This is a genomic window from Bacillus sp. AFS037270 (assembly GCF_002585305.1).
In genome coordinates this window covers 57672-115342 of sequence record NZ_NUNF01000011.1, presented here as the reverse complement: position 1 = coordinate 115342, position 57671 = coordinate 57672, and the positions used below count along the sequence as shown (strand labels likewise).

Sequence of the window (57671 nt, the reverse complement as noted above, 5' to 3'; positions counted from 1 at the left end):
TAATAAATCTCAAACCGGTGTTCACTTGGTAATTGGAAACGGATGGCTCTGCCTTGACCTGCCTCAACTCCGGCCTCGATCCAGGTTACCTCTGTACCCGCATCTTTTAATAGATTAGCAAATCCTTCTACATCCTCTGGGCGTTTAGTTCTCCAGGCGATATGGTCAAGATGATTTTTGTCTCCTGCTGTGACTGAAAGTGTATGATGTTCAAAATCTCCCCATGCCCGTAAATAATGGGTCCCGTCTACTACTTCTGTTTCTTCCAAGCCAATTACTTCTTTATAGAACCAAAGTGACTTCTCTAAGTCTTCCGTAACTAATGCGACATGCCCTAACTTTGCAATCTCAGGTAAACTCATTTTGTTTCCTCCTAGACTATTATTTAATAAGAAAGCCTTTACATTTATCTTCAAAAAAATCTTTTTTTAAAATAAATTACGCCTTGCTGTTTTCTAATACTCTAGAAGTTTAGTTTATACAAAATAGGTGTTAGGTTCCTGACCGCACAGTACCCTGCCATAGGTTTCTATTAAACTGGATGGGGTGATAAAGCCATGTAAATGCATGGTCAGAAAATCCCGATAAACTCTTTGCAGTGCGTTCGTTTCATATGTGAACATAGAGCCTACTCCAGCCACAAGGAGATCTATCGCTTCTTTACATAATTGGTTTACATAACCAAAGTCTGCCTTTACCTTAACAATCTCAGCCTGAGCCATTACCATTCCCCGATCTGCATATTCATCAATCTTATCAACAGCCCGGTAAAGGTGAAGTTCAGCAGAATCAATTTTTAGCTGTGCCTGTGCAACCTGAAGGTGGGTAATCGGTGCTTCGTTTTGCTTATGGTAGAAGGTATTCCCAATTCCTGCCTTTGGAAGTCTCTCCATGTATAAATCCATGGCAGCCTGGGCAAGGCCTAATGCCGGTGCAACGATGGATAATGTTAGAGACGGCACAAAGGAAGAACGATATAGTGCAACATCCTTAAGCGGTTCAACTAAATAATGACCTTTACTAGCCAATCGATCTAACGACACACGATGCTCAGGAACAAATACATTTTGAATCCTGCAGCTATTACTGCCTGAGCCTTTAAGACCCATTACATACCAGTCATCTAGTACTTCCAACTCATCCCGTGGTATGACCATGATCGCCATCTCAACACCGCCATTGTCATCTGCGATCGGGAACCCAAAATAGCACCAGTCAGCGTGTGGACTGCCCGAAACAAACGGCCATTGTGCTTCTTCAATAAAATAGCCGCCGTCCACTTTTTTAATATTACATTTGATGGGTTTAAAGTTACCAGCCAGCACAACATCTTTTCCTGGAGGATAAATTTCGCTTAGAGCCTTTTCACCAAACGTATAAGATATCATATAATCCCTAATATTACTCAACGCACAAAACCAGCCTGCTGATCCATTTCCTCTTGAAATTTCCGTAACAACCTCTGTATAGGTACGCATATTCGTTTGATAACCGCCAAATAGATGGGGACGTAAAACTTTTAAGGTGCCCTTATTTTTCATTTCTTCGATAACAGCTTGGGGTAACGTATTGGTTTTCTCAATTTCTTCACTATGTTCCCGTAATGTTGGGATGAGGGACCGAGCATTTTCCACCAATTCTCTCTTTACATCTAATACACTTTGCTCCATAAACTGTACCTCCTAGATTAGTGGTTCTTTGGACTAGTTTAGGACACGCAGGTTTAAATTGATGTCCTGATATTTTTCACCAACTAGCTGGGCTACCCGGCGCATATGTTTTTCCATCAAATTTTTAGCTAGCTTGCTATCTTTTTCTTTAAGATAATAGAAAATCATCCAATGCTCGATTTGTGATTGTTGTCTACGTTCTCTTGTGAATAAGTCCTCTGGGTTTCCGACAAAATTCAGATAATCCCAAAGCTGCTTAGCCAGGTTGAAGGTATAGGTTAACTTAGAGGCTTCATAAATTGTGCGGTGAAAATCAATGTTGAGGCTGCTATATTCGTCAGCAGTCAAATCGGGAATATCCATTTTTTCTAGAATAGACTCCATATCGGTAAAGTCCTTTTGAGTTAATAGAAATGCGGCCTGCTCAGTCATTAAGGCATCAAGATTCGCACAGACTAGCAGACGTTCTATTACTTCTTCAGGATCCGGCCTTTTTACAAAGACCCCTACTTGGGGAATGATAGTGAGAAAGCCTTCTTGTTCCAGCTTTGATAATGCCTTGTGAACCGGTGTCCGGCTCATTTTTAAATTTGAAGTAATTTCATTTACATTGATAGCGGCATCTGGTTCTAACATTCCCTCGATAATTAATCTTTTTATATAACGATAAGCCTTTTCAATTTTCATCTCATGCACCTACTTTTTTCATGGATTCATTACCCCTATATTATGGTAATTATTTTGTGAAGTCTATCATTTATCTCTATTAAAAATAGGGGATCCAACAGTGTATGAGAATACTCATTTTTAAAGTTCACCGTTGAAAAAATCCGTTGTTAATTTTATAAATCTTTCTTTCTGTTCTACCTGTGCCCAATGGCCGCAGCGTTTAAAAATGTGAAGTTGTGCATTTGGCAGATAATCCATGACATATAGACTGCTATCAATTGGTACAAATCTGTCTCCATGTCCGTGGATTAGTAAAATCGAGTGATCCATTTGTTTTAAAGCTGAGGGTGGGATCAGCATATCGGAAAGATGTGATTTTGTGAAATTTTCCTCGTATGATCTGCGTACTTCCGGTTTTAAAAACGTTTCTAATCGCTCTGCTACGAGGGCATCGAGTTCATCTTCAAGTACACTTTTATCATATAAGAACCAGCTTAATAAATTTTTAAATGCGACAGGATTTGGATCCTTATGGAAGTTTGCCAGTTTGGCAAGCTCTGGAGTTGGTTCCGTTAAGCCACCACCTGCCCCCATTAATACAACACGCTCAAATCGATTCGGAGCGTACATAAGGAGATGAAGAGCAATGACACCCCCGAGGGAGTTTCCGACTAAGTGAGCTTTTTCGATTTCTAACGTGTCCATTATAGCCAATACTTGCTGCACACGCTCATTCATCCATTCAGCGCCATTTTGGGGATATTCATTTGGATGATCGGTTTGACCAAATCCAAAAATATCAGGTGCGATTACATGAAATTTCTCTTTAAAATGTGGTAAGATATGCTTCCAGTTTGTGTTAGCACTCGCCCCTGGCCCGCTTCCATGAAGAAAAATAATGGTTTCAGAAGCGTTTTCGCCACCCTCATGGATATAAGTTTGATAGTTTCCAGTCTGTATCTTCTTGGTTTCAACAAATGTCATTCTTTTACCTCCGTTACCAGAATCATTATCATTTTAGTCGTAACTAAAATTTTAGTTTTGGGATTTTTAGTGGTTTATGTTAAATAATCCTAAATAAAGCGCTTTCTGTTATTAACTATAATTTTACCCCCACCACCATTACTTGTCAATAAATTCTAAATTTTTTATGTTTTCAACTCTTCTACTAATTTAAAGTAAAAAAAAAAATTAAAGCTAAAATAATGAAAAAGAAATTATTTCATCATTTTAGCTTTACACTAACAAATTTTGTTTTTAGGTTTATTGCCCGATTGTAACCTCTAAATCCCTTTTTGGCGCTCTTACAGTCAATGCCCAGATTAACGCCAAAACAATTAAGCCAACCGCACTTACTGCTAATGGGAATCGGCCAATTCCTTGATTAAACAGGTTTTGAACTACTTGGAACCCAAATGGTCCAAGGATTCCACCCAGTCCTTGACCGACAACAACTAAACCAGCACCGGATGTGGCTCCAGTTGGTGTAAGCTCTGTAACCTTTGTAAATACTCCCGGCAAACCAACTCCCATTGCAAAACCACCAACTAAACTTCCAGCAAAAATAACTGGTAAGGAAGGAGAGAAATAACAGATTGCCATACCAATCCCTGTAACTAAAACAGCAATCGGCAAGTAATAATTAGGCAGCTTATGTTTGATTCTCCCAAAAACTAACCCTGCCAGCAGTGTTCCAAACGTGAAAACCGAGATAGCCAAGCCCGCCTCCGTTGCGCTTCCTAATTTATCGGCTTGTATCACAACAGAGATATTAGTTACGTATCCAAATATTAACGCTGAGTATAAAACCTGTCCTAGACATACCCAGTATATTGCTTTTGGTAATTTCACTTTGATGCGGCCTTCATTTCCTGCTAATTCCGCGTGCTGTTTCTTTTCAGGTTCCGGAAGATAAAGAATGGATACAGCCAATATCCAAATTGGGAACAGATAAGTTAAAAATCCGTATTGCCAGCCATAAGCATCTGCTAAAATCCCACCAACTAATTGGAAAAAGATTGCTCCAATACAAGCTATCGTTGAGGTTCCGAATCCAATTAAGAAGTCTCTTTCTCTGCCCTCAAAGAAATCAGTAATAACATCTACCGATAATGGCATGGTAATCCCTACACCTAACCCTAGAACACCCCTCATCAGAATAATTAATGGAAGATTATCAATAAAAGTCGGAAGCGTTCCACCGATGATGAAAAGGCTTAGACCAACAAAAAGAAGTGTTCTCTTTTTGAACCTTTTGGAAAGTTTCCCATAAAAGAGGGCTGGTAATATTTGAATCAATCCTGGAAAGGTAGCGACTAACATGACAATTGTCGGGTCGTAGTCTGGAAATGCTTTAATAATATCTGCCATAATGGATCCTGCTACCCCTGCAGCTACATCTTGAAATGCAAGAATTACAACCAAAAACTTAAGAAAATTTCTACTGATTGTCTTCATTGCCATTGTGGAACCTCCTATAATCAATAATAGTTGCGAAGATGTTACCCAGAGGCGAAGAACTAACCTTGAACACAGAATAGCTTTCTGTTATTTTTGTTGGCCATCAAGAACAACAGACTAAAAGCTTCAGTTAAACCATACTAAAATTTCAACTTTACTTATTTTGTATAATTACTGTGTAGATTCGGTAAAAAAAGCGCTTTCTTTTACTAACTGTAATTCTACATAGACCAAATTTACTTGTCAATATTTTCTGAATACTTTTTATTTTTAAAATAAATGACGTTATATCACAAAAACACAAAAAAATACGCTGAATTTTTCAGCGTATTTTCCCTTTATAGTTTCTAATAAAATTTTACTATTAAACTGTCTATCTACATCTTTTTTTTGAGAACTAACTACATAATTAGTAAAATATTATTGAATGAGATTATTCTTCTGCCAGCTCACGGTATTTTCCACTAAAATAAATGAGCGGCTCAAAATCTTCGATGTGGATGTCCGTTACCCTGCCGATGAACAAGGTATGGTCTCCCTCAATATGTGCTGCAGAAACTTCACAAGCAATTTGTGCAACTGCACCTTCTAATACAGGAACCTCCCCTAGACGTTCAAACTTTACCTCTTGATGATTTTTCTGCTGTCCGGCAAAAATCATCGATAAGTCCTGCTGTGAACTACTGAGGATATTAATTGAAAATTTTCCGCTTTGGTTGATTTTTTCAAGCATCTGAGCTCTTTCAGAAATCGAGACAACCACTAGTTTCGGGCTCAGTGATACTGACATAAAGGCATTAGCCGTCATGCCATGTACACTGCCTTCCACTTCTGTGACCACTACCGTTACCCCGGTAGCAAATTTGCCCATCGCGTTGCGAAATTGACGATCATCCATCCTCACAACTCCTCCTCATCCACCTAGATTAGTAATCATGATTCCAAAGCAGGCTGAAAATAACAATATATTTAACGCTAAGCCAATTAATGCCCCCTGCCCCATACGAGTCTTTCCTTTTGTGAAACAGACAATTGGAATAACAATCAAAGCAATCGCGGCTAGTAATAAATAAGGAAAAAATAAACCTGAGAATACTAGTAAAATCAATAATCCAAGCAAATATATTCCAACTGTAATCCCAATCCCCACCCAAAGTTCCTTTAAGGCTCCTTTTGGTTTATTTCCTTGATTTGGATTCAACTAGAGGCCCCCCTATCTCTCGTTTTCAACGAAGATCTTCCCTTCGAGTTCCGCTTGTATCTTTTTTAATTCCAATTCTTTATCATCCCGATAAAATAAATTATAGGTATCAAACGGAATAATTCTGCCATCAGGGTGTGCAATATGAACACAGGACTTTTTTACAGAACGGACATCAAAGTTGTAGGCGTCTAAAAACTGCATGATTATAACCCGAAAAACATTATCATAACCAATCTGTCCAGGCATTGACACCTTTGGGAGACAGCATAATAGATCCTGCAGTGATAATGCCGACGAATCCGGTGAATGATTAAGGGAGAACAATTTAAAAATCATATTTTTAATATGATCGTCCTGTTCAAATACAATCGTATTTCGTTCGCCCTCTAGCAGGATGTTCGGATCTATTAAACCTGTTAAAGGAGTAACTGTATCGTTTTGTTTTAACGCGTATCCCATCGCCAAACAATCGGGGTGGCATGGGACAGGTATGATGTCTTTTGATCCAAATACATTCGACTGGTCGATAATCATTTGCCGCACTTCACTTAAAGTTAGACGGTTTGTCGATGGGTCGTACTCTTCCAATCTGCCGGCCGCTTGGATGGGCTGGAACGTAACCCCTCTTACACATTTCTGTTTTAAACCGTATTGAATGATTTTTCCAACCTCGTGGTCGTTCAATCCCTTCTTCAACGTTACTACCAGCGTAGTCGAAATGTTGTATTCATTTAAGTTTTCAATTGCCCGCTGTCTAACGTCTCTAAGGTCCACGCCCCTTAATTCTTCGAGTGCATCTTTTTCAAAACTATCAAATTGTAGATAGATTTCAAATCCGGGGGAATAGTTGGCAAGTCGTTTTACAAACTCTTTATCGGCCGCAATTCGAAGACCATTCGTATTAACCATTATATGCCGGATTGGCCTTGATTTTGCCAAGTCAATAATGTCAAAAAACTGGGGATGGATAGTAGGCTCCCCGCCGCTGATTTGAACAATATCCGCATGCCGTTCATTTTTAATGATATTATCGAGCATAAATTCAATTTGCTCTAAGCTCCGGAAACTTCCTTTTTGCGGTGAGGATTCTGCATAGCAGATGGGACATTTCAAATTACAGCGTTCCGTTACTTCTAGGAGCGTTAAACAGCTATGCTGCTCATGATCGGGACATAGGCCGCAATCATATGGACAGCCATACTTAATCGGGGTATTCCAGCGATAGGGCATTTCAGATGGTTTTATAAACTCTCGGCACCATTTATAATAGGCAACATCTGTTGAAATTAATACTTTCTCTCTTCCATGCTTTATACAATGTTTCACTAAATATACTTTTTCATTTTCAATGATAACTTTTGCTTCTACTTTTCTTAAACAGGTGGAACAAATACTGTTCGTTAGTTCATAAAATAAATAGGGACGGTTAGGCATGGATTTCCCTCCTTTTATCCGATTGTTTTTTTGAGACAAGCCATATGTAATAGAGGATACCTAGTAAACTAGCGAGTTGGATATTATTAAGTATCCAATACGGGTGTGGAGTTGGTTTTATAAAATCAATCATTAAACGGAAAATCAGATAGCACAGCATAAATAATTGGAACAACAAACCTTCCCAGCCCAGCTGCTTTCTTTTTAAATAAAATAAAACTACTACAAGTAAAAGTAAGAAGCAGATTTCATAAAGTTGGGTTGGATGCCGCTTCACACCATCCCCAAAATCTACTCCTGTTATCCAGGAGGTGGGAACGCCATAAGTATGATCATCTAAACCTGTTAAAAAGCAGCCAATCCTGCCAATCATCATCCCTACTGCTAACGGCAGGACGAAGTCATCTCCGGTTGAACGTGTCCAGCCAATCAGCTTTTTGGCCGTTTCAACGCCAATCAATCCACCTATTAATCCGCCTACTATGGTTTTTCCTTCTGCCAGGTAAACAAAATTATTCCAGTTCTCCACTGTCTTTATCGGATCTTCAAACCAATAAAGGACCTTTGAACCTATGGCAGCCCCTAATGTGGCACCAACAACTACCCATATGGCCTTATCTAAAGGGATTCTTCCCTTATTCCTTGTATAAAGATAAACACGGAACCCGATAAAATAAGCTAACGTTTCAAATAGCAGATGCGGGTGGATCCCAAAAATATAGAAAGGGAAATGCACCAATATCCCTCCTTCCAATAAATGCAGGGTCTATTCTATATTATCAGAAAATTCAGCTCAACAGTTTTATTTTTCCAATTTTCTTTTTACTTTCCGGTACATTCGATAACCTTTACGGATACCGTCTACAACAGGAAAAGGAATCGGGGGATGATATTTAAATAGGAAAGGCCGATAAATTTTGTAATAAGCTTTTTTCAAATCATCCCACTTTCGGCAATAACCCTGTTTATAGAAATCAGATACGTCCACAATATAGCCTCTTCCTTCAAACATAACGACGTTTTTTCCGTGTACATCAAAGGGATTTAAACCAATTGTTCGGGCATATTCCAAGCCGAGGTCGATATCCTCAATCACAACCTTAGGAATCTGAACTCCTTTTATCACTGCGTTAAATAATGTAATGCCTTCAAGTTTTTTTAAAATCAAATAATTTTCTCCATATGCATAGAGCCTGGAAAAGGATTCATGGTTTCCTAGTTTTTTATATACTTCGATTTCCTTTACTAGCTCCTCATGATTACGCCCATACACTTTTACGACCACCTCAGGGTAAGACTCATGTAAAAAAACCCCTGCATAATTGCCACATCCAATTGTCCTCCAGGAATGGGAGCGGTTCTCTACAATGATTGGATCAAATGGACTTAAGACCGATAAGTTTACGTATGGCAGTAATTCGGTTTCAATTAATTTTACATACTCATTTATTTTCATAAATACACCTTCTAAAAAAATTTGTACCCCTGTAAAAAAAGACTCTTAGTCTGAATTCTACCAAAAATATTTCTTAATTCTAGATATTTCTTATCGACCAATATACAATAAAAGAAATATTTGCTCTTGAAGTGCAATTCTAAAATGAAATGGTGAAAAAAAAGAGGTGTGTCGATGACTTTTCCGAATTTAGAAACCAAAAGATTAAAATTAATTGAACTGACCCATCAACATATGAATGCGGTTTATGAGATACTATCATTAGATGAAGTGACCCGTTTTTATGGAACCAGCAGCTTTACATTACAAGCAGAAGCCACTCGGCTAATTGATATTTATTACAAAAACTATATCGATAAGCGGGGGATTCGCTGGGGGATCAAGTTAAAGGAAAATCAACGAATTATTGGCACCGTTGGTTTAAACATGTTAAATCTTAAAAATAAACGAGCTGAAATCGGGTACGAATTACACCCTTATTTTTGGAGAAAAGGATTTGCTACAGAGGCTTTAAGTGAGGTACTAAAGTTTAGTTTTAAGCAGCTGGGTTTATATCGCGTGGGTGCAGTTGTTTATCCAGAAAATGAGGCATCGCTAGCATTACTTGATAAATTAGGTTTTACAAACGAAGGGTTACTGCGTGGCTATATGTACCAAGATGAGCAGTTCCATGATACGTTTATGTTATCTTTATTAAATCTAGAATGGGAAAAAAGCCAGGAATAATCCTTGGCTTTTTATTCTTCAAAGTAATTCTTAACAGCTTTTGGATTTTTTACATCCCCATCTTGATAATAAGGATTATTTTCAGTCCCATTCTTCGGGTCAAGATTTGTTTTGATCACGATCATCGGCGTTGGCGTGCTTTCAAGTATGATCCGATCATTCAATTGATCAAAATCAGGCATTTTTTTATTTCCAGGTTGTTGCGGCTCCATATTAGCACCTCCTAGAATCTAGCATGCCCTGAGTTTTTTAGAAATCATTCATTAAAAGCACATTTATTGGCAGTAATTCTAAATATAAAAATACATCATATAATCATAAGAAAAGAAAAAAACTAGGAAGTATTACCTTCCTAGTATCTTTATTCTTCTTCCCCGCCGACTAAGAAATCTGGGTTTAATTCCTCAAACTCTTCGTCATCCACGTCTAATCCCCAATCATCGTCATTGTCTTTGCAGGCTTCATGGCTTACTCGAACACAAACCTTTGTTTCACCAATTACTTCAACAAGGAATTCCCTTTCGACGTGGACGATGATGCGGTTACCATTAGGGGAGATGACAGCTTCACAGCAGTTAGGCTGCTGCAGCACTCGAGCACAAATTTCATTGTCATCAAGGCAATCATGGTCACGATACTTTAACTTAATGACATCTGTGTACTGAACGCGTTCAGTCACCACTTCTGTTTTGGTATTATCATTATATGAGTACCAAACGTTGATATCATACGAGCCGTGTATCTCTACCGTTTTGCCAACTTTTTTCGCATTGTATTTATGGTTGATGATCCAACAGCCAAGAATACTTGTTGGATTATGCGCCGGGCTAATCGTATGATTGGACTGGGTGAATTTACGTCCTTTCGCTACTACGGCCTTCGTAATTATCTCTCTATATTCTCCCATTTCGCGCGAACCCTCCTCATTCATTTTCATTTCATCGTATGCTGATATATAGACTAGTGTGATATATATTTTTGTGAATACTGGTTAAAAGTTTAGTCATGCTTCATTTTATGCGGGATTTATAGGTGTGTGCCTTTCATGCCTGTACTTTAAAAGGAAGGTGATGATGTTTATTTTTCAAGGAAAAATAATCGAGGGACAAAAAGAAAACCAGACTTCATTTAGAAGTCTGGTTTCCTATATTAATGCTCGTGATCGCAGTCACCATGATTATCACAGGCCCCACCGCCATTTTTCAAGCTAGCGCCTGTTTCCCCCAATAATACGTCTCCACCTGTTGAAAGGATGATTTCATCAGTTACCGTATTTGAAATTGTGGAAGCAATTAATTGAAGTAGTTCATTAACATCTACTTGGGATTGTTTGAAATCCTGAACTACTGGAATTTCATCTAATTCCTTTTCGATTGAAGCAATTTTGTCTTCGACCTTCTTCAATGCTTCCGATTTACCATAATGCTGTAAGTTCACAGCCTGCTTTTGCAGCCCTTTAATGTCAGAAATTAAGGTTTTAACTTTTTGATTATCATGAATATGAGCTTCTGCCCGTTTAAAAAAATCTACTTCGTCTGTGTCCGCAATCATTCGAGCTAGTTCTGCTGCACGAGCGACGATATCGTCTTTTGTATACTTCGCCACTTTATTTCACCTCAACTGGTTCTAATTCTTCCACCATTTCTCCATTTAATGACCATGTTTTTGCGTCTGTAATCTTTACTTTAATAATTTTTCCAATAGCTGATTTTGGTGCGATGACGTTTACAAGCTTGTTTCTAGTCGTATAACCTGCAAGTACGTCCGGGTTGTTCTTACTTTCCCCTTCGATCAGTACATCAAGGGTTTGACCTACATGCTTTTTCATTGCTTCTAGCGAAAGCTCATTCACCAAATTGTTTAAGCGTTGAAGACGTTCTTTCTTCACTTCGATTGGAACATTATCCTCCATTTTTGCAGCTGGTGTCCCTTCACGTGGTGAATAAATAAAGGTATACGCTAGTTCATACCCTACTTCACGGTAAAGAGATAAAGTTTCTTCAAACTGCTCGTCTGTCTCATTAGGATAGCCAACAATGATATCGGTTGTAAGCGCAACATTTGGGATAGCCGCCTTAATTTTTCTAACTAGCTCTAAATATTGTTCTCTTGTATATTTACGAGCCATAATTTTTAAGACATCTGTTGAGCCTGACTGAACTGGCAAGTGAATATGATCCATTAAGTTGCCGCCTTTGGCAAGAACCTCAATTAAGCGGTCATCAAAGTCACGTGGATGGCTCGTGGTAAAACGAATTCTCGGAATGTCAATTTTACGTAATTCATCCATAAGGTCTCCTAAACCATAGTTCAATCCTTCTAAGTCTTTTCCATACGCATTAACGTTTTGACCTAGTAAGGTAACTTCTTGGTAGCCTTGTGCTGCTAAATGGCGTACTTCTTGGATAATCTCCTCAGGGCGGCGGCTTCGTTCTTTACCACGTGTATATGGAACGATACAATAGGTACAGAATTTATCACAGCCGTACATAATATTAACCCATGCTTTGATTTTTCCACGACGGACCTTTGGAAGGTTTTCGATGACGTCGCCTTCTTTTGACCATACTTCGACAACCATTTCTTTCGACATGTAGGCTTCATGCAAAATATTGGGAAGACGGTGGATATTGTGTGTTCCGAAAATCATATCCACATGGTGATAGGTTTTTAGAATTTTATTAACAACCGATTCTTCCTGTGACATACATCCACAAACACCTAGAAGTAAATCTGGCTTTTCCATTTTAAGAGCTTTTAAATGTCCAAGCTCACCAAAGACCTTGTTCTCGGCATTTTCACGAATCGCACATGTGTTCAGAAGAATGACATTTGCATCCTCTGTGTTGTCAGTTGGTTCATAGCCTAATGCAAGAAATATTCCTGCCATTACCTCGGTGTCATGCTCATTCATTTGGCATCCATACGTACGGATGTAAAACTTCCGGCCTTCACCCATTCCCCGAAACTCTTCAGGTATTGCAAAGTCATTATGATACTTTACTTCTTCCTTACCACGTTTTTTCGCATCTTTTAATGAAGGCGCCGTAATGACTTGTTCGAAGTATTTGCTGTAATCCTTGGCGGATTTTTTGTCCGAAGAATTAACAGCTGCTACTTGCTGGCCTTCTAATCTTTGTTTTTCATTCATTGTTCATAAACCCCTTTCTTTAAAAATAACCTCGAAATGTCTATTAATTTGCGAATTGTTATTTATTACCTGTGCTCAGTATTAAAGTCCGCACATTATTATAGTATAAAGGTTTACATGACTGAAAACAATAGAAATCCCTGTCAATACGCATGTTATCCTGGTAAAGAATTCATAGAAAATATTATTGAATAGATTTTTCTGAAATAAGGGATGTCTCATGTTTAGAAGTATTAAAAAACCCGTGGACTAGACATCCACGGGTCAGTGTTCATATATTACATAAATTCTGCAACTAGTTTATCAAAATGAGCCTGGTCAAGGTTTAATTCTGCCTTGGTTAATGGTTCTTTAGAGTAACTAGGAATTAACTCTTGGTAAGAAGGACGCTCAGTGTTTTGGTAAATAAGACCGGTTACTAAGCCGTTATGCTTCATTAATGTCTGCATGGCCTGTTCACGGTTAGAAGGATCATAACCTTCAATTGTGCTTAGTTTTGTTAGATTTTCCTTAAACCAATCATATGTGTTCACTTTATTATAAGTTACACATGGGCTGAATACGTTGATTAAGGAGAATCCTTTATGTTTGATTCCAGCCTCAATTAGTGCTGTAAGATCTTTTAGATCTGTAGAAAAGCTTTGAGCCACAAATGTAGCCCCTACAGTTAATGCCATTTCCATTGGAGAAATCGCTTGTTCAATCGAACCCATCGGTGTAGATTTAGTTTTAAACCCTACAGCCGAACGTGGGGATGTTTGACCTTTTGTTAAACCATAGATTTGGTTATCCATAACAATGTAAGTAATATCAACGTTACGACGAATGGCATGAATCGTATGTCCCATCCCAATTGCATAACCGTCTCCATCACCACCGGAAGCAATAACAGTTAAGTCGCGGTTAGCCATTTTAACACCTTGGGCAATTGGAAGTGAACGGCCATGAATTCCATGGAAGCCGTATGAATTAATATAACCAGAGATACGGCCGGAGCAGCCGATCCCTGAAATTACTGCTAAATTTTCTGGTTCTAAACCACAATTTGCTGCTGCCCGCTGCATTGCTGCTTGTACGGAGAAGTCGCCACAGCCAGGGCACCAGTTCGGTTTAACATCATTTCTAAATTCTTTAAAAGTGGCCACTTAGAACAACTCCTTACATTTTGAATGAACTTCGTGTGGTAGGAATGGGTTCCCATCATATTTAACATATTTTGTGATTTTCTCAGCATGACCAACATTCATTTTCATAATGTTTGCTAATTGTCCTGTCGCATTGTTTTCTACGACGATAACTTTTTTCGCAGCTTGTACTAATGGAAGAACTTCTTCCGTTGGGAATGGATGAATTAGACGAATTTGGGCATGATTTACTTTCAAACCGTCCTTCTCTAATCGAACCATTGCTTCCTCAATGGCACCGCGTGTAGAGTTAAACCCTACAATTAATAAATCTGGATTTTGATGTGGTGCATTTGTATAAACAGGTGTGTTAAAGCGAATTTTTTCCACTTTACGCATACGTTTATCCATTTGCGCAATTCGGTTTGATGCAGATTCTGATGGTTTACCAGTTTCAGCATGCTCAACTCCAGTAACGTGGTGGATTCCGTTTTTCATACCAGGAATGGTACGAGGTGAAATGCCATCTTCTGTTACTTCGTAGCGCTTAAAATAGCCTTTGTTTTCAATCTCTGGAAGCTCTTCGGTTACAAGCTTTCCACGTCTAATTTCTACTTTAGATACATCTAGAGGTTCAACGGTTTGTTTACCTAGTGATAATTGTAGGTCAGATAAAACAATGACCGGACATTGATACTCTTCAGCAAGGTTAAATGCTTCAGCAGTATCATAGAACGCTTCCTGAACTGTACTTGGCGCTAAAACAATTTTTGGAATTTCACCATGTGTTCCGTAAATCATTGCCATTAAGTCGGACTGTTCTTGTTTTGTCGGAAGACCAGTTGAAGGACCTCCACGCTGTGTATCAACAATAACTAGCGGAGTTTCAGTAATACCTGCTAGACCAATTGCTTCCATTTTTAATGATAATCCGGGGCCCGATGAAGCAGTTAACGCACGGATACCACCGTAGCTTGCGCCAATTGTCATTGTACATGCGGCAATTTCATCTTCCGTTTGAATAACGGTTCCGCCTACTGCCGGTAATTTCTTAATTAAATATTCCATGATATCTGATGCAGGTGTAATTGGATAAGCGGCCATGAATCGGCATCCGCCTGCTAAGGCTCCTAATGCAATCGCATCATTTCCGATCATATACATACGGTGTTTTCCATCTGCTTTTTCTAATACCATTGTCGGTACAGCAGCATCCATTTTTTCTTTCATATAATCGTAGCCGGCTTTAATTGCATCCATATTCTTAGCTACAACCTTGTCACCTTTTTTACCAAAAATCTCTCGAACTACTACTTCAAAAACTTGAATATCCAAATCTAGAACAGCAGAGGTAGCTCCAATGGCAACCATGTTCTTCATTAAGGAAGTCCCTAGTTCTGTTGCAATTTCAGTGAATGGAACCGCATACAAGGAGGCTTCAGTGTCTTCTGGTTTCTTTGGATCAAATTTTGCATCAGCTAAGATTACGCCCTTGCTGTGCAGTTCTTGGTAGTTTACATCAATAGTTTCTTGGTCGAATGCTACAAGGATATCTAGGTCATCAGAAATAGAACGAACCTCTGTTGTACTAACTCTGATTTTATTATTTGTATGACCGCCTTTAATACGAGATGAAAAGTGACGATAACCATACAAGTAATATCCTAGGCGATTCAGTGCGATAGCAAAGATTTCCCCAGTACTTTCAATACCTTCCCCTTGTTGTCCGCCAACTTTCCACGAAAGTTGATTGATCATTCCCTTACACCCCTTTGGATATGTATAAAATAAGTAGTCTAAATCATGTTAATTATAGCACAATTCCAAGTAATCAACTAGAAATTAGTCTATGAAATCGGTTAATGACTAAATAGTCAGAATTAGAATGTGTACTAAACGCTTACAATTCTAGACCTATGAAGTTAAAATTGCAACCCTTTGGCTCGAAATATTGTCTAAAATATGAATATTTTTTTATTATTTAAAAAAGGCTATTACATCACTAGGAAAATTAAGTTAAAATATACATTTAAGCATGGAAATACTAGTTTTCTTCAATTTAATTATTATTCCTTCTAATGGTTGTGTTATATAGCAGTATAGTATTTTATTAATTCTTATATACTTTTAAACACAAAAAACCTGCTCGGAATAATTCCGAAAGCAGGTTTTTTGTGATATTAATGCTGTTTTTTACTGATGGCTATCTCTTTCAGCGCGGCTCTACAATCAGCTTAATCGCTGTGCGTTCTTCCCCATCAATTAAAATATCGGTAAACGCAGGGATACAGATCAAATCAACTCCGCTAGGTGCTACGAATCCTCTTGCAATTGCTACTGCCTTTACGGCTTGATTCAATGCACCCGCACCAATTGCCTGTATTTCTGCTGCACCTCTTTCACGCAGAACTCCGGCAAGCGCACCAGCTACAGAATTAGGATTAGATTTTGCTGAAACTTTTAATATTTCCATTCCTAGCTCCCCCTTAGAAAAATCCCGATCCCGCATGAGCAGTTCATGAACAAATCAGGTTATAACATTCCACTGCTACTATATTCAGCTGTGAAAAGACATATTCCGGCTTGGACGAAAAAAGTCAAGATATTCGCATAATCCAATTCACGAATTGGCGATTTTTAAGGGAGTACACCTAGGTTAGAAGGGACTTATTAAAAAAACTTCCAATGCGGAAGTTTTTAACTATAAAACGGATGGTCATCATTGATTAGGATTGGAACCATCTTTTTAGAAAATCCTGTTTTTCGATCTAATTCTATATAAACAGCACTCAACTGGTTCCTCCCGGACGTCGGCACTTCAAATCTAACTGGCAGGCTCGTTAGAAATCTTTTTAGGACGGCCTCCCGTTCCACACCAAGTATACCATCGTAAGGACCTGTCATGCCCACATCTGTTAAATAGCCGGTACCGCCTGGCAAAACCCTGTGATCAGCAGTTTGAACATGTGTATGGGTACCAACAACAGCAGATACTCTTCCATCTAAGTACCAACCCATAGCCTGCTTTTCACTTGTAACTTCCGCATGAAAGTCCACAAAGATAAACGGTGTCCTTTCCCTGGCAATTTGGACTAATTCATCTGCTTTTTTAAATGGACAATCTAATGGCGCCATAAAGGTTCTACCTTGTAGATTTATGACGGCGATTTCGAATTCATTCACTTTGAAAAATGCAAGCCCTTTTCCGGGTGTACCTTCTGGGAAATTCGCGGGTCTAACCATATTTTTGGCTGAATCAATAAATTCAAATATTTCTCGATTATCCCACGCATGATTACCCAGCGTGATGGCCTGGGCACCATGGCTCAAAAACTCACGATAGATTTTTTCGGTTATGCCCTTACCGCCTGCGGCATTTTCACCATTAATGATTGTAAAATGGGGTCGATATTTTTCCTTTAACTTTGGCAGATATTCTTTCACCATGTCTCGACCCGGAGAGCCGACCACGTCACCGATAAAAAGTAGGTTCATTTTATTTCCTTTCGTTTTAAAAAAATTAGTATTGTTTTAAATTGTATCACAGGTGGTTTTGCTTTAATCAAAGAAAAGCGAAAGAGCATTGACCAGGGGCTTATGACCCCGAGCCCCTAGGCGCTAGAACTGGACAATCCTCCAAGCCTTTATACTTTCTTATCTACATGCAAAAAATAAAGCAGTGCAATGTGCACCGCTTTATTTTGCATATTCAACAGCCCGTGTTTCACGGATTACTGTCACTTTAATATGTCCAGGATAATCAAGTTCCTCTTCGATACGTTTACGAATATCACGTGCTAATCGATGGGCAGCAAGATCATCTACTGCGTCTGGTCTAACAATAATACGGACTTCTCTACCAGCTTGAATTGCAAAGGACTTTTCAACGCCTTCATAAGACTCTGAAATCTCCTCAAGCTTTTCAAGACGGCGAATATAGTTTTCAAGTGTTTCACTACGAGCTCCTGGTCTAGCCGCGGATAATGCATCTGCAGCTGCAACAAGGACGGCAATAATCGATGTAGGTTCTGTATCACCATGATGGGATGCGATACTATTGATTACTACCGGGTGTTCCTTGTATTTGGTGGCAAGTTCTACCCCGATTTCCACATGGCTTCCTTCTACTTCATGATCAATTGCCTTACCGATGTCATGAAGTAATCCTGCACGACGAGCCAGTGTTTCATCTTGACCAAGTTCAGCAGCCAATAAACCTGAAAGCTGAGCCACTTCCATTGAATGCTTAAGGACATTTTGCCCGTAGCTAGTACGGAATTTCAAACGGCCAAGGATTTTGATAAGATCCGGATGTAGTCCATGTACACCCACTTCAAAGGTTGTTTGTTCCCCGACTTCACGGATATATTCATCCACTTCCCGACGGGATTTTTCAACCATTTCCTCAATTCGGGCTGGATGGATTCGTCCATCTTGGACTAACTTTTCTAAAGCTAGGCGGGCCGTTTCTCTCCGAATAGGATCAAAACCTGATAGAATGACAGCTTCCGGAGTATCATCAATAATCAAATCAATTCCCGTTAAGGTTTCAAGTGTACGAATGTTTCGTCCTTCACGGCCAATAATCCGGCCTTTCATTTCGTCATTTGGAAGGTTGACGACAGAGACAGTCGTTTCGGCCACATGGTCAGCAGCGCAACGCTGGATAGCTAAGGAAAGGATTTCCTTCGCTTTCTTGTCGGCTTCCTCTTTCGCTCGGTTTTCACTTTCTTTAATCATTATGGCAGTATCATGGGTAAGTTCTTGTTCCATTCTGTCGACAATGATTGCTTTTGCTTCCTCGCGAGTTAAGCTCGAAATACGTTCGAGTTCAGTTTGTTGTTTACGTACCAACTCGTCCACTTTGCTTTCCATCTCTTCAATATGCTGTTGTCTTTGGTTTAGAGAATCATCCTTCTTTTCTAAAAGATTTTCACGCTTGTTTAACGTTTCCTCTTTTCGATCTAAATTCTCTTCTCTTTGCAGTAAACGGTTTTCTTGTTTTTGCATTTCATTTCTTCGTTCACGAACCTCACGTTCAGCTTCAGTTCGAAGCTTGTGAATTTCATCCTTTGCTTCTAGCAAAGCTTCTTTTTTCAATGAATCAGCATCACGTTTCGCATCTTCAAGAATCTGCTCTGCAGCATTCTTTGCACCTGCTACTTTTGCATCAGCAATGGATTTATGAACAAAATAGCCAACAACGGCACCGACGATAAGGCCAAGCAAAATGGAGATGATAGTAATTAAATCCAATCGTTACACCCCCTCTTGCTATGAACTTTTGTTCTTTTTTTTAAGTGTCGGCATGTACATTGTTTAGACTCAACATACAGCAAGCACCAAGGCTTTTCGCAATGTAATATTTCCAAAAATGTAAAATATACATGTTAATTGTAAAGCTGTGAATATTTATTGTCAAGGCTTTGTCCAATTAGCTTTTTCAAATATTTAGAATTTCCTAATATATAATAAATAGTTCGCTATGTTTGTGGTGTATATTTATTTATTTTTATGAATATTTATGCGTTTTTTATTAAAAAAGCAAAACCCGGTTACAGGCTTTGCTCTATTATGAACTAATCTAATCTAATAAATTAATTTGCTCATCGTCCTCTGTTTCCGATACTACTTTATCACCATCTAAGCCGTAATGTTCACGGATTTTTTTGTTGATATCTTCACGGATTTCAGGATTTTCTTTTAAGAATAATTTCGCATTTTCACGGCCTTGGCCTACTCTTTCATTGTTATAGGAGTACCATGAACCGCTTTTTTGAACGATATCTAATTCAGAACCTAGATCGATGATTTCGCCTTCTTTAGAGATACCTTCTCCGTACATTATGTCGACTTCAGCTGTACGGAATGGCGGTGCCACTTTGTTTTTAACGACTTTAATTTTAGTTCTGTTACCAACCATTTCATTTCCTTGCTTTAATGTTTCTGCACGGCGCACTTCAAGACGGATAGTGGAATAGAACTTTAATGCACGACCACCAGGTGTCGTCTCAGGATTTCCGAACATAATCCCTACTTTTTCACGGATCTGGTTAATGAAGACTGCGATTGTTTTTGATTTATTGATGGCACCCGATAGTTTACGAAGGGCTTGTGACATTAAGCGGGCTTGTAGACCTACGTGTGCGTCGCCCATTTCGCCTTCAATCTCTGCTTTAGGAACTAGGGCAGCAACGGAGTCAATTACAATAATGTCAACGGCACCGCTTCGAACTAGAGCTTCAGCGATTTCAAGTGCTTGTTCACCTGTATCTGGCTGTGATAATAGTAATTCATCAATGTTAACACCAAGTTTTTGTGCATATGTTGGGTCAAGCGCGTGTTCAGCATCGATAAACGCTGCTTGTCCGCCTTTTGCTTGTACTTCTGCAATAGCATGAAGGGCAACGGTTGTTTTACCCGAACTTTCTGGCCCGTAAATTTCTATAATACGGCCTCTAGGGTATCCACCCACTCCAAGTGCAGTATCAAGTGCTAAGGAGCCGCTCGGAACAGTTGATATTCTTGTTTCAGTTTGTTCTCCCATCTTCATAATGGAGCCTTTACCAAATTGCTTTTCTATTTGTTTTAACGCCATTTCTAAGGCGGCCTTACGGTCACTCACAAATAGTTCCTCCCTTTTTCTATATAAAGAATTTGAATTATTACGTATTAGTCTATGAATATAATTCCTATAACTACTATACCTTCTTTTAGTCTATTTGTCGAGCAAAAAAGCGAACGTTTATTCGACCTATTTATTAACAATTTATACTAGGAAAACGGGCCTATTACCTCTTTATTTGTCTTTTTACTGCTTATTACTAGCTGATAATCACATTTTCCTTTTTTATCTAAAAAATCAAACTTCTATGGTTTTATTAAATAGCTTATAGGACAAAATTCTTTTGGACTCTGGTAATAAGTCTAGTAGTAGGACTCTATAGAAGAGTATTCTCTATGCCTTAGCCTAAATTGTCCAATAGTAGAGTCCTATTGGACAATGTGCTTTGTGATTCTCGTAAATAGTCCAACAAAAATAGCGACGAAGGGCTAGGGAGTGTTATCAATGAAGCCTTTTGAGGACAATATGATGGAGAAGCCCAAGAAGTGTCTTCCATAATGTCTAATCTGGATAAAACTTCAGATATCTAAGGTAAAACTCTGTCCAATTAATACAAACCCGCTATCCTCTACCCCAAAATAAAAAACCACAGAATGCTAATTAGCATTCTGTGATTCTTTTAAATTCCGTAAGATAAAATAACAGCCGTATTTCACCGCACGATTGCGAATGGCTTCCCTTGTTCCCCCAAGAGTAAGCATTTCAACGACCGTAGGCCTTCCCTTAATAGCAATCCCAATATAAACCGTGCCCACTGGTTTCCCTTCAAGCTCATCCGGACCAGCTACACCAGTGAAACTCACACCTATATCGGCTGCTAACAACCCGGACGCATTCTCCGCAAGCTCAAACGCACATTGTTCACTCACGGAACCATCATTATCAAGTGTTTCTTGTGCAACATGCAAAATTTTATGCTTCACTTCATTCGAATAACAAACCACGCCGCCTTTAAACACAGAACTAACGCCAGCAATCGAGGTTATTTCCTTCTGGAACAAGCCTCCAGTTAAACTTTCAGCAGCAGTAATCGTTAAATTTCTTTCTTTCAATACTCTCGTCAGCTCTGCTAATAGAGAAGTATCATCATAACCATAAATAAACTGACCCACACGTTGACTGATCGCTTTTTCCACTTCATCCAGCATTGACTGCGCAACATTCTCATCCACGTGTTTTGCCGTCAGGCGCAGTGTTACTTCACCATCACCGGCAAGCGGGGCAATCGTAGGGTTACTTTGTGCATCAATAATATCCATAATTTCAGTTTCCAATGCCGCTTCGCCTATTCCAAAGAAACGCAGCACTCTTGAAACGATTTTTTCTTTCGCCACATCCTTTGCGGCTAGGGCCATGCAGCCATATTGACGAAACATTGGTTCCATTTCCTTTGGAGGACCAGGCAAAAGCATATAGGTGTTACCTTTCGTTTCCAACACCATTCCAGGAGCCATCCCATGGTCATTTGGAAGGATGTGCGAGCCTTCTAACACCAATGCCTGTTTACGGTTATTTTCCGTCATCACACGATTAGTGCGCGTGAAATAAAGCTCGATAGATTCTAGTGCATCTTGGTCCATCACAAGATTTTTTCCAAGGTGACGGGCAATCGTTTCCTTTGTTAAATCATCCTTAGTTGGTCCCAAACCTCCGGTAAAAATAATGACATTCGCGCGTGTTTCGGCCGTTTTAATAGCAGAAAGCAGCCTGTCAGGATTGTCCCCCACAACTGTATGAAAATAAACGTTAATTCCAAGCTCCGCTAATTGCTGTGAAATAAATCGCGCGTTGGTGTTAACAATTTGACCGAGCAACAACTCCGAACCTACTGCAATAATCTCAGCATTCCTCAAGCCTATCCCCCCTTACAGTATTCCTTCGGATGTACTATTTTGAATTTTTTAACACATGGCTGTTCTTAGCGAAATAATCCCAACCAGACCAGATGGTAAATATCATGGCTACCCATAATGACAAAATATCAAATCGAAACGAAATCATTTCAAAAATAAAATTATGTAATAATAGTGAAGAAATGGCGATAATTTGTGTCCATGTCTTAATTTTGCCAAGCATATTCGCAGCTACTACTTCACCTTCACCTGCAAGAAGTAAGCGAAGTCCGGTAACAGCGAATTCTCTGCTGATAATAATAATAACAATCCATGATGGTGCATAGATATCATTAAGTTCAACAAGGACAATTAAAGCTGCTGACACGAGTAATTTGTCAGCCAGCGGATCAAGGAATTTCCCCATGTTAGTCACCAAGTTATATTTACGGGCATAATGGCCATCAACCCAGTCTGTAGTTGAAGCTATTATAAAAATAAGAGCACCAACAAAATGGGTAACAGGCATATCTGCCCCAAGAAGATGCATGTTACCCCAATCAAAGGGTACGAGCATAATTATTAAGAATAATGGGATTAATAAGATCCTTGATACCGTTATTCTATTAGGAATATTCATAATTTCTTCTCCTTATCATTGAAAAAAGTGAAAAATAGCCATCAGCAGATGACTATTGATTCTCCAGAACATGTTGAATCTTGATGTTCTGAACATTGGCTGTTGCTGGAATGGCATATTCAAGCTTTTGATCGTTAATATAGATATCTGTATCTGCAGCATTACCAACCCTAATCACAGCCATATTTTCTGCGGATAAATCTTGTGTTTGACTCTCTGTTGACCCTTTTCTAAGAGTTCCTTGGAAAAAGGTTTTCTGTTTTCCATTTTTAATGCTTACCCATGTTTGTCCTTTTGAAACTAACTTAACGACAAATTTATCAGTATTCTTCAAGTCATAGGTTGTGGTATTACCCTGTGATTGAACAGCCGTTAATTCCTGCTTTGGTGTATCAGCAGGCGGGGTTGTTTCCGTATTAGGCTTTGCTGCTTCTTCTTCTTTTTTGGTCTCATCTTCTTTTGCTACTTCATTAGCCTTAACTTTTTCAAGTTCGGTTGATTTTTCAATTTTAACCTGCTCACGGTCATTACTGACCGTTTCATTATTATTATCACCGGCATGATTGGCAATAAAGTAATATAAAACACTAGCAATGCCAATGACAAATACACCTATTAAAACTTTTGGCAAAACATCAAATACTTTAGAATCCCCTTTTGAAATCGCTTTGTGCGTTTTTACTCGTGATAAATGATGCAATTCATCATTATGGGAGGCTGGAATTTCGTTTTTATAGGTTTCAAAGATTTCGTCAGGATTTAAATTTAGTGCTTCTGCATATTGCTTAATAAAGGCCCTTACATAAAAATTCCCGGGCATACTTGCATAGTTACCTTCTTCAATACCAACTAGATATCGCTTTTGAATTTTGGTTATGGTTTGAAGATCGTCTAAGCTTAAGTTTTTAGCTAATCGGGCTTCCTTTAATCGATTCCCTAATTCCGTCAACTGTAACACCTTCCAATTTATTAAAAATCAAAATCTCCAAAATCTGAACCGGAGAACATATTATGCTGGTCAACGACATCGTAGGTTATTTCTTCATCGGCATCGTTGCGAAGTTCAATAATATAATCAAAATCGTCTAGAGTGTATTCTGAATTTTGCACAAAGATATCAGGATGCTCTATCACCTTAACGGAAGGCAAGCGCATAATTTCACGAACTAGCTGCCAATGACGTTCGTTTGCACGTCTAGTAGAGACAATTCCATCAAGGATAAACAAATTGTTGGCGTTATATTCATCCTCGATCAACTGATTACGAATTGTTTGTTTTAACAAAGTAGATGAAACAAACAACCACCGCTTATTTGCACAAACACTTGCCGCAACGAGTGATTCTGTTTTACCAACGCGAGGCATCCCGCGAATACCGATTAGTTTATGCCCCTCCTGCTTAAATAATTCTGCCATAAAATCAACTAATAATCCAAGCTCATTTCTCACGAACCGGAATGTTTTTTTGTCATCAGCATCCCTTTGAATATAGCGGCCGTGTCTAACTGCTAGTCTGTCACGCAGTTTTGGCTCTCTTAATTTTATTAGTTTTATTGTGTCCATTGTATTTAAAATTGACTCAAGCCGTTTTATTTGATCATCATCTTTTGCTAAGATTAACAATCCGCGCCTGCCTTCATCTACACCATTAATGGTGACAATATTAATAGCCAGCATCCCTAATAAAGAGGAAATGTCACCCAAAAGACCTGGGCGGTTCTTCTGAATCTCATATTCTAAGTACCATTCTTTTTTCATAATAAAAAACCCCCAAAAAGAAGTTTCGACAAATTTTTTACACTGTCACATCTAAACCTTATAATAAATGATTTTGATAGAAGATGAAAGGAAAAACAATGAATATGATTTATTTATTAAAAAATCTATAACTAATAGAGCAAGAAGGTTTGCAAAAAGCGAAAAGAGAGGAGACCATTTTAGTCCCTCTCTCTTAGCATTAGCCGTTATTTGAAATTAGTTTTACCATCATATTGGCAATGGCCTGCTGTTCTTGTTTATCAGCAACGGACCAAAGATCGGCAAGAATTCTTTCTTGTTCATTTTTTGGTTCAACTTGATTGGCTAAGTAGTCACCAATTTGAAAAGCAAGGTTACTAATAGCACCTTCACTCATGCCTTCATTTTGTGCATGATGAAGACGGTCCGCTAAGAAGTCTTCCCATTGTTTCCAGTTTTCTAAAACAGACATCGTATTCCCTCCTTTAGAATAGTACAAGGTTATTTTGCGATGAAGCACCCAGAACTATTCATCCTAACCATGAAATTTTCATTATGTGTACCATCCGCCGTTCACAGACAACACCTGTCCTGTAATATAAGAAGACTCATCCGAAAGTAAAAAAGATACACTTGCAGCAATTTCTTCGGGTTTCGCCATTCTTCCCATTGGGATATCGAAAGAAATCTGCTCTAGTTCTTCAGAAGTGAATCCTTCCATCATCGGGGTATCCACAGCGCCTGGGGCAATGGCATTTACGCGAATGCCATTTAAGGCCACTTCTTTACTAAGTGCTTTTACAAAAGCAATTTGCGCTCCCTTTGCAGAGGAGTAAGCCACTTCACATGCTGCGCCCGTCTGTCCCCATATAGAAGTAATCACAATGATATTGCCTGAACGTTTGGTTAAAAATTTTGGTAATAATTCTTTGGTTAGCATTAATGGATTTAAGACATGAATATTGAATAACTCTTGGGCTTCGTTATGGTTTAAATCCACTAGCAGTCCATAATGACTTTTTCCGCCGCAATGGATAATTGCATCTAAGGAAAAGATTTGCGGCAGTATGGACTGGTAACCATTTGCTGAGGCAAAATCAGCCTGAATGGGTATGTACTCACCGCCAAACGGTTCGAGCTTATTCCTAAGTTCCCGGATTGTTTGTTCGTTTTGATTGTAATGCAAGTATAAATGATAGCCTTTCGCTGCTAAATGAAAGGCGACCGCTTTTCCGATTCCCCCGCTTGCTCCCGTTAATAACACATATTTTTTCAATTACATCACTCTTTCGTTTATAAGGCCCATACGCCACTAACTATATGTTTCCGCCTGTAATTTCAGGATATCCCCAGTTAGAGGCATTACTCCAGTAAAAATTGCCTATCCGCCATATACGCCACTCTCCAGATGTCTTCTCGCCAGTAGTTCCAGCATATCCGCCAGTAATTTGACAGCAAAGAAGCGCCGTGGTCCGACGCTTCCTCGCCTACTTTTGTTTTGGTATAACTTGGCATACAGAGAAACGTTCCTCTGAAATGACTTCAGATGCTAACTTTTGAACGTCCTGTATGGTGATTTTTTCGAGCGTTGGCACCACATCGAATAAATTCATATCATTAAACGCATACCGAGTAAACTGATTGGCTATATATTCAGGAGAGTTTACAGCCCGTAAAAAGGCGCCAATTTTCTTCTTTTTAGCTCTTCCTAACTGTTCTTCATTAAACACACTGCCTTGCTTTGCATCAAGGAGCACTTGCTTTAGCCTTTCAGCAAGCTTATCCGGTTCTCCTGTGTCTCCCCCGACCATTGCAAAACCAAAGCCTTGCTCCTGAGTATAGTCGTAGGAGAAGGTCTCATCGACCAGACCCTCGTCATAAAGCTTATTATAGTTTTCCGAACTTTTTCCAAACAATAAATCAAGCAGTACATTCATGGTCAACTCATTTTTCAGCAGCACTTCGCCCGTTTGGTCAACATGAAGGGCTTTAATACCAAGCAGAGTTTTAGAAGTCTGGACATTCATTTGAAGAACTTGTTTCTTTTCAGCAGCCTGCAGCGGCTCTTCTTCAAATTTCCGTTTAATTTCCGGCATATCCTTATAATCTTTTTTAGCTTGGTTATCTCTCACCTGAGTCATTATTTTATCAGGGTCAACAGGACCAACAATAAATAACAGCATATTACTTGGGTGATAGAAAGTATTGTAACACTCATAAAGCCAATCTTTATCAATATCCGCAATCGATTCAATCGTTCCTGCAATATCAATTTTCACTGGATGATTTTGATATAAGTTCTGGATTAAGCCAAAGTATAGCCGCCAATCAGGATTATCATCGTACATAGTAATTTCCTGACCGATGATCCCTTTTTCCTTTTCCACCGTTTTCTCGGAGAAATACGGGCTTTGTACAAAATCAATCAGTGTTTCTAAATTTTTCTCAACATCAGACGTACTTGAAAATAAATAGGCCGTACGGGTGAACGAAGTAAATGCATTGGCTGAAGCCCCTTGACGGCTAAATTGTTGGAACACATCCCCATCTTCTTTTTCAAACAGCTTATGCTCTAAAAAGTGGGCAATCCCATCTGGGACCTTTACATATTCATCTTTGTCGAGTGGTACAAAGGTGTTATCAACTGAACCGTATTTGGTTGTAAAGGTGGCATATGTTTTATTAAATCCTTTCTTCGGCAGGATATAAACATTTAAGCCATTTGACATTTTTTCGTGAAAGAGCTCTTCCTGAAGCTGGTCAAAAGTAATTTTCTCCATTATTTGCCCGCCTCCGTTCCCGTTAAGAAATAAATCGTATCAAGCTGAATCTTTTCTGCCACTGCTGTGATTTCTTCCTTTGTGACATTATTCATTTCATTCATCCACGTATCAAGAGAAATAGTGGTACCTGCAACCACATTGTGGTAAAGGATTTCTGTTAAACCTCTGGCAGTGTCAACGGTCTCCATAATTTGATTTTGGATAACCGCCTTTGTTTGTTCCAATTCTTGATCAGTAAAATCTCCTTTTTTCATCGCATCCATTTGTTCATGAATAATTCCCACAGCTTGATCATAGTTTTTCAAATCAATCCCTGACATAACCATCATTAGCCCTTTATGACTCTCAAGCCGGCTTGCTGCATAGTAAGCAAGACTTGCCTTTTCACGGACATTAATAAATAGTTTAGAGTGCGAAAAGCCCCCGAAAATTCCATTAAAGACTTGAAGAGCAAAATAATCAGGATCTCCATAAACAATATTTGTTCTATATCCCATGTTTAATTTACCTTGTTTTACATCCTGTACTTCTTTTACTTCATTTACTTCAGTTCTATCAGTTGTTTTTTCAGTTTGATTTTTTTTCGGAGTGCGGTTTTCAAAATGCAGTAATTGGCTAGCTAATTGTTTTACTTCTTCTTCGTTCACGTCACCAATTACATACAGATCCATTTCATCTTCTAAAAAGGCCTTTTGATAATATTCGTATAAATTTTCCGGTGTGATCGCATCAACCTCGCCCGCTTCACCATTTACCTGGAGGGCATATGGTTCTCCTTTACACATTTCTTCTAATAGGCGGACATTGGAATAGCGCATTTTATCATCGAAAACAGATTGAATCCGTGATTTGAGTACTCGTTTTTCCTTTTCCACTGTGTCCTTATCAAAGGAATTTCCAGCGGCATTTGGATTAGTCAAAATCTCAGACAATAGTTCAAACCCTTTTTTTAACAGAGGGGCCGGGTCGCTTAAAAATTTTTCATTGGCTATTTCTAAGGTTACACTCATCACCTGGTACTCACCTTTTTTAGCCAAATCAACAAAAAGAGTGGCGCCATATAGCTCATCTAAGTAAGAACGTAATGCTGTTGTGGAAGCATATTTTGCTGAGCTGCTTTGTAAAACATGCGGGAGCAGGGCCCGTTTTGTTACATCTTCTTTTGTTAAAGGGGCTTTCATTCTCCAGACGAATGTATTGGTCTTATACTTTTCAGTTTCAATAATATGGAGTTTATATCCCTGCAATTCTGTGATTTTTTCTGCAGTTGAGTCCATTGGTAATCCTCCTTTTTCCTAAAGGGCCTACTTATAGCATATGTAAACATTTTTCTTTATATCTTTTCCTTTTAGATAAAACCTATACTTCTTACTATAATTTGCCATGCCTATACAATTCAAGAAATACGTTTATTTATTAAAAAAGAACTCTCATTTGCTGAGAGCTCTTTACTTGGATTATTGTCTAGCTCCAGCGCCTAGGGGCTCGGGGTCATAAGCCAATCCGTCAAGGCGCTTCCGCTTTTCGTATTATCTGCTTCCTTTAATATAATGTGTACCACTTGCCTTTGGAGCATCAGCACGGCCGATGAATCCAGTTAAAGCGAGCACCGTTAACACATACGGAGCAATTAACAAGTAGACATTTGGAATTTCTTTTAAGAACGGTAAACTTGATCCGATGATACTGATACTTTGAGCGAAACCAAAGAATATTGCCGCACCCATTGCACCAAGTGGATGCCATTTACCAAAAATCATCGCTGCAATTGCCATAAAGCCTTGACCACTAATTGTAGAGTGGCTGAAGTTAGAGGTAATCGATTGAGCGTATACTCCGCCGCCGATACCACCTAAGGCTCCTGAAATAATCACACCAAGATAGCGCATTTTTGTAACATTAATCCCCATCGTATCTGCCGCCATTGGATGTTCCCCAACAGAACGAAGACGAAGACCAAATGGTGTTTTAAACACAACATACCATACGATAATGGCTACGATAATAGCAAGGAAGGATGTCCAATATGTGTTTTGGAAGAATATTTCACCTATAATTGGGATATCTTTTAAAATCGGAATATCAATTTTGTTGAAGCCTATGCTGATAATATCTGTTTCACCTTTATCATAGATAAGCTTAACTAGGAATAAAGTTAAACCTGTTGCTAGTAAGTTAATTGCCACACCTGAAACCGTATGGTCAGCACGGAATGTAATCGCTGCAACAGCATGTAACAAGGAAAAGATCGCTCCTGCAACCATGGCAACTAAGATTGCCAGCCATGGTGTTAAGCTTCCAAACGTGTCAACAAACGTAAGATTAAACACAATCGCACTAAATGCGCCGATTACCATTAAACCCTCAAGACCAATGTTTACAACCCCAGAACGCTCTGAGAAGATACCGCCTAATGCAGTGAAGACAAGTGGAGCTGCCCATAACAAGGTGGATGGAACGACGATTATTAAAATTTCCATTAAGCTCAACTTACTTCACCTCCTTTTTACTGAATCGGTCAAGAAATACTCTTATTATATAACTTGATGCAACAAAGAATACGATCAAGGCAATAATGATATCAACCAGTTCATTTGGAACACCTGCTTCGAGCGGCATGTTCAATGCCCCAACTTTTAATGCGCCAAATAATAAGGCCGAGAAAAATACACCCAATGATGTATTCGCACCAAGCAAGGCTACCGCAATCCCATCAAATCCAACTCCAGTGAAACCGCCTTTTACAGTTGCATATCCGAATGTGCCTAAGCCTTCCATGGCTCCGGCCAATCCGGCAAATGCACCCGCAATAACCATAGAGAGAATAATATTTTTATTTACATTCATCCCCGCATAGTGTGCTGCATGCTGATTAAAACCGACTGCACGTAATTCAAATCCTCTTGTAGTTCTTTCGAGTAAAAACCACATAACAATACATCCGATAATGGCAATAACAATCCCCCAGTGGAGTCGTGAATAATCTGTAATACTTTGTAACCAATCAGATCTTAATGTTGCCGTTTCCTTAATCATATCGGTTTTATCTTTATTATCGGTGATGATATTTTTAATAATATAGTTGGACACATGTAATGCTACATAGTTCATCATGATGGTAACAATTACTTCATGAACACGAAAACGAGCTTTTAAGAGACCAGGAATGAATGCCCATAATGCCCCTGCAGCCATAGACGCTAATATGGCAAGCGGTAAATGAATAATTTTTGGAAGATCAAAGGCTACCCCCACCCAAACTGCCGCAAGCCAGCCGACTAGAAATTGTCCTTCTACCCCGATATTAAAGAGCCCAACGCGAAAGGCAAATGCCACCGCTAAACCAGCTAGAATATAAGGAGTAACTTGTCTAATGACTTCTCCAAAATAATAAGAATCACCAAAAGCTCCATTCCAAAGTGCCGTGAAAGCTGCTAGAGCATCATAACCGCTGACAACCATGATAATGGTTCCAACGATAATACCTAATAACACGGCAATAATGGGTGTTAAAATACTATTAAAGCGTTTAAGCATTGGAGTGTTCACCTGCTTCCTTTCTATTTGACCCAGCCATCAACAAGCCAAGCTCCTGCTCCGATGTTTCTTTTGGATTAACAATAGCAACGATTTTCCCTTCATAGATTACAGCAATTCGATCACTCACGTTTAATATTTCATCCAATTCAAATGAAATAAGTAAGACCGCTTTACCATGGTCACGCTGCTCAATGAGACGCTTATGAATAAATTCGATTGCCCCAACGTCCAACCCACGTGTAGGCTGTGCTGCAATTAACAGATCCGGATCTCGATCAATCTCTCGCCCGATAATCGCCTTTTGCTGGTTTCCTCCGGAAAGTGCCCGAGCCAATGTATACTCGCTTGGTGTCCGAACATCAAACTCACTAATTAAAGTTCTTGCCTTTTTATATATTTCTTTAAAATTTAAAACGCCGCTTTTTGAAAATGGTTTTTTATTATAGGTTTGCAGAACCATGTTCTCGCCAATTGGGAAGTTTAAGACTAGACCGTGTTTATGACGGTCCTGTGGAATATGGCCAACACCTGATTCTGTAATTTTTCGAGGTGTATGGTTGATTAGTTCTTTTCCGTTTAATTTGATACTTCCATTTTCCGCCTTACGTAATCCGGTAATGGCTTCAATAAATTCAGTTTGTCCATTCCCGTCGATACCCGCGATACCGACTATTTCACCGGCTTTAACAGTTAAATTTAGGCCATTTACAATATTTATGCCGCGAGGATCTTTTACCACTAAATCCTGAACATCTAGAACATCCTGTTGTGGTTTAGCTTCTGCTTTTTCTGTTTTAAAGGTTACTTCCCTTCCAACCATTAAGCTCGCAAGTTCGTTAGGATTTGTTTCACTAATATTAACGGTACCAATCCCTTTACCTTTACGGATAACAGTACAACGATCTGCAACTTCCATAATCTCTTTTAATTTGTGGGTAATGAGAATAATAGATTTCCCTTCTTTTATAAGCGTTTTCATAATTTGTATAAGTTCTTTAATTTCTTGTGGTGTCAGGACAGCAGAAGGCTCGTCAAAAATAACAATCTCAGCACCACGGTATAATGTTTTTAAAATCTCTACCCTTTGCTGCATTCCCACGGAAATATCAGAGATCTTTGCCTGAGGGTCAACGGCCAAGCCATAACGTTCAGAGATTTCACGAACCTCTTTTTCTGCCTTTTTAAGGTCAATTCGACCGCCAGTTGTTACTTCTCTGCCGAGTATAATATTTTCCGTAACCGTAAATGTGTCGACAAGCATAAAGTGCTGGTGTACCATTCCGATACCAAGATCATTTGCAATATTTGGATTGGTAATATTAACAGGTTTCCCTTTTACACGAATTTCACCTTGTTCCGGCTGGTATAAACCAAAAAGTACATTCATTAAGGTGGATTTGCCTGCACCATTTTCACCAAGTAATGCATGAATTTCGCCCTTCTTTAATTGAAGGGTAATGTTATCATTCGCAACGAAACCGCCAAACTCTTTACGAATGTTGAGCATTTCAATTACAAAATCCATCTTTCTCACTCCCTGTATTAAGATAAAAGGAAATTTTGACCAATAGTAGTAAGAGGTCAGACCTTTCAGATTTTAAAAAAAACAGGGATTTCCTCCCCACTAAAATCTTCAATGAAAAGTAGAATGAATTTCTACACTTCAGTTAAGATTTCAATAAGAAGGAATAAGCTGGCTAATACCCGCTTATTCCTCTTTTTTATTATTTTGCGCTGAAAGTTTTTAATTCTGCGCGAGTACCAGGAACTTTTACAGAACCAGATTTAATTTTGTCGGTCCAATCTTTTACAGCAGTTTCAATAGCCGCTTTATTTGGTGCTTTGCTATTAATTGGTGCTAAACCAACACCATCTTCAGCAAGACCGTATAATGCAATCTTTCCGCCAGGGAAATTTCCATCTTTCGCTTTTGTAGAAACGTCGATAACAGCATTGTCTACTCGTTTAAGAGCGGAAGTTAAAACAACATCTGGACCCATGTTTGCTTGGTCACTGTCAACACCGATTGCCCAAATTTCACGAGATGGATCTTTTTTCTTACGGTCATTAGCTTCTTTAAATAAGCCAACACCTGTTCCACCAGCAGCGTGGAAAATGACATCTGCGCCGGAAGAGTACATTTTTGAAGCGATTGATTGACCAAGTTCAGCTTTATCAAATGCACCAGCATATTGAATGTCAACAGTCGCTTCTGGTTTCGCAGCTTTAACACCAGCTACAAATCCTGCTTCAAAACGTTCAATAACAGCACCTTCAATACCGCCAATAAATCCAATTTTATTGGATTTGGTTGTCATCGCAGCTGCAACCCCCGCAAGGAATGATGCTTCTTGTTCTTTAAATAGGATGCTTGCAACATTAGGTTCTTTTACTTCAGAGTCAACAATTGCAAAATGGTGATCTTTTTGTTGTTTTGCAATTTCATCAACAGCACCCTGCATTAAAAAGCCAATACCAAAAACTAAATCAAAATCTTGACGTGCAAGAGTATTTAAGTTGGTTGCGTAGTCTGCATCGGATTTGGATTGAACGTAATCATATCCGCCTTTACCCTTTTCCAAGCCATTATCTTTACCAAATTTTTGAAGACCTTCCCAAGCAGATTGGTTAAATGATTTGTCATCTACACCGCCAACGTCAGTAACCATCGCTACAGAGAAATTATCTTTGTCTCCACCGTTAGATGTTTTGCTTTTGTCATCGCTTTTTCCACAAGCACCTAATAGTGTCCCAGCAGCAAGAACTAAAGATAGCGCCATTCCAATTTTACGCTTTTTCAAGGTATTGTACCCCCTAAGAATGTTGTTTGATTTAGTAGAAATGTTTATAATGTGAAACTGTTTGCGTTTACATATATTAACAAAAAATCAGGTTCTTTTTCTTAATACATGAAAACTAAATTTATCCGCTTTAAAATAGTTTACCGAAAATAGTACAGGTTCATCCGTTTCATCAAAATGCATTTGTTTTAGCACTAACAAAGCAGTTTCTGGCTCACATTCTAAAATGGGGGAAATTTTTTCATGATAACCCAAAGGTTCGATTTGGGCAACAGCGTATGTAATTCTACGATTTGCCTCTTCATCTAAAATCTGAAAAATCGATTCTTCCTCATGGGAAAATGTTTCTGGCAGTATACTCTCCGGAACCTTATCAATGCAATAGACGACAGGTTCTCCGTTTGCTGTTCTTACCCTCTCCATCACGAAAATCTCCTCATTAACAGAACATGAGAAACGACGAACATCCTCTTCGGTAGGGCCCTGAGTTGATGAACTTAAGAAAATAGTCCCTGGCTTCATCCCAACTTGCTTGATCATGTCAGTGACACTATTAAGTTGTTCAATCCCAGAAGTAAACATGGGTCTTGCGTTAACAAAGGTACCAACACCATGGCGCCTTATAATGACGTTTTCCTCTTCTAGAATCCGAAGTGCTTCCCTAAGAGTTGCCCTGCTTACACCCAGTTGTTTCGCAAGATCGAATTCCGATGGCAGTTTTTCTTTTTCTTTATATACACCATTTTCAATATCTTGCTTCAACCGATCGATTACTTGTAAATATAAGTGTCGGTTATCTGACTTAATAGACATGCTGTTTCCTCCAGCCTTTTTCCTAAGACATCAGACATCTGATATCATTCCTACTAATCGGATTTATATTAACATTTTTCTAGGGATAAATAAATAGGAATATAAAATTTCGTCGAAAAAAGGGGTAAAAAAGCTAACATTAAAGATAACGCTTACATATTATTGGAAAATACACAAGAATGATGTCGAAAAATGCAGAAATGTAGCTAAATTTAGTTTTCTAATTAACCATTGTCCTCCTATTACTATAGTATCAATTTTTTTAAAAATTAGTCCAATAAAAAAAGAGCCTAGCGGCTCTTTTTTACTACTATTTATAGTTTAGAGAATACTTTCATGCAATGGAACTTTTTAAAGAGGGTTATGAACTCTGTTCCTCTTTTGGTTTCGCCTGCAATACGGTACGTGGTTTACTGCCCTCATATGGACCTACAACGCCGCGGGCCTCCATTTCATCGATCAATCGTGCTGCTCTAGTATAACCGATTCGGAACCGCCTCTGCAGCATTGACACAGATGCAGTTTGCATTTCAATAATTAACTCTACTGCCTCATCATATAATTCATCTTCCACAGCACCCGTTACCTCTGGAATATCATCTGGAATCATTTCTTCTTGATATTGTGCCTTTTGCTGTGAAATAACAAATTCAACTGTATCTTCTACCTCTTGATCTGAAAGGAATGCCCCTTGAACCCTAACAGGTTTGGATGCTCCCACAGGCAGGAATAACATATCGCCTCTTCCAAGCAATTTTTCTGCGCCGCCCATATCAAGGATTGTCCTTGAATCGGTCGCACTTGAAACGGCAAAGGCAATTCGTGATGGAATATTAGCTTTAATTACCCCTGTGATGACATCAACAGATGGCCGCTGAGTAGCGATAATTAAGTGAATTCCAGCCGCACGGGCCATTTGCGCTAATCGAGTAATGGAATCTTCAACATCTGATGATGCCACCATCATTAAATCAGCCAACTCGTCAACTATAACCACAATATAAGGCAACAATGGCTGTTTATCATTTTCCTCAAGGTTATGTTTTCTAACATGATCATTGTATCCTTCAATATTACGTGTACCTGTGTGGGAAAACAGTTCGTACCGTCTTTCCATCTCACTTACGACTTTCTTTAATGCCTGTGAGGCTTTTTTTGCATCTGTCACTACTGGTGCAAGTAAATGCGGGATCCCGTTATAGACATTCAATTCGACCATTTTCGGGTCAATCATCATTAATTTTACTTCATGCGGCTTTGCTCTCATTAGAATGCTTGTGATAATTCCATTTATACAAACACTTTTTCCGCTTCCAGTAGCCCCGGCAACAAGTAAATGCGGCATTTTGTTTAGTTCTGCATGGACTGCTTCCCCAGTTATATCTCTGCCAAGACCAATCAATAGTTTCGCATCGGGCTTATCATTTTGCGTATTTTCTAGTACTTCCCTCAAAGACACCATTGCAACTTCTGAATTTGGTACCTCAATACCTATAGCTGATTTGCCTGGAATGGGAGCTTCAATTCGAATTCCCTTAGCAGCAAGTGCTAAAGCTATGTCATCGCTCAAGCTTACGATTTTACTAACTTTTACTCCAACATCAGGGTGGACTTCGTATTTTGTAACAGCAGGTCCTAAGTGAACCTGGGTAACACGGGCTTTTACCCCAAAGGATTGGAATGTTCGTTCAAGTTTAGCAGCATTAGCATGAATTAACTCATATTCACCACTTTGGTCTGTTTTCCTTGGCGCCTTTAAAAGCCTTAGTGGTGGTAATTCGTAAGACACATTTTCGACTACCGCTCCGGTAAACGAGATTGGCGGGGTATTGTCATCGTCATCCTCTGCCGTTTTACTCTTTTGTTCCTTCCCTTTTGCTTGTTCGTTTTCAGGCTTATTACGGGCGGACTCTTCTACATCCACGTAGGCACGATCCGCAAAACTAGAAATGATTGGTTCAGGAATAATCGTTTCTTCCTGTTCCTGAGCCTGATTGTTTATCACTGGTGCCTGCTCTCTTCTACGGTTTTCTTTTTCTATTTGCTTTTCGGCCATCCGCTCATTACGACGCTCTGTTTTTTTCTGTTTCCATTCAGACATATCTAATTTAAAGGCTTCCCATTGACCTTTTGAAAAATCGAAAATAGTTATGATAATTTTTCCTACGAAATCACCAATCGATCTTCCTGTAAGTAGGATAATTCCAATTAATATAAAAATAAATGCAATAATTTTTGTACCTGTCTCTGCGAAGAGATAGTGAAATAATGCGAATAAAACTGCTCCGAGTATGCCTCCGCCAAGGTCGGTTGTACTTGTTTCTCCTCTGAGTTCCATCATAAATAACTCCCAAGTGTTACTAATTACACTCGGGTCCTTAAATTTCCCATCATTCGTAAGTAAATGAAAAAGTGTTACATGGCTCAATAGTAGGATGGCAGAAATAATAAAATATGTGCCAACTAACTTAATATGAAAGAAAAAAGGAATACTTCGTTTCCACATTAAATATACACTTAAAATAACTAGTCCTAACAACCCCAGCATGTACCATTCACCCATCCAAAAGCGGAAGAATAGAACTGTGGCTTTTCCAACTGCCCCAAGTTTGGCAATTGAAATAATCGCTAGAGCTAATATGGCGAGAGCCGATAATTCATATTGCACGGTCCGTTTTAAATGATTGTCCCTCTTTTTTGGTTGTCTTCTCTTTTTTTTGGCCATTTAATCACCTTGTACTCTAAAGTTATTCAGATATGCTATATCATAAATATGTATAAAGAAAGCAGCCCAAATTTGGCTGCTCTTTTTCTCCATTAGTAATTATACCATAATCTACTATTACAATGCCGATAATCCTCCAAGGTTAGCAAAAGAAATTTTGGCACCCGGGCATAGCTGCTGATTTAAATAATGCTGGGGGTCACTGCTTAGGATGCGTACCACTTGGACATGATCTGAATCAGTTTGCTCTACTAACATGGAAACACCCTGATAAGTAATAAACTTTTGTTTGCTCTCTTCCGTTTGTTCGGAGGGAAATATCAGTTCACTTGGCATCATCGTATAAAGAATCATTGAATCAGCCCCTCGTTTTTCTCCTTTTGAAGTTCAATCATTTCATTTAATTTCTTCATCGCAGGTCCTAAACCGCCAACTTCATCAATTAATCCGTATTTAACAGCATCAACACCGATGACATTTGTCCCGATATCCCTAGTTAAATTACCTTTGGCAAACATTAAATCTTTAAATTTTTCTTCTGTTATTTTCGAGTGTCCCGTAACAAAATTAACTACCCGCTCCTGCATTTTATCCAAATATTCAAAGGTTGCAGGAACTCCAATAACGAGCCCAGTCAGGCGAATAGGATGGATTGTCATGGTGGCCGTTTCTGCAATAAATGAATAATCACAGGAAACAGCGATTGGTACGCCGATTGAGTGTCCTCCTCCTAAGACAATCGAAACGGTTGGTTTGGATAGAGAGGCAATCATCTCTGATATTGCAAGACCCGCTTCGACATCACCGCCAACCGTATTCAGAATAATCAAGACCCCTTCAATCTTCGGGTTTTGTTCGATTGCCACTAACTGCGGCAGCAAATGTTCATATTTTGTTGTTTTATTTTGCGGCGGCAAGGCAAGATGTCCTTCAATTTGGCCAATTATGGTTAAGCAATGAATACTAGAATCGGCTGAGAGCTGAGGAACATTCGTTTGACCTAGCTGTTGAATTTTTTCTATTAATGGAGAAGTCTTTTCCTCTTTTTGAGGCTCTTGTCCTTCTTGTTTACCGGTATCGTTGTTACGGTAATCGTTATTCATCCTACTACTCCCTTCAAGCATGATATATTTTTAGTATTTACCTATGAATTAATTTCATGCTTTAAATATGAAAAGGCACTGGTTTATTAGAACCAGTGCCTTTTTATAAAAATAGGGTATAAATTGACTTTGAGAATTATCCAGCTACAGCGCCTAGGGGCTCGGGGTCATAAGCCCCTGTTCAAGGCGCTTCCACTTTTAAATTTCCATAATTATTGGCAGTATCATTGGTCTTCGTTTTGTTTTTTCAAATAAGAAGCGATTCAATTCTTCTCTTATTTCCTGTTTTAAGCTTGACCATTCAAACGTACTTTTCGCTGTATTTCTTTCCACAATTTCACGTACTAATTTTGTTGAATCATCCATTAACTTTTCTGACTCCCGTACATAGACAAAGCCCCTTGAAATAATTTCAGGTCCTGCCGCAATCTTCTTTTCTTGCTTTGTCAAAGTAACAACAACGATTAGAATACCATCTTGAGATAAAAGCTTTCGATCGCGTAACACGATATTGCCCACATCTCCCACACCAATCCCATCGATCAAAACATTGCCTGATGGAACTTTTCCGGTAATACCGATACCGCCTTCTTTCCATTCCACAACATCACCACGGTCAGGAATAACAATCTGCTGATCCTTAAGGCCACACTCTAACGCCACTTTCCGGTGTGCCTTCAACATCCGATATTCACCATGAACAGGAATGAAGAATTTTGGTTTCATTAAATTTATCATAAATTTCAATTCTTCTTGGCTGCCGTGGCTTGATACATGAACGGTACGTTTGCCAGAAATAACATTTGCACCAGCTCTAAACAGCATATCAATTGTTTTAAACAAGAACACTTCACTGCCTCTTAGAGGTGAAGCCGCTATTAAAACCGTATCACCCTGTTGGATGTTTAAAAGTTTATGTGTTTGCTTGGCCATTTTCTGTAATGCTTCAATCGGTTCTCCTTGACTCCCTGTCATTAATACAACTATTTCACGATCCTGGTAGCTTTTAATTTCACTAACAGGAATGATTAGGTCCTCATCTACTTCTAGATAACCTAGATCGAGCGCGATATGATAAATTCGTTCAAGGCTCTTTCCAACGACCGCGACTTTACGGCCATTCTCACTAGCGGAATTGAAAATATGCTGAATTCGATTGATATCTGATGCAAAACACGCAGCAATAATTCGGCCTGGAGCATTATAAAAAGCATTCGACATTTCACGTTCGACTATTGTTTCTGATGTGGTGTATCCAGGGACTTCAGCTTCTGTACTATCAGACAATAAACACAAAACTCCTTGATCTCCAATAGAGGCCATCTTTCCAACATCAGCTTTATAAAGCTTTGTTGCCCCTTGGTCAAACTTAAAATCACCAGTATAGACAATAATCCCTTCGGATGTATGAATACAAACTCCAACTGAGTCCGGAATACTATGATTCGTTCTAAAAAAACTCGCCTGTACCGTATCTAATTCAACTATCGTATCTGAATCTACTTCAATAAAATTAGCTGTACCATTATATTCTTGCTCCCTTAGCTTAGCATTAGCCAGAGCAAGAGTAAGCTTTGTGCCATAAACAGGGACATCAACTTGAGAGAGTACGTAAGAAAGCGCTCCAATATGGTCTTCATGTCCATGTGTTAAAAAAATTGCTTTAACCCGTTCCTTATTCTCTCTTACATATGTCATATCAGGAATGACCATATCGATTCCAAGCATCTCTTCCTCGGGGAACATTAAGCCGGCATCAATAATAAATATGTCCTTGTCCACCTCAACAAGATACATATTTTTTCCGATTTCTCCTATACCACCAAGTGTAATAAACTTAATGGATGTATTCTTTTTCTTTACCAATTTCCGTTTCCTCCTATGCTGACAATAAATAGATACTGCAAATAAACCCCCGCGAAGCAACTATTAATGGAGCAAAACTAAATATAGTTCTTCACTTTTCTATCGCCGACCCAAGATCAGTTATCATCATTATACTTGATACCTGAAAACCTTTACAACCAATAATCCTTTTTTTAGTGTAACAAGGCAGGTTTTAAACAAAAAGAGCCAACCGAAAAGAACATTCGATTAGCTCTTGGACAATTATATACTTTTAAGGAGAGATATGAGTGAAGTCCGTTCTTGTTCGGTTAAACCAACAATCGGAAGTCTTACTGGCCCCACATCCAACCCTTTGACTTGTAATGCAGTTTTAACAGGAGCAGGACTTGGAGCTGCAAAAAGCCCTTGCATAAGTGGAAGCAAATGTTGATGTAATTTTGCAGCTTTCACATGCTCTCCATCAAAAAATGCATTCACCATTTCTTTTAACTCATTTCCGATAACATGTGATGCCACTGAAATAACCCCAGCACCGCCAATCGATAAAACCGGGATGGTTAAACTGTCATCTCCACTATAGAGCACAAAATCGTCTGCCGTATTGGCAATGATATGTGTCATCGCATTTAAGTCTCCACTTGCTTCCTTAACCGCGACTATATTAGGAATTTTCGAAAGCCGGACCACCGTCTGCGGCTGGATTGTAACCGATGATCTGCCCGGTATATTATAAACCATCATTGGAAGAGTTGTGGCTTCTGCAATTGCCTTAAAATGCTGGTACAAACCTTCTTGGTTTGGCTTATTATAATAAGGGCCTACCGCCATAATAGCATCTACACCAAGCTCCTCAGCCCTTTTGGTTAATTCAATCGAGGCGTAGGTATTATTACTTCCCGTACCAGCAATTACTGGAACTCGTTTTTTTACAACCTTTACAACATGATCAAATAGAGCCAGCTTTTCTTCTTTGGAAAGCGTAGGAGACTCTCCCGTCGTTCCTGCAATTACAAGGGAATCTGTGCCATTATCAATTAAATAATTAACCAATTGAGTGGTTTTTCCAAAGTCAATATGCCCTTTTTTATCAAAAGGGGTTACCATTGCTGTTGACACTCGCCCGAAATGAACCATTTTAGTACTCCTTTCAATACAATCGGAACCTATCCGCTGCAAACGCATCATTCCATTAAAAACGTTGTTTCTTCTCTAAAGCCTTAGAGATCATATTCGACTGTTTCTTCCTCTAATTGAAAGGCATCGTGCAAGGAATTAACGGATTTAACTAAGTCCTCCTGCTTAACCAGTACCCAAATAGTTGTATGACTGTCTGCTGATTGTAAAATACGAATTCCATGATTTGATAAGGCTGTTACGATTTTAAAGGTAACCCCTGGTACTCCTGCAATTCCTGCACCTACAACTGAAACCTTTGCACAATGGCGCTCAACAACCGGTTCATGCCCTAATTCTTCTAAAACCTGTATAGCTCGATCAGTCATTTCATCTGTTACGGTATAAACAACACCGTTAGGAGAAATATTGATAAAATCAACACTGATTTTTTCATTTGCCATTGCTTTAAAAACTTCTGCCTGCAGGTTATATTGATCCTTTTTTGCAAAGACCTTAATTTGTGTAATATTTGACACATGTGCAATACCTGTGACAGTTCGTTCTTTAATATCACTGCCCCGATTGTCTTTATTGATTGACGTAACTAATGTCCCAAGTGAATCAGAATAAGTAGAACGAATTCGAATCGGAACTTTTGCCTGCATCGCAATCTCCACGGCTCTTGGATGAATTACCTTTGCACCTTGATAAGCAAGGTTACATACCTCTGTATAGGTCACAACAGAAAGCGGCCGAGCATTTTCAGCAATACGTGGGTCGGCAGTCATGATACCCTCTACGTCTGTAAAAATATCAATCCATTCAGCATTCAAGGCCGCACCTAATGCGGCTGCCGATGTATCACTTCCACCGCGTCCAATCGTGGTCACATCGCCATTTTTCGCAGCCCCTTGAAACCCTGCCACAACGACAACATCATTCGTTTCTAATTCCCTTAGAATCCTGTCACATTTCATTTCGATAATTTTTGCATTTGTATGGTCATTATTGGTACGGAAGCCTGCCTGTGCCCCTGTTAAAGCTGCAGCGTTGATTCCGCTCTCTAATAGCATATTTGTAAAGACAATGCTCGAAATAGCCTCTCCACAGGATAGAAGGAGATCATGTTCCCGTTTGGAAATTTTGCTAAGATTACCGCCGATTAATGATAATAACGTATCTGTTGCATAAGGGTCTCCTTTTCTGCCCATAGCAGAAACCACTACAACCACTTTATAGCCTTCACTTAATGCTTTTTCAATATGGCCTAAGGCATGCTTTCTGCTCTCTTCATCTTTCACAGATGTCCCGCCAAATTTTTGAACAATAATTTTCATGTGACACCAAACCCTGCCTTTATGATGTATCCTTATTTAACTAGACCTAGTTCTACTAACCTTTCAGCAATTTGAACGGAGTTCCAAGCTGCTCCTTTAAGTAAGTTATCTGAAACAACCCACATATGGAAGCCACGGTCTTCATCGATATCTTTTCTAATACGTCCTACAAACACATCATTCTTTCCTACGCAATTTGCAGGCATAGGATAGACTTGATTTTCTGGATCATCCTGTAATACAACTCCAGGAGCATCCTTTAATAATGCCTTGATTTCTTGTGCACTGACGCCTTCGGTTTCCACTTCAAAATAAACAGATTCTGAATGTCCCACAGCAACAGGCAATCTTACACAAGTTGCAGAAACTTGTAAGTCCGGTAAATGCATGATTTTTTTGGTTTCATTAATCATTTTCATTTCTTCATAGGTATAGCCGTTTTCTTGAAATTTATCAATTTGCGGGATTGCATTAAAAGCAATTTGATAATGATTTTTGTCAGCTTTTACTGGTAAAATTTTAGGCTCAACTGTTTCGCCTGCTAAAATAGATTTTGTTTGGTCCATTAATTCTTCAACAGCAGTGGCACCTGCACCGGAAACTGCTTGATAAGTAGATACAATGATCTTTTTCAAGCCGAATTTTTGACGGATGGGTTCTAGTGCTACAACCATTTGAATCGTAGAACAGTTTGGATTGGCAATGATGCCATTGTGCTCATGTAAATCTGCTTCATTTACTTCCGGTACAACTAATGGCTTATCAGCATCCATCCTGAATGCGCTAGTGTTGTCCACGACGATTGCACCACGCTTAACAGCCTCTGGAGCGAGTTCCTTAGACACATCGCCTCCGGCACTAAATAACGCGATTTGGACTCCTTCAAAGCTTTCAGGCGTAGCTTCTTGAATCGTAATTTCCTGACCATTTACATCTACTACTTTCCCAGCCGAACGGGCTGATGATAGCAGAGTGAGTTTGCTAATTGGAAAGTTCTCTTTTAACAATGTTTGGATCATTTGTTGTCCAACTGCTCCTGTTGCTCCTACCACTGCAACGTGAAAACCTTTTTGCTGACTCATTTTCTAGTTCCCCTTTCAATCCTTCACTGTAACATTAGTGGTTATTCTTAAATTCACATCAGAAGGGGTTGACCCCCCTGATGAAAGATTAATTTATTTTAACATATTCTTATTAAGAAATAACCTTTTTTAGCGAAAGTGGGGGAAAATTAGTCGGAATCCTTATATCGCTCCACCAAAACAGGCTGGAGTTGATTTCCTTCAAGAGCAGCTTCTACTGTTTGCGTTAGCATCGTCATTCTGGCAACCATTGAATTTGGCTTTTTCACTGGATCGTCTTGACCATATGGAATAAAGTAAATATTTTTGGTTGCCATCAGCCTCATTAGATTGACTCCATTTAAACCTAAGGCATCATTGGTTGAAATTCCAAGTACGACAGGCTTTAAATTCCTTAACGTTGCCTTAGCAGCCATTAATACTGGGCTATCATTCATTGCATTCGCAAACTTACTCATCGAAACACCTGTTAAAGGAGCAATGACCATGCAGTCTAGAGGGATTTTGGGACCTAACGGCTCTGCTTTAACAATAGAGTCAATCACCTTATTTCCAGTCAAGTCTTCAATTCTTTGAATCCAATCTTCTCCCTTGCCAAAACGGGTATCTGTATTTTGAACGGTAAAGGTTACAACTGGCATTACCTCTGCACCGGCTTGAACAAGTTTTTCTATTTCCGGGAATACAGCATCATACGTACAATGTGAGCCCGTTAGACCAAAGCCAATTCTTTTACCTCTTAAACTCATTTCACTTTCCCCTTTCGCTTTCTTAAATCTTCCTGAAGCAGTTGGGCTAGGACATTGGCTAGAATTTGGCCTGCTGATTTTGGCGCTACTATTCCTGGTAATCCGGGAGCCAGCAGTGCTTTTATACCCCTTTTCTCTGCATATCTGAAATCAGTCCCGCCAGGCTTTGAAGCCAGGTCTATGATAAGGGTATGGGCAGGCAGTTTTGAAATAACCATGGCTGTTACAATTAGATGTGGCGCTGTATTAATTAAAATATCGGTATCTTTAACTTCATTAACCAAATTACTTAAGTGAAAGGGAGTTATAGCCATTTCCGTAATCCTTGCCAAGTGCTCACTTTTTCTTGCCCCAACTTTTACCTTTGCTCCAAGTGCGGCAAAGGTTCTCGCTACACTCATACCGACCCTTCCTAAACCTAGTACCGTTACATTGGAACCATGAATGGTAAAGTCTGTATGTTGAATGGCCATCATAATCGTTCCTTCGACGGTTGGGATCGAATTATAAATGGCAACATCATCCCTTTCAAATAATTGAATCAGGGTTCGTTTTGCCTCTTCTGTTATCCCATTTAAATAAGAGTTCGTGATACCTGAATAAATTGAACAATGTTCAGGGGTTTTGCTTAAGATATCACTTGTTAAGATGACCTTTTCGTTTGAAAAGATGGTTTCTACCTGGCCTTCTAAATTTGTTCCAGGCACAGGCAAAATGATGGCATCCATATTGGAAAAATCAACTTCATCGAGCTTTTCTTTGACCGCACCGGTAAAAGCGTGATCCAGCTGTTCAAAGCCAATAAGCGATAATCTCGCGTCTAATTCGGTTAACCTACGGATGATTTCCAGCTGTCTGGCATCACCGCCTATTACGGCTATCTGCATCCCTGTCAGCATGAAAACTTTCACCTTCTTTTTTTTATAAATCCAACTTGTAATTCCATTTACTGTTATCACTTCAACATATTATGTAGGATTGCTTGATTAGGTGAGTTTTCCATGACAGGAAATAAAAAAAGCCCAAGCAAGTGTAATTTTGCCTAGGCTTTTTTCCTAATCACCTTTATGTTCGGGGACATCAATAATGATCATATCGGAACCGATTTTTTTTATGTGCTGCCATGGAACCCTAATTTCCTCACCTTGTTTTCGAAAACCAAACCATTTTAGTGAAGGAATCAGCAGTGCCTGAATCTGTCCTGTGTATTCATTTATGTCTAAATCCGTTTGTCCTAATACACCAAGACGCTCAGCCTTTTTAACATCGACAATTTCTTTCCCGCTTAATTCACTTAACCTCATTGCCAACCTACCCCCTTATTACACTCTTTTCTATTAGTTTATAAGGGGGGGACAAATTTTAGAATAATAAAGAAGAGGTATTCTCAATAAAGGGAATACCTCTTTCGTTTATGACATTTTATTTGGGAATTCACCACTCGGACTAATTAGGGTTACAGAATATTTGTCATTAAATAGAGCTCTACCCATTTCATCGACACTGCTTTTCGAAACAGCATCGATCTGCTCGATAATTTCATCAAGTGAACGATGGCGTTTTAAAAGAAGCTCATTTTTCCCATTACGGCTCATCCGGCTATTGGTACTCTCTAAACTCAACATCAAACTGCCTTTTAATTGTTCTTTACTGTTTGTCAGTTCCTTCTCGGTAATTCCATCTTGTTTTAATTTATCTAATGTTTCTTGTATGGTTTCAAATAAAAGATCCAGCTGTTTTGCCCCGGTTCCTCCGTAGACTGTCAAAATTCCGCTATCTAAGTAGGCTGAATGATACGAGAAAACGGAATAGGCCAAGCCTCTTTGTTCACGTACTTCTTGAAATAATCTGGAGCTCATGCTGCCGCCTAAAATATTGTTCAGGGTAATTAAACTATAAACATCCTCATGGCCCACTTTCAAACCCTCAAAACCGATACAAAGGTGAGCTTGTTCTGTTTCTTTCTTTCTGGAAATTCGATTTGAATGAAAAACAGGGATGTTTTCAGGGGCTTCTTTTGAATTACCCTGATAAGAACCAAAATAATTTTCTACTTCTTTAATAAAACTCTCGGATATATTTCCTGCAATTGAAATGACCACATTTTCAGGTGTATACCGTTGATGTATATATTCCTTTAATGAATCACCTGTAAATGTATTTAAAGTATCTTCTGTTCCAAGAATCGGATATCCAAGCGGATGATCTTCAAATACTGCCCTGCTTAACAAATCATGGACAATATCATCTGGTGTATCCTCATACATTTTGATTTCTTCCAATACCACATTTCGTTCCTTGTTTAATTCCTCTTCGACAAAGGTAGAGTTAAAGAACATGTCGGCTAACACATCTAAAGCAAACTTAGAATGTGTATCAAGTACTTTTGCATAGTAGCAAGTATACTCTTTTGATGTAAAAGCATTCACTTGACCGCCAATACTATCAAAGGATTCAGCAATTTCCTTTGCTGATCTTGTAGTTGTCCCTTTGAAAAACATATGCTCAAGGAAATGGGAAATTCCATTTGTCTTAGGATCCTCATTCCTAGAACCCGTTCCAATCCATACACCTATCGCAACTGATCGAACGGTAGGGATATTTTCTAGAACAATTCTTACTCCATTTTGGCAAGTATACTTATTAATCATTGACTTCCTCCTGTCTATACAGCGAAACTTCAAACAGCAAGTGGATGCCCCACTGTCAACTAATCGGACTTATACAGGCAGCTGCCCCCCGCCTATAGAATATTTTCCTCTAAGTTTTAAAAAGCTGTTGTATTCTTGCTTTTGTTTAGTAGGATTAAATTGCAGACGCTACTACTCCAATTATTTATTATACTTTCTTACATGTATATTCTCCAAATTTCTGAGATAGGTTGCCCTCATTATTTTATTATTCTTTCCTCATCCATTAATTCACTAACCGTCCCAATCTGCAAATTCTTTTTTTCAATTAACGTAATTAACCGGTCTAAAGATTTAGCTGTGGATTCAGTTGGGTGCATGAGAACCATTGAGCCTTTGTCTATTTTAGAAATAACACGATTAATTAAAACCTCAGGAGATGGCTTACGCCAATCAACTGTGTCAACCGTCCACATCACCGTTTTCATGTTTAATTCATCCGCAATTTTGACCGTTTCATCACGGTAGCTCCCACTTGGCGGTGCAAACCATACACATTTTTCGCCTGTGGCGGCTTCAATAATTTCATTAGTTTTGATCATTTGTTCTCTTGTTTTTGCGGCCGTCAGCTTGCTCATATCTGGATGAGAATAGGAATGATTTCCTACCTCATGACCAGCACTAACAATCATTTTGGCCAGTTCCGGGTTCTTCTTTGTCCAGTTCCCTTCAAGGAAAAAGGTTGCAGACACGTTATGCTTTTTTAATGTTGCAAGGATATCGGATAAATATTCATTTCCCCAAGCTACATTTATTATGAAGGAAACCATCGGTTTATCCGGATGGCCCTTATAAATTGGCGTGGGCGGCAGATTTTCAAGATGTACTTGTGGTTTTGTTTGGACGAACACAAGCTTTTGCTCATCAAATTCGCCCTTTTTCTTCATCTTTTTATAGGACTCAGCTATATCAACTTTAATCCCATTATATCCCGGAATGGCCTTCCAAACAGAATCAATCTTTGCATCGGAAGGCGGAACTTCATATGTATGTGCATTTTTGACTATTTTTTGATACAGAGGATCTGTTTGCTTCATCACCGGAAGTGCAGATTCTGTTAACGATGCTATATAGTTTTCAACAATGGGATTGTTGACGGAAAACCAAGCAGCAAAACAAATTACAATTATTATACCAGCATTCTTCATCTACCATTCCCCCTTCCTTAAAGATTATGTCTAAGAGGGACAAGGTAGAACACTAGAACAACGGTGGTTCAAAAACTTTCCAAACAGTTTTGCATAGAAAAAGTCAGGGAATCCCCTGACTTTTTTCCGTAATAAAATTCACTTCAATATTACTGTTTCTCTTCTGCCTTTTCACGCTGTTCTTTTAAGACTGCTTTACGTGACAGGTTTACCCGGCCTTGCTTATCAATTTCCGTAACCTTCACTAAAATTTCATCGCCAATTTTTAAGACATCTTCTACTTTTCCTACTCGCTCTTCAGCAAGTTCTGAAATGTGGACAAGTCCGTCTTTTCCAGCGAAGATTTCAACAAAGGCGCCAAACTTTTCAATCCGCTTTACCTTACCAAGATACAATTCGCCTACTTGAACTTCACGAACAATATCTTCAATGATTTTCTTCGCCTTTTGGTTCATTTCTTGATTAGTTGAGGCAATAAAGACAGTACCATCCTGCTCGATATCAATCTTAACACCAGTTTCTTCAATAATCTTATTGATTTGTTTACCACTAGGTCCAATAACATCACGAATTTTGTCCGGATTAATGGTCATCGTTAAGATTTTTGGTGCAAATTGAGAAAGCTCTGTTCTTGGTTCTGTAATTGTAGCAAGCATGGAATCTAAAATATGCATTCTTCCCACTTTCGCTTGCTGCAGGGCTTCCTCTAAAATCTCACGGGAAAGACCTTCAATCTTAATATCCATTTGAAGAGCCGTTACCCCTTTAGCTGTTCCAGCAACTTTAAAATCCATGTCGCCAAGGTGATCTTCCATACCTTGAATATCAGATAAAACCGTATAATGTTCACCTGATTTAACAAGTCCCATCGCAATACCCGCAACAGGGGCTTTAATTGGAACACCTGCATCCATCATAGCTAATGTACTTGCACAAATACTAGCTTGGGATGTGGAACCATTGGATTCAAGAACCTCAGAAACAAGGCGAATTGTATACGGGAAATCTTTTTCAGATGGAATAACTGGTTCTAGGGCACGTTCACCAAGTGCACCATGTCCAATTTCACGACGGCCTGGACCACGAATTGGGCCTGTTTCCCCTACACTAAAGGAAGGGAAGTTATAGTGATGCATAAAGCGTTTTTCTTCTTCAATTCCTAAACCATCAAGGATTTGGACATCTCCCATCGCCCCAAGTGTACATATGCTTAAAGCTTGAGTCTGTCCGCGAGTAAATAAGCCTGAACCATGTGTACGAGGCAAAATGCCTACCTGCGATGACAATGGACGAATTTCATCAATTTGACGGCCATCTGGGCGAACCTTTTCAACCGTGATTAAACGGCGGACCTCACCTTTTACAATCTTGTCCAAGATTTGTTTAACCTGCTTCAAATCATCCTCTTTAGCTTCTTGTTCCTCGTATCTTGCAATAACTTGGTTTTTAACCTCTTTAATAGCATCCTCACGGGCATGTTTTTCTTGAACCTGAATAGCCTTTACCATGTCAGATTCGCAAATTCCTCTAACCTCAGCTTCGAGTTCTTTGTCGATTTCATATAAGTTAACTTCTCTTTTTTCTTTCCCAATTTCCGCAACAATTTTTTCTTGAAACTCAATTAAACGTTTGATCTCATCATGACCGAACATGATAGCTTCAAGCATGGTTTCTTCCGGTACTTCCAAAGCCCCAGCTTCTACCATGTTAATGGCATCCTTTGTCCCAGCAACAGTTAAGTGGATATCACTTTTTTCCGCCTGTTCAACGGTTGGATTAATAACAAACTCATTATTTACCCGTCCAACCACTACACCAGCAATTGGTCCCTCAAATGGGATATCAGACGTACTCAGTGCCAACGAAGAACCAAACATCGCAGCCATTTCTGTTGAACAATCTTGGTCCACACTCATGACAATGCTGATAACTTGTACATCATTTCGGAAACCATCAGCAAAAAGTGGACGAATCGGACGGTCAATCAAACGGCTGGCTAAAATAGCCTTTTCACTAGGTCGTCCTTCACGTTTAATAAAGCCGCCAGGAATTTTACCAACCGCATATAGACGTTCTTCGTAGTTAACGGTTAATGGAAAAAAATCGAGGTTTTTTGGTTCTTTTGATGCAGTAGCTGTACTTAAAACAGCTGTATCTCCATAACGGACTAAAACTGCACCGTTTGCTTGTTTCGCTAATTGGCCAATCTCAACCGTTAATTTCCGGCCGGCCCAATCCATAGAATATTCATGTTTTATTTGTTCCATATAATTACCCCTCTCTAACTAAATCCTTAGAAGGATGATACGAAAGAAAGCCCTCTCGGTTAATCACCAACTAATTCTCACTCATATAAAAAAAGCCTTTATAGCTTATTGTTTAAACCAAATTATTAATAGTATGCACAGAAAAGCTTAGACTTAAAATTATGTATAAAAAAATGTTTTTTTGCTAACAAAAAAGCGGGAAAAATCCCGCTTCTGTGACTAACGACGTAGACCAAGCTTATTAATTAACACACGGTAACGTTGAACATCTTTATTACGTAAGAAAGTTAAAAGATTACGACGTTTACCTACCATTTTCAAAAGACCGCGACGTGAGTGGTGATCTTTCTTGTGTGTACGTAAGTGCTCGTTCAAATTATTGATTGATTCTGTAAGGACAGCGATTTGAACTTCAGCAGATCCAGTGTCGCTTTCATGAGTTTTGTACTCATTGATAAGTTCGTTTTTACGTTCTTGAGTGATTGCCATCCGGTTCACCTCCTAAAATTTTCATATCCCCTGTTACCGAGCAAGCGTCGGAGACTCGACTTGCCAAGTAAAGGTTTGTTTTAATACGTATTTAAGAATACATGGTTTTACGGCAAATTGCAAGTTAAAACCTGAACATATTGTAAGAAATGCTTCTTTATAGCAGCAAGTTTAGGAAGATTGTCGATTCTTCTCAAAGTAAAAGAGTGCGTTTTGCTTATCTTTTTCAATCTGAGCAACAAGTTCAACAATGCCAGCAAATTTTTGCTCTTTACGAAGGTAAAGATGCCATTCAATGACGACCTCGCTGCCATAAATGTCCTCATGAAAATCAAACAAGTGAACCTCTACAGAAACTTTTAGTGATTCTTTATTAAAGGTAGGCTTATAGCCAACATTACAGACTCCGTCAAACCATCTATTATCAACCTTTAATCTAACAGCATAAACACCAGTTGGCGGGATAATATAATCATCGAATAAATCGACATTTGCTGTCGGAAAACCGATGGTTCGCCCCCGTTTATCCCCGTGGACAACAATACCCGATGTAGTATAGAAGCGTCCAAGCAGCACGGGAAGTTCTATGGTCTCACCTGCATTAAGCAAGCGGCGGATTCTTGTGGAACTTACCTTTTCATCCCCTTGCACAAACTTCGGAACAACCGTATAACTAAATTGATCTCGTGAGTGAAATGGCAGGGTTTCCATTGTTCCTTTCCCCATCCGGCCATAGGTAAAATCAAATCCGGCCACAACGTGTTTTACATTTAATCCAATAATATATTGATCAATAAATTCTTGTGGCAAAAGATAGGCAAATTCTGGGGTAAACTCGATAATAAATAAATAATTAATCCCTAATTCTTCAATTATCTTCACTTTTTCCGATAATGGAGTAATATAGTGAACATGCTGTGTGTTCTTCCCTAACACAACAGATGGGTGCGGGTCAAATGTCATAACTGCACTAGATAAATCTTTTTCGTCCGCCTTCCTTTTTGCCTCCAGTATTACTTGTTGATGACCGCAGTGGACCCCGTCAAAATAACCAAGAGCCATTGCTAAAGGAGGGAACTCTGTATTTCCAACATTAATTGGGTAACTAAGCCGTATTACTTCCAATGAAACTCACCTTTTCTATTCCGTACCTTTTTATTAAATCTCGTTACGTAATACCTTAACGGGTTTGAGGAGATTCGGCTTGTTCGGGTGCCTAGCATAAATAGCGAGAGCCGTTCCATCATCCGTTTCAGCGATTATTGGTCCGTTAATTATTTTTAAATACTCTGGTGTTTCTAACAGTGCACCATTTTTCACTTTCTCTGCTACTTTATCATTAATACGAAATTTCGGCAAATGAGAAAGTGCAGTTTCTAGCGGTCTTAAAACATTTGAAATCGTCCCCTCTTCCATATGCCTTTCAATATCTTCAAAAGTTAAGCAATCCTCCAAAGAAAAACTAGCTGATTGAATCCTTTGTAAATACGACATATGGGCAGGATAACCAAGTATCTCCCCAATCATAACAGCCAAGGTACGGATATAGGTTCCTTTGCTGCAGGTAACCTTAAAACGAAATGAAATCGTTTCTCCTTCAAATTGCTCCCTTTCATCAAGTAAATCAATGGAGTAAATCGATACCACCCTGGTTGGCCGTTCCACTTCAATCCCTTTTCGGGCATATTCATATAGACGAACACCTCCCACCTTCACGGCAGAATACATTGGAGGAGTTTGTTCAATATCCCCTGTCAAGGTTTGTAACACCTGCAGAATTTCGTTCCTTGCGATCACGCGATTAACAGCTTTACGTTCAACTACTTCACCTGAGGCATCTTCGGTAGCTGTTGAGAATCCGATTGTGACTTCCCCTAGGTAGGCTTTTCCTGCATCTGTTATGTATTCCGCTACCTTTGTGGCTTTACCAATACAGATTGGAAGGACGCCAGTGACGTCTGGGTCAAGTGTGCCTGTATGACCCACCTTTTTAGTTTTTAATATTTTCCTCAGTCTAAAAACACAATCGTGTGAAGTTAGTCCTGCAGGCTTATATAATGGTAAAATCCCTTCCATTTCGCTGCTCCTTTCATTAATCGTGTTGAACTATTATTTTTTACATTAAAAAAAGGGATAGACATAAGTCTATCCTCTATTCTTCCTCATGCTTTTCATACGGTTTATCATCGTCCGTATGCAATTGATGAAGCAGGGTCTCAATTCGATTTCCGTAATCGATTGATTCATCCCATTCAAAAATGATTTCAGGTGTTTTTCGCAGGCGGATACGGTGACCTATTTCGGTTCGAATAAACCCTTTTGCTTTAGCTAGGCCTTTTAATGTATTCTCCTTTTGCTCTTCATCCCCTAAAACGGATATAAATACTTTAGCTTGTTGAAGATCTCCAGAAACTTGAACATCTGTTACAGTCACAAAACCGATCCGCGGGTCTTTAATTTTCCGTCCGATAATGTCACTTAGTTCTTTTTTCATTTGTTCTCCAACACGATTTGCTCTGTGGCTCATTGCATTCACCTCTTAACTTAAAGCCATTCTATCTCGGTGATCGTTCTTTCTATTTCTGGAAATGAGTCGATTAGTTTTAACGCTTTTTGCAACTCCTGCTCCGTGGCTGACCGATTGGAGGTAACGACTGCTATGGCAATTTTGGTTCTTTGCCAGACATCTTGAAAATCCACCTCTGCAACGGAAACATTAAATCTCTGTTTTAAGCGGGTAATGATTCGTTGCAGCACTGCCCGTTTATCTTTTAAAGAATGGGCATCATAAATCATGCATTCACACTCGGCTACGCCGACAATCATTTACGCTCGACTTCTTCCATTACATATGCCTCAATGATATCTTCTTCTTTAACATCATTAAAGTTCTTAATCGTGATTCCACATTCGTAACCTTGTGCAACCTCTTTAGCATCGTCTTTAAATCGTTTCAAAGCATCGATTTGCCCTTCAAAGATCACAACACCATTACGAATAAGGCGGATTCCACTATCACGAGTAATTTTACCTTCGGTTACATATGAACCAGCAATAGTACCAACTTTTGATACCTTAAAGGTTTGACGTACTTCTGCCTGCCCAATAATTTTTTCTTTGAATTCAGGGTCAAGCATTCCTTTCATTGCTGCTTCAATTTCTTCAATTACTTTATAAATAATCCGGTGCAGACGGACATCGACTTTTTCAGCTTCAGCTGCACGTTTGGCGTTCACATCTGGACGAACGTTAAAACCAATAACGATAGCATTTGAAGCTGCGGCAAGGGTAATATCGGATTCATTAATAGCACCAACACCATTATGAATGATTTTAATATTAACGCCTTCTACATCAATTTTTTGTAAGGAAGCAGCCACCGCTTCAGCGGAACCTTGAACATCAGCTTTTAAGATAATGTTTAAATCCTTCATTTCACCTTGCTTTAACTGCTCAAATAGATTATCCAAGCTGACAATTGATTTTTCACCGCGATGGGCAACTAGTGCTACTTGGGCACGTGCTTCTCCGATTTGACGAGCTGTTTTTTCGTCCTCAAATACGACGAAACGATCACCTGCTTGCGGTACATCATTCAAGCCTGTGATTTCAACAGGAGTAGATGGGCCAGCTTCTTTCACACGTCGGCCTTTATCATTAACCATCGCACGGACACGGCCATAGGTATTTCCAACAACGATTGGGTCACCTATTTTTAGTGTGCCATTTTGCACTAATAATGTTGCAACAGAACCGCGTCCTTTATCTAATTGAGCTTCGATAACTGTTCCAACCGCATTACGGTTAGGATTTGCTTTATATTCTTCTACCTCACTAACGAGGAGAATCATTTCAAGCAAGTTATCGATACCTTCACCTGTTTTTGCGGATAGTGGTACAAAAATAGTATCCCCACCCCAGGCTTCTGATACTAATCCATGTTCAGTTAATTCCTGCATAACACGATCAGCATTGGCTGCTTCTTTATCCATTTTATTAACAGCGACAATAATTGGCACTTCTGCAGCTTTTGCATGGTTAATCGCTTCAATCGTTTGTGGCATAACGCCATCATCGGCTGCAACAACTAAAATTGTGATGTCGGTAATTTTAGCACCGCGGGCACGCATGGTCGTAAAGGCAGCGTGACCAGGAGTATCTAGGAAGGTAATCTTCTTACCATTTTCAACAACTTGGTATGCTCCAATATGCTGAGTAATCCCTCCTGCTTCGCCTTCGGTCACTTTTGTATTCCGAATAGAATCAAGTAAGGTTGTTTTACCATGGTCAACGTGTCCCATAATCGTTACAACTGAAGGTCTTTCCACTAATTCTTCTGGAGCATCTTCTGTAAAATACACTTCAAGATCAGTGGTATCGATTTTGATTTCTTCTTCTACTTCAACACCATATTCACCCGCAATTAATTCAATTGCATCTTTATCAAGCACCTGATTGATGGTAGCCATAACACCAAGTAAAAAGAGCTTTTTAATGATTTCTGATGGTTCGCGATAAATCTTTTTCGCTAATTCTCCAACAGTTAAAGATTCACTAAAGGTAATCTTAGCTGGAAGCTCTTTTTCTTTTTTCTTTACAGGCTGAGATTGTTGAACAGGCGTGTGAGCCTTCTTCTTTTTATTATTGTTATTGTTATGATTACGATTTTGGTTATTGTTATAAGGTCTAGCCTTAGCTTTATCAGCATTATTAAACACTTTATTTTCTTTTGATTGAGATTCTTGATTTTGCTTTTTGCCTTCCACCTTTTTTGGTGGTGAGACAACTTTTACCTTGCTAGGAGCTGTATTATTATCAGCAGCTTCCTCAAATGCTTTAGGTGATTTCGCCTGTACTTGAGGTTTTTGACCACCTTGAGCAGGTCTTTGATTTTGACGATTTTGCGCCCCCGCTGGACGGGAATTGGTACGATTTTGCTGCCCATTGTTATTTTGTTTGGGCTGTGAAGTAGAACCGGCTGCCTGTCTGTTAAACGTGGCATCCAATTTTTTTACATCTGCATCTTCTATTGTTGCCATATGATTAGATACCTCGATATTCATTTCTTTTAATTTATTAATTATTTCTTTACTTGAAATATTGTGTTTTTTTGCGTATTCATAAACACGGACTTTACTCATTTGTTTCACCCCCGCTAGATTTAATCGAGCAACGTTACCAATTTCTTTGCAAATCCATCATCCATAACAGCTACAACAACGCGGGCTTCTTTGCCAATTGCCTGACCAAGAAGATAACGATCGTCCACCATTCTTAAAGGCACATGATAAGAATTACATTTATCTGTAATTTTTTTAGTTGTATTTGCAGATGCATCTGCGGCTAATAAAACGAGTTTTGCCTTATTGTTTCGAATTTCCTTTACGGCAAGCTCCTCACCTGATATGATTCTACGCGCTCGATTGGCTAAGCCAAGCAATGACATCCATTGATTGTCCTTCATTTGGATAGTCAGTTCTCCTTCTCTATTAACTCAAGTAGTTCTTCATAGATGGAATCATTTATTGATACTTCTAAATGGTTAGATAAGGTGTTTTTTTTCTTGGCCAAAAGTACAGCTTCTTTGTTCTTTGAAAGGTATGCACCTCTGCCCGATTTCTTTCCAGTCAAATCGATTGATACTTCCCCTTCTTTTGAACGAACGATGCGAACGAGTTCTTTTTTCGGTTTCATTTCACCGGTTGCTACACATTTGCGCATAGGAACTTTTTTCTTAGTGTTCATTCGCCATCCACCTCACCTAGTCATCTAACTCTTCTTCAAAATCCATATCAGTATCGACCTGATCGTCAAATAGTCTGATTGTTTCTTCACGTGGATAAATTCCTAGCTCACGTGCTTCTGTTTCAGATTTGATATCAATTTTCCAGCCAGTTAATTTTGCTGCAAGACGGGCATTTTGTCCCCGTTTACCAATGGCCAATGAAAGCTGATAGTCCGGTACAACAACCGTTGTTGCTTTATCCGCTTCCTTCACCATAACATCAAGCACCTTAGATGGGCTAAGTGAATTGGCCACAAACACAACTGGGTCATCGGACCACTTTACAATATCAATTTTTTCACCCTTCAATTCGTTCACTACAGCCTGAACGCGGGTTCCTTTTGGACCAACGCATGATCCAACAGGGTCAACTTCTTGGTTATCGGAATGCACAGAAATCTTGGAGCGGTCGCCTGCTTCACGAGCGACTGATTTAATCTCCACTGTACCATCATAAATTTCCGGTACTTCAATTTCGAATAATCGTTTTAATAATCCTGGGTGTGTACGAGATACAAAGATTTGTGGACCTTTTGTTGTTTTTTCAACCTTTGTAATAAATACCTTGATACGATCATGCGGCTTATAACGTTCATTTGGCATTTGTTCATTTGCCGGGAGTAATGCTTCAATTTTACCGAGGCTGACATAAATAAATTTAGAGTCC

General features: G+C 39.1%; 56 protein-coding genes (2 of these 56 cut by a window edge). 1 reads left to right on the top strand and 55 read right to left on the bottom strand.

Translation table 11 applies throughout. From position 1 onward, the window contains the following. From COD92_RS05775 to COD92_RS05730, 10 genes are all read right to left on the bottom strand, one after another. A protein-coding gene (locus COD92_RS05775) for a VOC family protein (RefSeq protein ID WP_098528635.1) crosses the window boundary here: on the bottom strand, positions 1-362 show its beginning. Its footprint begins 592 nt before the window's first position; only the first 362 of its 954 coding nucleotides appear in the window; its start codon is at positions 360-362; its stop codon lies beyond the left edge, outside the window. Between the two features lie 114 nt (positions 363-476). Next, positions 477-1670, bottom strand: coding sequence for an acyl-CoA dehydrogenase family protein (locus tag COD92_RS05770; RefSeq protein ID WP_098528636.1), 1194 nt, complete (start codon positions 1668-1670; stop codon positions 477-479). Positions 1671-1703: 33 nt separating this feature from the next. Next, positions 1704-2357 (bottom strand): GntR family transcriptional regulator, encoded by a 654-nt coding sequence (locus tag COD92_RS05765; RefSeq protein ID WP_098528637.1) that lies wholly within the window; start codon positions 2355-2357, stop codon positions 1704-1706. Positions 2358-2477: 120 nt separating this feature from the next. Beyond that, positions 2478-3323 carry an alpha/beta fold hydrolase gene (locus COD92_RS05760; protein ID WP_098995923.1) on the bottom strand — a complete coding sequence of 282 codons (846 nt, stop codon included), beginning with the start codon at positions 3321-3323 and terminating at the stop codon, positions 2478-2480. 279 nt (positions 3324-3602) lie between these two features. Next, positions 3603-4802, bottom strand: a complete 1200-nt coding sequence (locus COD92_RS05755; RefSeq protein ID WP_098995922.1) for an MFS transporter — start codon at positions 4800-4802, stop codon at positions 3603-3605. 430 nt (positions 4803-5232) lie between these two features. Beyond that, positions 5233-5697 carry a flavin reductase family protein gene (locus tag COD92_RS05750; RefSeq protein ID WP_098995921.1) on the bottom strand — a complete coding sequence of 155 codons (465 nt, stop codon included), beginning with the start codon at positions 5695-5697 and terminating at the stop codon, positions 5233-5235. A gap of 15 nt (positions 5698-5712) precedes the next feature. Beyond that, positions 5713-6000 carry a hypothetical protein gene (locus COD92_RS05745; RefSeq protein WP_098995920.1) on the bottom strand — a complete coding sequence of 96 codons (288 nt, stop codon included), beginning with the start codon at positions 5998-6000 and terminating at the stop codon, positions 5713-5715. 12 nt (positions 6001-6012) lie between these two features. Beyond that, positions 6013-7437: a radical SAM protein gene (locus COD92_RS05740; protein ID WP_098995919.1), complete on the bottom strand. Its 1425-nt coding sequence runs from the start codon at positions 7435-7437 to the stop codon at positions 6013-6015. Continuing rightward, on the bottom strand, positions 7430-8173 hold the full coding sequence (locus COD92_RS05735) for a prolipoprotein diacylglyceryl transferase (RefSeq protein WP_098995918.1): 744 nt from the start codon (positions 8171-8173) through the stop codon (positions 7430-7432). Before COD92_RS05735 ends, COD92_RS05740 begins: the two co-directional genes overlap by 8 nt. A gap of 66 nt (positions 8174-8239) precedes the next feature. After that, positions 8240-8893 carry a protein kinase family protein gene (locus COD92_RS05730; protein WP_098528644.1) on the bottom strand — a complete coding sequence of 218 codons (654 nt, stop codon included), beginning with the start codon at positions 8891-8893 and terminating at the stop codon, positions 8240-8242. Positions 8894-9067: 174 nt separating this feature from the next. Here COD92_RS05730 and COD92_RS05725 point away from each other — a divergent pair, with 174 nt between their 5' ends. Further along, a complete protein-coding gene (locus COD92_RS05725) occupies positions 9068-9619 on the top strand; it encodes a GNAT family N-acetyltransferase (protein ID WP_098528645.1) in 552 nt (183 codons plus the stop codon). Positions 9620-9630: 11 nt separating this feature from the next. Here COD92_RS05725 and COD92_RS05720 read toward each other — a convergent pair whose 3' ends face one another. The 45 genes from COD92_RS05720 to nusA all read right to left on the bottom strand — a co-directional run. Then, positions 9631-9831, bottom strand: coding sequence for a hypothetical protein (locus COD92_RS05720; RefSeq protein ID WP_098528646.1), 201 nt, complete (start codon positions 9829-9831; stop codon positions 9631-9633). Positions 9832-9980: 149 nt separating this feature from the next. Further along, positions 9981-10526, bottom strand: a complete 546-nt coding sequence (locus tag COD92_RS05715; protein ID WP_098528647.1) for an outer spore coat protein CotE — start codon at positions 10524-10526, stop codon at positions 9981-9983. 242 nt (positions 10527-10768) lie between these two features. Next, positions 10769-11224: a YlbF/YmcA family competence regulator gene (locus COD92_RS05710; RefSeq protein ID WP_098528648.1), complete on the bottom strand. Its 456-nt coding sequence runs from the start codon at positions 11222-11224 to the stop codon at positions 10769-10771. Position 11225: 1 nt separating this feature from the next. Then, positions 11226-12770: a tRNA (N6-isopentenyl adenosine(37)-C2)-methylthiotransferase MiaB gene (gene miaB, locus COD92_RS05705; RefSeq protein WP_098528649.1), complete on the bottom strand. Its 1545-nt coding sequence runs from the start codon at positions 12768-12770 to the stop codon at positions 11226-11228. Between the two features lie 278 nt (positions 12771-13048). After that, positions 13049-13915: a 2-oxoacid:ferredoxin oxidoreductase subunit beta gene (locus COD92_RS05700; RefSeq protein ID WP_098528650.1), complete on the bottom strand. Its 867-nt coding sequence runs from the start codon at positions 13913-13915 to the stop codon at positions 13049-13051. Then, positions 13916-15652 (bottom strand): 2-oxoacid:acceptor oxidoreductase subunit alpha, encoded by a 1737-nt coding sequence (locus COD92_RS05695; RefSeq protein WP_098995917.1) that lies wholly within the window; start codon positions 15650-15652, stop codon positions 13916-13918. 454 nt (positions 15653-16106) lie between these two features. Next, positions 16107-16367 (bottom strand): stage V sporulation protein SpoVS, encoded by a 261-nt coding sequence (spoVS, locus tag COD92_RS05690; RefSeq protein WP_003211281.1) that lies wholly within the window; start codon positions 16365-16367, stop codon positions 16107-16109. A gap of 224 nt (positions 16368-16591) precedes the next feature. After that, positions 16592-17389: a TIGR00282 family metallophosphoesterase gene (locus COD92_RS05685; protein WP_098528652.1), complete on the bottom strand. Its 798-nt coding sequence runs from the start codon at positions 17387-17389 to the stop codon at positions 16592-16594. Positions 17390-17590: 201 nt separating this feature from the next. Continuing rightward, positions 17591-19150, bottom strand: a complete 1560-nt coding sequence (gene rny / locus COD92_RS05680; RefSeq protein WP_098528653.1) for a ribonuclease Y — start codon at positions 19148-19150, stop codon at positions 17591-17593. Positions 19151-19478: 328 nt separating this feature from the next. Beyond that, a complete protein-coding gene (gene recA / locus COD92_RS05675; protein ID WP_098528654.1) occupies positions 19479-20519 on the bottom strand; it encodes a recombinase RecA in 1041 nt (346 codons plus the stop codon). A 596-nt stretch (positions 20520-21115) separates the two neighbouring features. Continuing rightward, positions 21116-22372, bottom strand: a complete 1257-nt coding sequence (locus COD92_RS05670) for a competence/damage-inducible protein A (protein WP_098995916.1) — start codon at positions 22370-22372, stop codon at positions 21116-21118. Positions 22373-22406: 34 nt separating this feature from the next. Further along, positions 22407-22991, bottom strand: coding sequence for a CDP-diacylglycerol--glycerol-3-phosphate 3-phosphatidyltransferase (gene pgsA / locus COD92_RS05665; RefSeq protein WP_098528656.1), 585 nt, complete (start codon positions 22989-22991; stop codon positions 22407-22409). Between the two features lie 52 nt (positions 22992-23043). Beyond that, the gene (locus COD92_RS05660; RefSeq protein WP_255295242.1) at positions 23044-23949 is read right to left on the bottom strand and encodes a helix-turn-helix domain-containing protein; all 906 of its coding nucleotides are present in this window, start codon (positions 23947-23949) and stop codon (positions 23044-23046) included. Between the two features lie 11 nt (positions 23950-23960). Further along, complete coding sequence (locus tag COD92_RS05655) at positions 23961-24752, bottom strand: DUF3388 domain-containing protein (protein ID WP_098528658.1); 792 nt, start codon at positions 24750-24752, stop codon at positions 23961-23963. Positions 24753-24948: 196 nt separating this feature from the next. Continuing rightward, entirely contained in the window at positions 24949-25200 is a 252-nt protein-coding gene (locus COD92_RS05650) for a DUF3243 domain-containing protein (protein ID WP_098528659.1), read from the bottom strand. A gap of 81 nt (positions 25201-25281) precedes the next feature. Continuing rightward, complete coding sequence (gene ymfI, locus COD92_RS05645) at positions 25282-26004, bottom strand: elongation factor P 5-aminopentanone reductase (RefSeq protein WP_098995914.1); 723 nt, start codon at positions 26002-26004, stop codon at positions 25282-25284. A 211-nt stretch (positions 26005-26215) separates the two neighbouring features. Beyond that, positions 26216-27508 carry an EF-P 5-aminopentanol modification-associated protein YfmH gene (gene yfmH / locus COD92_RS05640; protein WP_098995913.1) on the bottom strand — a complete coding sequence of 431 codons (1293 nt, stop codon included), beginning with the start codon at positions 27506-27508 and terminating at the stop codon, positions 26216-26218. Next, positions 27508-28788, bottom strand: a complete 1281-nt coding sequence (gene yfmF, locus COD92_RS05635) for an EF-P 5-aminopentanol modification-associated protein YfmF (RefSeq protein ID WP_098528662.1) — start codon at positions 28786-28788, stop codon at positions 27508-27510. The genes yfmH and yfmF overlap by 1 nt, the downstream gene beginning before the upstream one ends. A gap of 252 nt (positions 28789-29040) precedes the next feature. Continuing rightward, positions 29041-30000 (bottom strand): ABC transporter permease, encoded by a 960-nt coding sequence (locus COD92_RS05630; RefSeq protein WP_098528663.1) that lies wholly within the window; start codon positions 29998-30000, stop codon positions 29041-29043. A 1-nt stretch (position 30001) separates the two neighbouring features. Further along, a complete protein-coding gene (locus COD92_RS05625) occupies positions 30002-31048 on the bottom strand; it encodes an ABC transporter permease (RefSeq protein WP_098528664.1) in 1047 nt (348 codons plus the stop codon). After that, positions 31041-32576, bottom strand: a complete 1536-nt coding sequence (locus COD92_RS05620; protein ID WP_098528665.1) for an ABC transporter ATP-binding protein — start codon at positions 32574-32576, stop codon at positions 31041-31043. The genes COD92_RS05625 and COD92_RS05620 overlap by 8 nt, the downstream gene beginning before the upstream one ends. A 199-nt stretch (positions 32577-32775) precedes the next feature. Beyond that, positions 32776-33852, bottom strand: coding sequence for a BMP family lipoprotein (locus COD92_RS05615; RefSeq protein ID WP_098528666.1), 1077 nt, complete (start codon positions 33850-33852; stop codon positions 32776-32778). 87 nt (positions 33853-33939) lie between these two features. Continuing rightward, positions 33940-34665 carry a GntR family transcriptional regulator gene (locus COD92_RS05610; RefSeq protein WP_098528667.1) on the bottom strand — a complete coding sequence of 242 codons (726 nt, stop codon included), beginning with the start codon at positions 34663-34665 and terminating at the stop codon, positions 33940-33942. A gap of 361 nt (positions 34666-35026) precedes the next feature. After that, positions 35027-37390, bottom strand: coding sequence for a DNA translocase FtsK (locus tag COD92_RS05605; RefSeq protein WP_098528668.1), 2364 nt, complete (start codon positions 37388-37390; stop codon positions 35027-35029). Positions 37391-37507: 117 nt separating this feature from the next. Then, entirely contained in the window at positions 37508-37744 is a 237-nt protein-coding gene (locus COD92_RS05600; protein ID WP_098528669.1) for a YlzJ-like family protein, read from the bottom strand. After that, positions 37741-38493: a ClpP family protease gene (locus COD92_RS05595; RefSeq protein ID WP_098528670.1), complete on the bottom strand. Its 753-nt coding sequence runs from the start codon at positions 38491-38493 to the stop codon at positions 37741-37743. The genes COD92_RS05600 and COD92_RS05595 overlap by 4 nt, the downstream gene beginning before the upstream one ends. Before the next feature lie 198 nt (positions 38494-38691). Then, positions 38692-40359, bottom strand: coding sequence for a ribonuclease J (locus tag COD92_RS05590; protein ID WP_098995912.1), 1668 nt, complete (start codon positions 40357-40359; stop codon positions 38692-38694). Positions 40360-40602: 243 nt separating this feature from the next. After that, on the bottom strand, positions 40603-41475 hold the full coding sequence (gene dapA, locus COD92_RS05585) for a 4-hydroxy-tetrahydrodipicolinate synthase (protein WP_098995911.1): 873 nt from the start codon (positions 41473-41475) through the stop codon (positions 40603-40605). Between the two features lie 83 nt (positions 41476-41558). Then, complete coding sequence (gene dapG / locus COD92_RS05580; RefSeq protein WP_098528673.1) at positions 41559-42794, bottom strand: aspartate kinase; 1236 nt, start codon at positions 42792-42794, stop codon at positions 41559-41561. A 32-nt stretch (positions 42795-42826) separates the two neighbouring features. Beyond that, positions 42827-43876, bottom strand: coding sequence for an aspartate-semialdehyde dehydrogenase (gene asd, locus COD92_RS05575; RefSeq protein ID WP_098528674.1), 1050 nt, complete (start codon positions 43874-43876; stop codon positions 42827-42829). A gap of 149 nt (positions 43877-44025) precedes the next feature. After that, entirely contained in the window at positions 44026-44625 is a 600-nt protein-coding gene (dpaB, locus tag COD92_RS05570) for a dipicolinate synthase subunit B (protein WP_098528675.1), read from the bottom strand. After that, the gene (gene dpaA, locus COD92_RS05565; protein ID WP_098528676.1) at positions 44622-45524 is read right to left on the bottom strand and encodes a dipicolinic acid synthetase subunit A; all 903 of its coding nucleotides are present in this window, start codon (positions 45522-45524) and stop codon (positions 44622-44624) included. Before dpaA ends, dpaB begins: the two co-directional genes overlap by 4 nt. A gap of 156 nt (positions 45525-45680) precedes the next feature. Next, positions 45681-45929: a YlmC/YmxH family sporulation protein gene (locus tag COD92_RS05560; protein WP_098528677.1), complete on the bottom strand. Its 249-nt coding sequence runs from the start codon at positions 45927-45929 to the stop codon at positions 45681-45683. 108 nt (positions 45930-46037) lie between these two features. Continuing rightward, positions 46038-47276, bottom strand: coding sequence for a M16 family metallopeptidase (locus COD92_RS05555; protein WP_098528678.1), 1239 nt, complete (start codon positions 47274-47276; stop codon positions 46038-46040). A 239-nt stretch (positions 47277-47515) separates the two neighbouring features. Beyond that, positions 47516-48463, bottom strand: a complete 948-nt coding sequence (locus tag COD92_RS05550) for a polysaccharide deacetylase family protein (protein WP_098528679.1) — start codon at positions 48461-48463, stop codon at positions 47516-47518. Positions 48464-48612: 149 nt separating this feature from the next. Continuing rightward, entirely contained in the window at positions 48613-50730 is a 2118-nt protein-coding gene (pnp, locus tag COD92_RS05545; RefSeq protein ID WP_098528680.1) for a polyribonucleotide nucleotidyltransferase, read from the bottom strand. A gap of 219 nt (positions 50731-50949) precedes the next feature. Beyond that, the gene (gene rpsO, locus COD92_RS05540; protein WP_024026799.1) at positions 50950-51219 is read right to left on the bottom strand and encodes a 30S ribosomal protein S15; all 270 of its coding nucleotides are present in this window, start codon (positions 51217-51219) and stop codon (positions 50950-50952) included. Positions 51220-51390: 171 nt separating this feature from the next. Beyond that, on the bottom strand, positions 51391-52344 hold the full coding sequence (gene ribF, locus COD92_RS05535) for a bifunctional riboflavin kinase/FAD synthetase (RefSeq protein WP_098528681.1): 954 nt from the start codon (positions 52342-52344) through the stop codon (positions 51391-51393). 33 nt (positions 52345-52377) lie between these two features. Next, the gene (gene truB, locus COD92_RS05530; protein WP_098995910.1) at positions 52378-53295 is read right to left on the bottom strand and encodes a tRNA pseudouridine(55) synthase TruB; all 918 of its coding nucleotides are present in this window, start codon (positions 53293-53295) and stop codon (positions 52378-52380) included. A 76-nt stretch (positions 53296-53371) separates the two neighbouring features. Further along, positions 53372-53746: a 30S ribosome-binding factor RbfA gene (gene rbfA / locus COD92_RS05525; protein ID WP_098528683.1), complete on the bottom strand. Its 375-nt coding sequence runs from the start codon at positions 53744-53746 to the stop codon at positions 53372-53374. A gap of 17 nt (positions 53747-53763) precedes the next feature. Next, on the bottom strand, positions 53764-54045 hold the full coding sequence (locus COD92_RS05520; RefSeq protein ID WP_396897319.1) for a DUF503 domain-containing protein: 282 nt from the start codon (positions 54043-54045) through the stop codon (positions 53764-53766). Continuing rightward, the gene (gene infB, locus COD92_RS05515; protein ID WP_098528684.1) at positions 54042-56360 is read right to left on the bottom strand and encodes a translation initiation factor IF-2; all 2319 of its coding nucleotides are present in this window, start codon (positions 56358-56360) and stop codon (positions 54042-54044) included. Before infB ends, COD92_RS05520 begins: the two co-directional genes overlap by 4 nt. 20 nt (positions 56361-56380) lie before the next feature. Continuing rightward, complete coding sequence (locus tag COD92_RS05510; protein WP_098528685.1) at positions 56381-56683, bottom strand: YlxQ family RNA-binding protein; 303 nt, start codon at positions 56681-56683, stop codon at positions 56381-56383. Between the two features lie 8 nt (positions 56684-56691). Beyond that, positions 56692-56964, bottom strand: a complete 273-nt coding sequence (rnpM, locus tag COD92_RS05505) for an RNase P modulator RnpM (RefSeq protein WP_098528687.1) — start codon at positions 56962-56964, stop codon at positions 56692-56694. A gap of 16 nt (positions 56965-56980) precedes the next feature. Beyond that, positions 56981-57671: the 3' portion of a transcription termination factor NusA gene (gene nusA, locus COD92_RS05500; protein ID WP_098528689.1), read on the bottom strand. Its footprint extends 434 nt past the window's final position; the window shows 691 of its 1125 coding nt (coding positions 435-1125); its start codon lies off the right edge, out of view; its stop codon occupies positions 56981-56983.

Bases quoted from the DNA above. Each gene is read 5' to 3' on its own strand.
- COD92_RS05685 (WP_098528652.1), bottom strand. From the start codon at position 17,389: ATGAACCTACTTTTTATCGGTGACGTGGTCGGCTCTCCGGGTCGAGAC.
- COD92_RS05555 (WP_098528678.1), bottom strand. From the start codon at position 47,276: ATGATTAATAAGTATACTTGCCAAAATGGAGTAAGAATTGTTCTAGAA.
- COD92_RS05750 (WP_098995921.1), bottom strand. From the start codon at position 5,697: ATGGATGATCGTCAATTTCGCAACGCGATGGGCAAATTTGCTACCGGG.
- asd (WP_098528674.1), bottom strand. From the start codon at position 43,876: ATGAGTCAGCAAAAAGGTTTTCACGTTGCAGTGGTAGGAGCAACAGGA.
- miaB (WP_098528649.1), bottom strand. From the start codon at position 12,770: ATGAATGAAAAACAAAGATTAGAAGGCCAGCAAGTAGCAGCTGTTAAT.
- COD92_RS05595 (WP_098528670.1), bottom strand. From the start codon at position 38,493: ATGAATAACGATTACCGTAACAACGATACCGGTAAACAAGAAGGACAA.
- pnp (WP_098528680.1), bottom strand. From the start codon at position 50,730: ATGGAACAAATAAAACATGAATATTCTATGGATTGGGCCGGCCGGAAA.
- rnpM (WP_098528687.1), bottom strand. From the start codon at position 56,964: ATGAACACTAAGAAAAAAGTTCCTATGCGCAAATGTGTAGCAACCGGT.
- dapA (WP_098995911.1), bottom strand. From the start codon at position 41,475: ATGGTTCATTTCGGGCGAGTGTCAACAGCAATGGTAACCCCTTTTGAT.
- COD92_RS05695 (WP_098995917.1), bottom strand. From the start codon at position 15,652: ATGATCAATCAACTTTCGTGGAAAGTTGGCGGACAACAAGGGGAAGGT.
- rpsO (WP_024026799.1), bottom strand. From the start codon at position 51,219: ATGGCAATCACTCAAGAACGTAAAAACGAACTTATCAATGAGTACAAA.
- rbfA (WP_098528683.1), bottom strand. From the start codon at position 53,746: ATGAGCCACAGAGCAAATCGTGTTGGAGAACAAATGAAAAAAGAACTA.
- COD92_RS05610 (WP_098528667.1), bottom strand. From the start codon at position 34,665: ATGTCTATTAAGTCAGATAACCGACACTTATATTTACAAGTAATCGAT.
- COD92_RS05605 (WP_098528668.1), bottom strand. From the start codon at position 37,390: ATGGCCAAAAAAAAGAGAAGACAACCAAAAAAGAGGGACAATCATTTA.
- dpaB (WP_098528675.1), bottom strand. From the start codon at position 44,625: ATGAGTTTAAGAGGTAAAAGAATTGGCTTTGGTCTAACGGGCTCACAT.
- dapG (WP_098528673.1), bottom strand. From the start codon at position 42,794: ATGAAAATTATTGTTCAAAAATTTGGCGGGACATCTGTGAAAGATGAA.
- yfmH (WP_098995913.1), bottom strand. From the start codon at position 27,508: ATGGAGAAAATTACTTTTGACCAGCTTCAGGAAGAGCTCTTTCACGAA.
- COD92_RS05560 (WP_098528677.1), bottom strand. From the start codon at position 45,929: ATGAGGTTAAGTGAATTAAGCGGGAAAGAAATTGTCGATGTTAAAAAG.
- COD92_RS05510 (WP_098528685.1), bottom strand. From the start codon at position 56,683: ATGAAGGACAATCAATGGATGTCATTGCTTGGCTTAGCCAATCGAGCG.
- COD92_RS05760 (WP_098995923.1), bottom strand. From the start codon at position 3,323: ATGACATTTGTTGAAACCAAGAAGATACAGACTGGAAACTATCAAACT.
- COD92_RS05620 (WP_098528665.1), bottom strand. From the start codon at position 32,576: ATGGATTTTGTAATTGAAATGCTCAACATTCGTAAAGAGTTTGGCGGT.
- yfmF (WP_098528662.1), bottom strand. From the start codon at position 28,788: ATGGACTCAACTGCAGAAAAAATCACAGAATTGCAGGGATATAAACTC.
- infB (WP_098528684.1), bottom strand. From the start codon at position 56,360: ATGAGTAAAGTCCGTGTTTATGAATACGCAAAAAAACACAATATTTCA.
- COD92_RS05600 (WP_098528669.1), bottom strand. From the start codon at position 37,744: ATGATTCTTTATACGATGATGCCAAGTGAACTGATATTTCCCTCCGAA.
- pgsA (WP_098528656.1), bottom strand. From the start codon at position 22,991: ATGAATATTCCTAATAGAATAACGGTATCAAGGATCTTATTAATCCCA.
- COD92_RS05770 (WP_098528636.1), bottom strand. From the start codon at position 1,670: ATGGAGCAAAGTGTATTAGATGTAAAGAGAGAATTGGTGGAAAATGCT.
- COD92_RS05625 (WP_098528664.1), bottom strand. From the start codon at position 31,048: ATGCTTAAACGCTTTAATAGTATTTTAACACCCATTATTGCCGTGTTA.
- COD92_RS05755 (WP_098995922.1), bottom strand. From the start codon at position 4,802: ATGGCAATGAAGACAATCAGTAGAAATTTTCTTAAGTTTTTGGTTGTA.
- COD92_RS05765 (WP_098528637.1), bottom strand. From the start codon at position 2,357: ATGAAAATTGAAAAGGCTTATCGTTATATAAAAAGATTAATTATCGAG.
- COD92_RS05715 (WP_098528647.1), bottom strand. From the start codon at position 10,526: ATGGGAGAATATAGAGAGATAATTACGAAGGCCGTAGTAGCGAAAGGA.
- COD92_RS05740 (WP_098995919.1), bottom strand. From the start codon at position 7,437: ATGCCTAACCGTCCCTATTTATTTTATGAACTAACGAACAGTATTTGT.
- COD92_RS05550 (WP_098528679.1), bottom strand. From the start codon at position 48,463: ATGAAGAATGCTGGTATAATAATTGTAATTTGTTTTGCTGCTTGGTTT.
- COD92_RS05520 (WP_396897319.1), bottom strand. From the start codon at position 54,045: ATGATTGTCGGCGTAGCCGAGTGTGAATGCATGATTTATGATGCCCAT.
- dpaA (WP_098528676.1), bottom strand. From the start codon at position 45,524: ATGCTGACAGGGATGCAGATAGCCGTAATAGGCGGTGATGCCAGACAG.
- truB (WP_098995910.1), bottom strand. From the start codon at position 53,295: ATGGAAGGGATTTTACCATTATATAAGCCTGCAGGACTAACTTCACAC.
- COD92_RS05720 (WP_098528646.1), bottom strand. From the start codon at position 9,831: ATGGAGCCGCAACAACCTGGAAATAAAAAAATGCCTGATTTTGATCAA.
- COD92_RS05725 (WP_098528645.1), top strand. From the start codon at position 9,068: ATGACTTTTCCGAATTTAGAAACCAAAAGATTAAAATTAATTGAACTG.
- COD92_RS05730 (WP_098528644.1), bottom strand. From the start codon at position 8,893: ATGAAAATAAATGAGTATGTAAAATTAATTGAAACCGAATTACTGCCA.
- spoVS (WP_003211281.1), bottom strand. From the start codon at position 16,367: ATGGAAATATTAAAAGTTTCAGCAAAATCTAATCCTAATTCTGTAGCT.
- COD92_RS05650 (WP_098528659.1), bottom strand. From the start codon at position 25,200: ATGTCTGTTTTAGAAAACTGGAAACAATGGGAAGACTTCTTAGCGGAC.